Genomic DNA, 56,553 nt, shown 5'->3' with positions numbered 1-56,553 from the left:
CGGCTATATCGTCACGAACAATCACGTCATCTCGATGGCGGCACAGGACAAAAGCGGGCGGGCCAAGATCCAGGCCACCTTCTCCGACGGCACCAGGGCACCGGCCCAGCTGGTCGGCCGCGACCCGAAGACCGACCTCGCGGTCCTGAAGGTCGACGTCAAGAACCTCACCGTGGCCCGGCTCGGGAAGTCGAGCGATGTGCAGGTCGGTGACGACGTGCTGGCCATCGGCTCGCCGCTGGGCCTGAGCAAGACCGTCACCTCCGGCATCGTCAGCGCGTTGCATCGCGCGATCCAGGAGAGCCCGGAGGCCGGCGACGACACCGCCGGCGCCTTCGACGCCGTGCAGACCGATGCCGCGATCAACCACGGCAACTCCGGCGGCGCCCTGGTCGACGGCGAGGGCCGGCTGATCGGGATCAACACCGCCATCCGCAGCGAGAGCGGCGGATCGGTCGGCCTCGGCTTCGCGATTCCGGTGGATCTGGTGCAGCGGGTGTCGCAGACGCTGATCCGCGACGGTGTGATGTACCACCCGTGGCTCGGCGTGAGCGCGAAGACCAAGCAGGTCGAGAACGACGTCATGAGCGGCGCCGCGGTGGCCGATGTGGTCGGCAACAGCCCGGCCGCCAAGGCGGGCATCGCCGAGGGCGACGTGATCGTCAAGGTGGGTGATCGGCAGGTCACCGAACCGGCCGAACTCACCGTCGCCGTCCAGTCCCACCAGATCGGCGAGACGGTGAATTTCCAACTGATCCGCGACGGCCGTCAGGTCGATGTGCCGGTGACGCTGGAATCCGATAAGAACGCCCCGCAAGCACCCCAGTAGCCTGGTCTTATGTTCAATATCGGCTGGCCCGAGATGGTGATCCTGGTGGTCGCCGCGCTGGTGATTCTCGGCCCGGAACGGCTGCCGGGGGCGATTCGCTGGACCGCGCAGAGTCTGCGTCAGGTCCGCGACTACGCCTCCGGCGCCACCAGCCAGCTGCGCAACGATCTGGGACCCGAGCTCGACGAACTGCGCAAACCACTCGAAGAGCTCAACGAGCTGCGCAAACCACTCGAAGGTCTGCGCGGTATGACGCCGCGGTCGATGGTCACCAAGCACCTCTTCGACGGTGACGATTCGCTGTTCACCGGCACCTTCGGGGCAGCCGATCCGGGCAACGGCTCGTCCGGCGATTCCGGCACCTCACAGACCGGCTCGCCGAATTCTGTGACCGCACCCAGCTATTCGGTGCCAGAGCCGCCGAAACCGCTCGACCGCAACGAAAAACCGCCGATCGATTTCGACGCCACCTGACCGAAAAGCACTGATAGCACCCATTACGGACCGTCCGGTCCGGCCCAAATGCCCGGTGCGCTCGATGGATTCGGCCCCCGCGGCGGATTCGTCAACCGGACTAGACACATCCGGCTGTCGAGCTATCTAGACTTCGCACATGTCAGCCGACGAGGTGGCACGGGTGTTCGCGATCGAAGACAAGGTCGAACGCCTCAAGGCTGCCACCGAAGGGGTCGCGGCGGCCCAGCAGACCATCAACGAGCTCACCCGCATCCGCCGAGCGGTGATCAGGGAGTTGCACGCCGAGGGCTGGACCTTCGCCAGGATCGGTGCGGCAGCAGGACTTTCACGCGCCCGGATTCACCAGGTCAGCACCCAGGGCCCGGTGCCGGAGGGCCTGTTCTTCGGGCACGGACCACTCACCGTGCTCACCCCGGACCTGCGCGCGGTCACACGCGCCACGCCGCTGATCGGCGCGCCGGATGCCGCCGCCCCGCACCGGCTGGCAGAACTGTTGCGACAGCTGGGATTCACCGTCACGGTCGAACGATTCCTCCCCGGACGTCCCCTGAATCTCGACCGCGAGGGCCTGATCGTGCTCGGCGGGCCCGAATTGTCGCCCAGTCTGCGCTATCTGGTGTCGGCCGATCCGCGGCTGCGCCGGACCCTGGCTCGGGCCGGGCGGGTCCGCCGCGCGATCGAGGACCGGGCCGCCCGCCGGATCTACCGGCCGGGCGGCACCGAGCCCTACGACATCGCCTATCTGGCGCGCCTGCCCCGCCCCGACGGCCACGGAACCATTCTCGTCATCGACGGACTACATCCGCCCGGATCGCTGGGCGCGATACGGCTTCTCGGAACACGGCTGGCGACTCTGCACGAACGCGCCGACACCCGCGCCTTCTCGACGGTGGTCGGCGTCCGCTACGACCGCCACACCGGCGAACCGATCGAAGTGGATCTGTTGACCCCGATCTACCGTCACGAACGCTGAGTTCTCGGCCTCCGCTTCGCTCCGGCGGGGTTTCGGCCCGTAGCGAATTCAGGCGGCAACCTCTTCGGGGCGCAGGGTGTTCATCGGCGGCCGATCCGCGAGATGCACATCGGTGGTCAATGCCGTGAATTCCTCACCGATCAGCGGAAATTGCGTCAATGCCGCACCCGAATCTCGAATTCCGCTGCGTCCCAGCACGGTTCCGAGAATCTGCCGGCTCATGACACCCAGATCCGACAGCGGCCGATTGCGATGCGTGCGCACGCCCAGATTCACCTGGCCGATCGCCGAGAGGCCCAGCATGTCGAAAGTGTCCAGCAGCAGACCGATCTCCACACCGTATCCCGGGGCGAACGGCACCGCGGTCAACAGCTCGCGCGTTCCCGCGTACTCACCGCCCAAGGGCTGCAACACCTTCGACAGATCCGGACGCAACGCCGCCAGCAGTGGCCGCGCCACCAGTTCGGTCACCCGGCCACCACCGTGCTGCTCCACCGCCGCGCCTTGGCGCAGCGGCCGCCGGTAGTAGGCCTTCACCAGATGGATACCGTCCACGGTCAGCAGCGGACCCAGCAGTTTCGGCACGAACATCGGATCGGGATCGATCAGATCCGAATCGACGAACGCCACCAGGTCGCCGGAGGTCGCGGCCAGCGAGCGCCACAGCACCTCGCCCTTGCCGGGCACCGGCTCCAGTTCGGGCACGGCCTGCTCGCGGGTCACCACCTGCGCCCCGGCCGCCCGGGCCCGCTCCGCCGTCGCGTCCACGGAACCGGAATCCAGCACCACCAATTCGTCGACCAGCGTGCCGAGCAGCGGCCGGATACTGGCCACCACATCGGCGACCGTGCGCTCCTCGTTCAATGCGGGCAGCACCACCGACACGGTGCGCCCATCCTTCGCGTCGACCAATTCGTCGATCGCCCACTGTGGTCGGTCCCACGTATTCGTGGCAGTCCACTCGAACGTCATACCAGACCTCGCAAGGTTCGTGCGGGGGGCCGGATGCCCTGAATCGCCGCGATCATGTCCACTACTCGCCGGGTTGCGGCGACCTCGTGAACTCGGAAGACCCGGGCGCCGGCCGCGGCCGCCCACGCGGTTGCCGCCAATGTCCCCTCCAATCGCTCGGAAAGTCCGACACCAAGAGTCTCTCCGATGAAATCCTTATTACTCAGCGCCATCAAGACCGGCCATCCGGTATTTACAAGAATGTCCACGGCCCGCAACAGTTCGAGCCCGTGATACGTGTTTTTCCCGAAATCGTGGGTCGGATCGATGAGAATCGCATCCGCCGCGACCCCTGCCGCGCGCGCCGCGTCGGCGGCCCGCACCAATGTGTCGGTGACCTCGGACACCACGTCGGCGTACCGGACCCGATGCGGGCGGGTGCGCGGCCGAGCGCCGCCGGTGTGGCTGCACACGATCCCCACGCCCAGTTCGGCGGCCACGCCCGCGAGCTGCGGATCCGCCCCGGCCCAGGTGTCGTTGATCAGATCCGCCCCCTCGGCCACCGCCGCCCGCGCCACCTCACTGCGCCAGGTGTCCACACTGATCAACAGGTCCGGATAGCGGGCGCGGATGGCCGCCACGAACGGCACCACGCGCCGCGCCTCCTCCGCGGCGTCGACCTCGTCGCCCGGCCCGGCCTTCACCCCGCCGATATCGACCAGATCCGCCCCCTCGGACACGGCGCGCGCCACCGCGGCCATCGCGGCGTCGTCGGAGAAGGTGGCGCCCCGGTCGTAGAAGGAATCGGGGGTTCGGTTGACGATCGCCATCACCAGCGCCCGATCCGTCGCCACCGGCTTACCGCACAGGGTGGACAGCGGTGACGCAGAACTCATGGAGGTGAGTCTAATTGCCGGGCCGTCGGCGCCCTCGGACACGACCTAGCCTCGGGGTGCGGTACCGGCCGCCACCTCGTCGGGATAGCTCGGGTAGAACGGCACATATCCCTGGTCACGGCCCTTCAGCGCATAGACCTCGGTCGAATCGTCCGGGGTGAATCCCTGCTTGCGCAGGTCCACCTTGCGGCTCTTGAAGGTCGACGTGGTCTCCAGTTCGGGCACCACGCGGACGAACAGCGGCACCGCATATCCGGGCAGGCGGTCGTAGAGCTGAGCGGCCAGGCCGGAGCCGTCGAAGGCGGCGCCGGCGGCGAGGGTCACCGCGGCCATCCCCGCCTTGCCGTCGGCTCCGGGCACGTCCACGCCGTACACCACCGCCTCGGTGATACCGGGCGCGCCGTCGAAGGCGCCCTCGACTTCGGTGGTCGCGACGTTCTCGCCCTTCCAGCGGAAGGTGTCGCCGAGGCGGTCGACGAAGGCGATGTGGCGCCAATGCTGGTCGCGCACAAGATCTCCGGTGTCGAACCAGCAGTCGCCCTCGTCGAATGCGTTGCGCACCAACTTAGATTCGGTCGCCGACTTGTCGGTGTAGCCGTCGAACGGGGAACGGTCGGTGACCTTCGCCAGCAGCAGGCCCACACCGCCGGAGGCAACCTTGCGCAGTCGCCCGTCGGGGTATCGCCGCGCCTTGCCGGTCTCCTCGTCGAATTCCACCACGGCGTAGGGCAGCGGCCCGAATCCGGCGGTGCGGTCCACGCCGAAGGCGTTGATGAAGGCGATATTTCCCTCACTCGCGCCGTAGAACTCCACCACCCGGCCGATGCGGAAGCGCCGCCGGAATTCGTCCCACAACTCCGGGCGCAGGCCGTTGCCGACGGCCAGCCGCACCGAATGTTCGTGTTCGCGAGACGATTCCGGCTGGTTGAGCAGATAGCGGCAGAGCTCGCCGATGTAGATGAAGGCCGTCGACCTGGTCGCGATGACCTCGCTCCAGAAGTTCGACACCGAGAATTTGCGTCCCAGCGCCAACGTCGCGCGCGAGCCGAGCACCGCGCCGAGCGCGACGGTCAGCGCGTTGTTGTGATACAGCGGCAGGCAGCAGTACATGGTGTCGCCACCACGCAGGCGGATGCCCAGACCGCCCAGCCCGGCCATACTCTTCGTCCAGCGCAGGTGGGTCATCACGCTGGCCTTCGGCAAGCCTGTCGTACCGGAGGTGAAGATCAGGAACGCGCGCTCCCGGGCACGGATATCGGCGCACACCTCCGGGTCGGCCGGATCGGCGTCGCGGGCCAGTTCCCGCAGTTCCTCGGAATAGAGCAGATTCGGCGGCGGCTCGGGCAGCGAGCGCACCGCGTCCTCGCATTCCTCGCCGATCACGTTGACCGTGCTGTCGAGCAGGCCGAAGCTGTGGGCGAGCACCTGTTCGCGCTGATTGTGATTGAGCAGTCCGACGGTCGCGCCCAGCTTCACCGTCGCCAGTACCACGAACAGCGTCTCGGGGCGGTTGGTCATCAGCACGCCCACCACATCACCGCGGCGCACACCGCGCTGCGCCAGCACCTGTGCGAAGCAGTTCACCTCGGTATTGGCCTCGCCGTAGGTGTATTCGCGACCCTCGAAGCGCAGGAACGGCCGATTGGGATACCGCCGTGCCGCCTTCTGGAAGTACAGCCCGACCGAGGATTTGTCGTCGGCGCGCACGAGCATGCCGGTGGCGCCGCGCAGCATGCCCGGCGTTTCCACCGCCATCGCGGGCAGCCTGCGCACCAGATCCCAGAGACTGATCGTGTTGCGGGCCTCGGTGCTCACATTCTCCTCCAACGGGTTCCGGTCGAGCGGTGTCGAATCGCTCAGGCAGTGCCGATGCGCGGCGCGGTCAGGGCTCGGAATGCGGATGCCACATCCGCGGTCACGGTAATCCGATCCAATGCGGGCCGTCCGATGAATCCGGCCGCGCTCAGTTCGTCCAGCCACGCGAACAGCCCGCGGTAGTGGCCGTTCGGATCCAGCACCACCAGCGGCTTGCCGTGCAGTCCCAGATATCCGCCGGTCCACGCCTCGAAGAATTCCTCCAGCGTGCCGATTCCACCCGGCAGGGTCAGGAAGGCGTCGGCGCGATCCTCCATGATCTGTTTGCGTTCGCGCATGGTGTCGGTGACGATCAGCTCGTCGCTGTCCACATCGGCGACTTCCTGATGCACCAGACGTTTCGGGATCACGCCCGTGGTGCGAGCGCCCCCGGCGCGCGCGGCTACCGCCACCGCACCCATCATCGACACATGCCCGCCGCCGGAGACCAATTGCCAACCGCGCCGGGCGATTTCACTGCCCACCTCGGCGGCCAGCCGCAGCGCGTCCGGATCCGTGGCGCTGGCCGAACAGTAGACACACACCGCGAACGGCTGCCCGTTCACCACTTGTCCTCCGTCCCCGTGGACTCCTCGCCGCGGCGCGCGGCGGCCTGCAGCACGATGTCGATCAGCTCCTCCACACTGTCGGTCACGTGCAGCAGTCCCAGATCACCGGGCGAGATCTTGCCCGAGCCGGCCGGCGAATCCCGCAGCCAGTCGACCAGCCCCGCCCAGTACCGACTGCCGAACAGGATGACCGGGAAGCGGGTGATCTTGTTGGTCTGGACCAGTGTGAGCGCCTCGAACAGCTCGTCCAGGGTGCCGAAGCCGCCGGGCAGGCAGATGAACGCCTGGGAATACTTGACGAACATCGTCTTGCGGGCGAAGAAGTAGCGGAAGTTGATACCGAGGTCGACCCATTCGTTGAGGCCCTGTTCCATCGGCAGTTCGATGCCCAGGCCCACGGAGTATCCGCCCGCCTCGCAGGCGCCGCGATTGGCCGCCTCCATCACGCCGGGGCCGCCGCCGGTGATCACCGCGAAACCGGCCTCGGCCAGCGCGCCGCCGATGGCCCGCGCCGCCTCGTATTCGGGTGTATCCACCTGCGTCCGCGCCGAACCGAAAACCGATACGGCCCTGGGTATTTCGGCGAGGGCGCCGAAGCCCTCCACGAATTCGCTCTGGATCCGGAGCACCCGCCAGGGGTCGGTGTGCACCCAGTCGGTGGGTCCGCGGCCGTCGAGCAGATGCTGATCGGTGGTTCCGGTGCCCTGTTTGCGGGCCCGGCGCAACATGATCGGGCCCCTGAACTTCGGAGTGGACTTCGGTGATCTGGTCGGTGCGGGCTCGGACGCGGTGGACATGGGACCGAACCTACCGGTTCAGCCCTTGTGACCGGTCAGGTAGTTGCGCAGGATCTCGGTGACGACGGTGATCTGGCGGGTAGGTACGCGCTCGTCCACCTTGTGCGCCAGATTGGGGTCGCCGGGCCCGAAATTGACCGCCGGAATGCCGCGAGCGGCGAATCGCGACACATCGGTCCAGCCGTATTTCGCGCGCACCCCGCCACCGCCGTGGGAATGGACGCGTTCCACCAGGTTCTTCGCGGCCGGAGCCGACAGACCCGGCAGCGCGCCGGGCGCACCGTCGGTCCGCTCGAAGCTCACATCCAATCCGTCGAACACCTCGCGCACATGCTCGGTCGCCTCGTCGAGGGTGCGATCGGGCGCGAACCGGAAGTTCACCAGCACCTCGGCCTCGTCGGGCACCACATTGCCGGCCACACCGCCCTCCACCTTCACCGCGGACAACCCCTCGCGGTACACGCAACCGTCGATGTCCACCTCGCGCGGCACGTAGTCGCGCAGCCGCTGCAGGACGGGCGCCAGCTTGTGAATGGCGTTGTCGCCCAGCCACGCTCGCGCGGTATGGGCGCGGGTGCCGCCGAGGCCGAGGCGGACGCGCAGGGTGCCCTGGCAGCCGGCCTCGATCCACGCGCCCGACGGTTCGCCGAGGATGGCCAGATCGCCGTCCAGCCATTCCGGCAGCTCGCGTTCGATGCGGCCGAGACCGTTGTATTCGGCGGCGATCTCCTCGCAGTCGTAGAAGATCAGGGTCAGATCGCAGACCGGGTCGGCGACGGTCGCGGCCAGGTGCAGGAAGACCGCGTCACCGGATTTCATGTCGACGCTGCCGCAGCCGAACAGCACTTCCTCACCGTCGATCGTCTCGAACCGGCCCGGCACGTTGTCGGCGATCGGCACGGTATCCAGGTGACCGGCCATGATCACCCGGTGCGGCAGCCCGCGATTCGTGCGAGCCAGCACGGTGTTGCCGTGCCGCAGCACCTCAAAGCCCTCGGTCTGCTCACGCAGGGCCCAGGCGACGGTGTCGGTGATCGCCGCCTCGTCGCGGGAGACGCTCGGGATGTCGACGAGGGTCGCGGTGATCGAGATCGGGTCGGCGCGCAGATCGATGGTCACCGGACCAGCCTAATTGTTCGCACGTCTCACGACCGGGCCGAGCGGCTCCGGCCCTGGCGGCACAGGGAGCCCGCCACCTCGCGATCCGCACCCAGTAGGCTGAGGGGCCGTGAGCACACAGGGAGCATCCGCAGTCGGCCTAGCGACGGTGACCGTGAACGGGACGGTCCTCGACACCTGGTACCCGTATCCGGAACTGGGCACGTTCGAGACGTCCGAGACCACGCGGCTGAGCCCGAGCGACCCGGAGTACGCGCGCTTCGCCGATCTGGTCGGCCCCGACGAGGCCCGCCGGGTCGAGGTCGTCGCGGTGCGCACCACGATCGCGGACCTGTCCGCGCCGCCGATCGACACCCACGACGAATATCTGCGCCTGCATCTGCTCTCGCACCGGCTGGTCCGCCCGCACGGGCTCAGCCTGGAGGGGCAGTTCGGCCTCCTGGCCAATGTGGTGTGGACCAATTACGGCCCGTGCGCGGTCGAGGACTTCGAGCTGGTGCGCGGAAAGTTGCGCGCCCGCGGTCCGGTCACCGTCTACGGCGTCGACAAATTCCCCCGCATGGTCGACTACGTGCTGCCCGCCGGCGTCCGCATCGCCGACGCGGACCGGGTGCGGCTGGGCGCGCATCTGGCCGAGGGCACCACGGTCATGCACGAGGGTTTCGTGAACTTCAACGCCGGCACGCTCGGCGCCTCCATGGTCGAGGGCCGCATCTCCGCCGGTGTGGTGGTCGGCGACGGTTCCGATGTGGGCGGCGGCGCCTCCATCATGGGCACCCTGTCCGGTGGCGGTAAGCAGGTCATCTCGATCGGCGAGCGCTGCCTGCTCGGCGCGAACGCGGGCCTGGGCATTTCGCTGGGCGACGATTGCGTCGTCGAGGCCGGCCTCTACGTCACCGCGGGCACCAAGGTCGCGCTGCCGGACGGCCGCACGATCAAGGCGGCCGAACTGTCCGGCCAGTCGAATCTGCTGTTCCGCCGCAACTCGCTGACCGGCAGCGTCGAGGTGGTCGCGCGCAAGGGCACCGGCATCGAACTCAACGCCGCCCTGCACGCCAACTGATCTCACGCGAAACGCCCCTTCCCGCTCGGCATCCGATCCGAGCGCGGAAGGGGCGTTTCGTATCTCGTGCCGGGCCTAGTCGGTGCCGGCCTAGTCGATGCCGAAGCCGAGCACGCGCTGCGGGGTGATGCGGATCAGTTCCCGCGAGCCGCCGTCGAGGTAGGTGTCGACATCTCGCAAAGCCTGTGCCACGCCACGGATTTCGAGGCAGCGCACCTGCCAGGGATTCACCGAGGCGATATCGTCGACGACGAACGCGACCCGCTCCTCCTTGGCGAGATTGCGGAACTTCTGCGAGGCGCCCATGTTGTGGCCCGCGATATCGATGGTGCCGAGGGCTGCGTTGTAGCGGAAACCCACCGGGTTGTTCTGCGGCGATCCGTCCGGGCGGATGGTGGCCAGCCGACCCAGGCGTTGGCCCGCCAGATACTCGATCTGGGCTGCAGACAGCGTTGCGATCATGCGCCGACCTTAGAACCTCGAGTGCGGTACAGGTCAACCCGCCACGTTCCCGGCACCGGATCGTCGGATCAGCGCAACTGCTTCTTCTGCACCTTGCCCATGGCATTGCGCGGCAACTCGGTCACCATCAGCACCTCGCGCGGCCGTTTGTGCGCCGACAGCTGCTGGGCGACGAAGTCGATCAGTTCCCGCTCCGACATCGGGGTGTCCGCGCGCGGCACGACGTAGGCCCGGATGCGCTGCCCCAGATCCGCGTCCTCGATCCCGACCACCGCGACCTCGGCCACATTCGGGTGACCGAGCAGGCAGGTTTCGACCTCCCCGGCCCCGACGCGATAGCCACCGGATTTGATCAGATCCACCGATTCGCGCCCGACGATGCGATGGAATCCCTCGGCGTCGATCGCGGCGACATCGCCGGTGACGAACCAGCCGTCCTCGGTCCAGCTGTCGGCGGTGGCCTCCGGCCGGTTGAGATAGCCGTCGAACAGCATGGGCCCGCGCACCTGCAGTCCGCCGATACTTTCGCCGTCGTGCGGAACCGGCGCGCCCGTCTCGTCGCGCAACCGGGTCTGCACACCCGCCACCGGCAGGCCGACCCAGCCCGGCCGGCGCTCGCCGTCGGCCCGAGTGGAGAGCGTGATCATGGTTTCGCTCATGCCGTAACGCTCCACGGGCGCCTGACCGGTGAGCTCACGCAGCCGTTCGAAGACCGGGATCGGCAGCGGCGCGCTGCCGGAGATCAACAACCGGGCATTCGCCAATTCCTTTGCGGCATCCGGGTCTTCGGCGATACGCGACCACACCGTCGGCACGCCGAAGTACAGGGTGCCGGCCGCGGCCGCATAGGCGGCGGGCGTGGGTTTTCCGGTGTGCACGAGGGGGCTGCCGACTCGCAGCGGCCCGAGCACGCCGAGGATCAGACCGTGCACGTGGAACAGCGGAAGGCCGTGCACGAGTGTGTCTTTCGAGGTCCACGCCCACGCCTCGAACAGGGCGTCGAGATCGGCGGCGATCGCGCCGCGACTGAGCACGACACCCTTGGGCGCACCCGTGGTCCCCGAGGTGTAGAGGATGAAAGCCGTTGTGTTCGCGGGCGGTTCGGGATGGCTGTGCCAGGAGCGGGCGTGTTTGCGCACCGGAATCACCGGCAGCGTGGGGTTGTCCGGCGCCGCGCCGAGCCAGGCCCGCGCCCCGGAATCGGCGAGGATATGGTCCAGTTCGGCCGATCCGGCATCCGGCGGCACCGGCACGGCGGCGACCCCCGCGATCAGGCAGCCGAGGACGCCCAGCACGGTGGTGGCGGTCGGGCGGGCGAGAATCGCGACGCGGCCGGCGCCGGCGATGCGTTCGGCCACCGAGGTCGCGGCGCCGACCAGATCGCTGCGCGAGAGCGTCTCACCGTCGATGGTGACCGCATCGGGAATGTCATATCCGGCGGCCACGGCGGCCGGATTCAGCGAGGGCAACAGCGGCAGCGAACCGTAGGACATCGCGCCAACCTATCAATCCGGCTCGACGATCCGGCACTGCCGGCACTCTCCCCGGCCGAGCGGCCGATTGCGAATTCGTCTCGTCGCCCCGCGGCCGTTGACAGCGCATTGAGGTGGTGAGACTGTCGAAGTGCAGCCTTCTCACGCGGAGATGGGGGTCGACGATGACCACGTCCATTCGCACGTCGCCCGGGCAACCGGTCGCCGACTACGATGTCGCGGCACACCTGGACGGTTCGGCCGCCTTCTTCGGTGCCGCGGCCAACGTCATCATGCAGCTGTCGCTTCCGCCCGTCGGCTACGGCGTGGTGGAGAGCACCGTCGACAGCGGCAAGGTGATGGTGCATCCGGTCAAACGCACCCGCACCACGCTGACTTACCTCGCCGTGGCCATGCTGGGCAGCGACGACGAACGCGCCGCCTACCGCGCCGCCGTGAACTGGCAGCATCGTCAGGTCCGCTCCACCGCACAGAGCCCGGTCAAGTACAACGCCTTCGATCCGACGTTGCAGCTGTGGGTGGCGGCCTGCCTGTACTGGGGTTCGCGCGACCTCTACGAGCGCATGCACGGCCCGATGCCCGAGCAGGAGGCCGAGGCCTTCTACCGTCACGCTGCCCGGTTCGGGACCACCCTGCAGATGCCGCAGGCACTGTGGCCGGCCGACCGCGCCGCCTTCGACGCCTACTGGAACCGGCAGATCGCCGAGGTCCGGATCGATCCGACGATCCGCGCGTACTTCGATGATCTGGTGGACCTGAAGATGTTCCCGCCGCCGATCCGCCTGGCGTTCGGGCGATTTCACCGCTGGGTGGTCGCCGGACTGCTGCCGCCGAATCTGCGCGCGCAGATGGAGATGCCGTGGACCGAATCCGACGACCGGCGCCTCGCTAGGCTGCTGCACGCGGTCGGCGCGGTCGAGGGGCGAGTTCCCAAGCAGCTCAAGATGTTTCCGGTCAACGCGTATATGTTCGACATGAGGGTCCGGCGGCGCCTGGGGCTGCGGCTGGTATGACGCAACATGCCTCGTGCTGGTTGTCAGGAGCCGGCGATCCTGGAGAACAGCAGCGAGTTCGTCAAAGCCGCGCTGCGGGAGGGATTTCCGTGAGATCTCACGGTGGCACCGATCCCGGCCGACCCGCTGCGGCTCGATGACGGTTATTTCCCGACCGTGGAATTCGCCCAGTCGATGACAGTGCGCTGGTAGTCGACGGTATTGCGGGCCAGGTTCACCGCGTGACCACTGCCGGGGAGCACGAAGGTGCGCAGTTTCGCGGCGGGCGCGAAGAACGGTGACTCCTCTGCCTGCAAGGTCGAAGTGTCGGCGCAAGCGGCGTAGTCGGGGCCGCAGAGCATACGATCGCGGCTGCCGACGACCACGAGGACCGGCGCGTCGATGAAATTGGACATGCCCGGCAGCGTGGAGAGCATTCCGTCCGGATACTCGGTGAGCGAGAAAACCTCCTTGGTCTCCTCGTCCTGAGCGAGTACACCCGGATCGACATCGGCCGGATCGAAGAAATCGTGCATTCGGGTGCCAGGCCGGCTCGCCAGATATCCGGAATCGATTCCGTGCCCGGCGAATCGGGGCTCATCGACCGCGGGGTGATAGGTCGCGATGACACTCAGGGTCTCGGGAACGTTGACCGCGTGCGAGTAGCCGGTCAGGAGAATGCCGTCGACATCGTGATAACTCGTGGCTTCCATGATGGCGGTGCCGGAGGTCAGCGAATGCCCGGCGGTGATCACCTTGGCGAACGGCGCGGTACCAGGAAGTCCCGTGCGCGCGGCCTGGACGATGCTGTGCAGATGCTGCGCGGTGGCATTGGCGGTCAGCGACATACTCGGCGGGCGGGTGCTGTCACCGTTGCCCAGCCGGTCCACCACGAGGGTGGCGTATCCGGCCGCGTTCATCGCTCGCCGGAAATTGTAGGTCTGCGGCTGATAGGCGAAGTCCCAGTAGCTGCCGTTGAAGTTGGATCCCGACATCAGCACCATCACGGTGTGCGCACCCGGCGGCGTGCACAGTGTCGCGCCCAGGTAGCCCTCCGGTACCGGGAACGGGAAGGATTTGCAGGTGGCCCCCGTAGGGGCAGCGGCCGACACACCGGATGCGAAGCAGCACATCATGATCGCGGAGATAATCACTCGTACCCACATCGAGATTCGCACTGACCCGCTCCCTGTGAGGACGTCCGGCGGAGAGGCGCCGGCGACCACGGCATTTATCTTTATTCGGCGCAGGCTATATGCAGACACTGTCGGACGCAACATATTCGCCGCGAAACAGGCGATGACGTGCCGAATTCGGTTCGGAACGAGGATATTTCGATTATGTTTCCGGCCGGATGCGCGAATGTGCTTTGATTACTACCATTCCGGTATGGTCGATCGAGCGGTGCATCTCGTCGGAAGTTTCCCGGCCGAGAGCGCCGATGACGCGATGCGAGCGATGATGCGCGGTGCGGGCCCGTTGCTGCGCACCCTGCCCACCGGGGAGACGCGCCGCCACCGGACCTATGTCCTCCCGATAATCGCCGACCTGGTCGAACAGGGGATTCTGGAAGTGCGGCAGGTGCGTGGACGCAGAAAGCTGTATCGGTTGCGTTCCGGCGTCCAACCGGACTCCGCCGCAATGTCGCTCGGCTACTCGGCCGAAGCCCGCGAAGCCTTCCCGATCCACACCGAACTGTGCGAACCGGACGGCCCCGCGCTACAAGTCGGAATGGCGACCGATTTCACGCTCGGATTCATCGCCCTGGGCTTGCCCGGGGTGATCGCCAACCGACAGGTGTTCACCGCCGCGACCGTCGCGGAGATGGCGGCCGTGCGGAAAGCAGCCACAGACGTGGTGATCCAGTTGGAGGCGCCGGCCGAACTGGTGTTGATGGCCAAGGCACAACCGCTGCACCGCGCAGCGGACTCGGCGCTGGGGCTGAGCAGAGGCATCGCGGCATTGGCCGCGCGGGCACCGGAGGGCACCCGCTTCGGCCTCCACCTGTGCCTCGGAAGTAAACGCAACCGGGCGGGGGCGGTCCTGCGGGACGCTCGACCTTTGGTCGATCTCGCCAATGCCGTTGCGCGGCACTGGCCGTCGGGAAGAACCTTGGAGTACGTGCACGGCCCGCTGTCCGGGACCGGCATACCAGCGTCGAACCGTCCGGAATTCTATGCCCCGCTGGCAGATCTGGATCTGGGGGACGGGACCGCCTTCCACGCCGGATTCGTCGATGCGGAGGCCACCGAGGCGGCGTCGATGCGAACACTACGCCTGATCGAAACGGCGCGCGGCCGCCCCGTCGAAGGGGTCTCACATGCCTGCGGCCTGGGACGCTATCCGCGCGCCACGGCTGAGACGCTCATCGCCCGGACGGCGGCAGTGGCGCGGACCGAGGCCACGAGCTAGTACCGGCGGACTAGTACTTGCGGGCAATGCCGCCTATGACGACCATCCGGGTTTCGGGAAGATCGTCGCCGAGCCAGTGCTGGATCGGGGCGACCCCCGGATCGAGCAGGTCGAACTCCTTGAAGATGGTGGCGACGTCAGCCCTGGAACGGAAGACGAACTGGGCTGTGCTGCCGACCGTATCGGTCACGGTCTGAGTGACCCATGTCTCGTCGCTCTCGGTGGCGCCGTGGGTGAATGCCACATAGCTACCGGGCGCCATCACCTCATGGAAACGGGACATCACCACACCCGGGGCCTCGTCCTCGAGCACGAAGTGCAGCACACCGACGAGCAGCATCGCGATCGGCTCGGCGAGATCGATGCCCGCCTCGGTGGGCAGTCGCGCGATGATGTCGTCGGGATCGCGGAAATCGCCGAGCATCGTTGTGACACCGGGGGTTCCGTCGTACATCGCGTTCGTGTGCGCGAAGACGACCGGGTCGTAGTCGATGTAGGCCAACCGTATATCGGGATCGACCTGCGTGATCACCTCGTACACACTCGGTGAGGTCGGAATGCCCGAACCGATGTCGACGAATTGGCGGATACCCGCCTCCGCGGCCAGTCGCGCAGCGCCCGTGAGGAATTCGCGACTGAACGAGGCAACCGTACGATTGTCCGGTGCCAGGGACAGCATCCGGTGCGCCACAATCCGATCGGCTTCGTAGTTGTCCTTGCCGCCCAGCAGGTAGTTATAGATCCGAGCCGCATTCGGTTTGGTCGGATCGACGCCCTCCGGCGCTGGTCGTCCCTCGCTCACCCACATCTCCTCGCCGTTTCGGTAAGGGTAACAGCGATACTCGGTTAGTGCCGGTGACCACGAATATGTCCGGCGCCGGACTTGCGGTGCGAAATACGGTCCGGAGGAGCTCATGTGACATTCCGGACGCGGCGCTGTGAGCGGACTGAGCGGTGTCCACCCTCGTCGTCGCGCCGGGCCTCGTTCAGGCCGTCACGGAGCCGCCGAACAGGTCGATGGCCTCACCCCTGGTGAGATTCGGCCACAACTCGACATCGCCGGGCACACGGCCATCCGATGCCAGGATCGGCGACTAGGGAATTCTGAAACCGGGGACCACGTGGTCGCGGGCGAACTGCCGGCAGGCGGCCTCGTCGTCGACCGGGATCAGCGTCTGCGGAGTCAGCGCGAGCGAGAGCGCGTTGCGCGCGACGAGTTCGGCCAGTGGCAGCGGATCATACTGCGGCAGTTTGTCTTCCGTCTGCAGGCGGGTGATGAACTCGGCGACGTAGTCGCGCCCCAGCTCGATCACCGGCGCGCCCTGCACGGTGAGATAGGGCAGCACGACCTCCGGTTCGGTGGTCAGCAGCCGGTCCAGCAGTTTGTTGCCGCGCAACCCGTCCAGGAAGGCGACGAACAGTTCGACGATCTGATCCTCGGCGCTGGCGTCGCGATCGATCTGGCGCTGCACCGCGGCGTCGACCTGTTCCACGAACTGGCGTGCCTGCCACAGCCCGACGGCCTGAATCAGATCGGATTTGCCGGCGAAGCGCCGATACAGCGTCGCCAGCGACAGCCGGCCGCGCCGCGCGACCTCGACCATGCTGGTGCGTTTGATGCCGAAATCGAGGAAAGCCAGCAGTGCCGCGTCGAGTACCGTGGTCTGATTGCGGTCCTCCGGACCCGCGCCGCGAACCAGCGGCAGGAGCCGAGTCGACAGTCTGGTCGAGCCGGTCATGGTGGTTCCTCTCGTTCGCCCGGGTCGCGGACACGGTGACGCTCTCATCATCCCATATGGTCAGCGGCCTCGATTGACACGATGCCACACCGATGAGAAGGTTTATACGAAAGCTTCTCATATTCTCTCGCCGATCCGGCGGGGAGGAACAGGAGACGAGTCGACGATGACCGCCCCCCTGCGCGCGACCGAGCCGCTGCCCGAGATTCCGGGCGACGAGCTGACCCCGGAGACGGTGCGCGAACACATCGACGGCGTGGCCGCCTTCCTGGGCGGTGCCGCGAACGTGATCATGCAGCTCAGCCATCCGCCGGTCGGCTACGGCGTGCTGGAGAGCACGGTCGACAGCGGCAAGGTGACGTTGCACCCGCTCAAGCGGCTGCGCACCACGCTGACCTATCTGGCCGTGGCCTGGCTGGGCAACGACGAGGACGTGCGGAGCTATCGGGAGGCGGTCAACGCCTCGCACCGCCCGGTGCATTCGGGATCGAACAGCCCGGTCAAGTACAACGCCTTCGATCCGAAATTGCAGTTGTGGGTGGCGGCCTGCCTGTACTGGGGCGTCGACGATCTGTACCGGCGCATGCGCGGACCGATGAATCCCGAACTCGCCGAGCGTTTCTACCGCTACAGCGTCCGGCTCGGCACCGGGCTGCAGATGCGTCCGGAGATGTGGCCGGCCGACCGGGACGCGTTCTACGCGTTCTGGGAGGAGAACCTCGCGACGAAGACCATCGACGAGCCGGTGCGCCGCTACTTCAACGATCTGATCGACCTGAAGATGCAGCCGCGCCTGATTCAGCTGCTGGCCGGGCGGTTCCATCGCTTCACCGTCACCGCCCTGCTGCCGCAGCATCTGCGCGACGAGATGGGGATGCGCTGGACCGCACGCGACGAACGCCGGTTCCGATTCGTCCTGCGCACGATCTCGGCGGTGTGGACGCGGATGCCCACGGTGATCCGGGTCTTCCCGTTCAACTTCTACCTCGCGGACATGCGGTTGCGCCGGCGCTTCGGGCGACCGCTGGTCTGATTCAGCGCTCGGCGAGGGCGCGGAGGAAGAAGCCGAGGTTGGCCGGACGTTCGGCCAACCTTCGCATCAGGTAGCCGTACCACTGGTCGCCGTAGGGGATGTAGACCCGCACCGCGTGCCCGTCCTCGGCGAGGCGCCGCTGTTCGAGCGAGCGGATGCCGTAGAGCATCTGGAATTCGAAATCGCCCGGGGCGCGCCCGTTCCGGCCGGCCAGGTCGTGGGCGGCGGTGATCATGATCGGATCGTGGGTGGCGACCATCGGATAGCCCGGACCGGCCATGAGCAGTTCCAGGCACCGCAGATACGACTCGTCCACATCGGCGGCGCGTTGGTAGGCGACGAACTCCGGCTCGCGATACGCGCCCTTGCACAACCGGATTCGCGCGCCCTCGGCCGCGGCGATGCGACAGCGATCCTCCGCGCGGCGCAGATAGGTCTGGGTGGCGACCGCCAGCCAGGGATAGTCGGCACGCATCATGTGCACGGTCGACTCGGTGGTTTCGGTGGTGGTGTGGTCTTCCGCGTCCACGGTGATCCACACCCCCGCCTGCTGCGCCCGCTCGCACAGCGTCCGCAGATTCGCGGTGGCGATCTCCGGACCCGCCAGCCCGAGCGACTGGCCCAGCGCCGAGAGCTTCACCGAAACCTCCACCGGCGCAACGGGTTGCGCCGATTGCCAGCGGTTCCATCGGGCCAGATCATCGATCAACGCGAGGTATTCGGCGACGGCGTCATCGGCCATCGAGCGTTCGGTCGTGTACTCACCGAGAAAGTCGACGCTCACCATCCGGCCGCTGCCCAGCAGCTCGCCGACGACCGGGGCCAGGTCGGCGCGGGTCTCACCGGCCACGAACCGGTGCACGACCTCGGCGGTGACCGGAAACCCGGTGATCGCCCGCTTCATCCGCACCGATCCGGCGGCGGCGAGGATCGCGGGGCGCAGCGGGTTCATCGCCGCCGGCCGGGTGGGGCCACCGATAAGCCGTTCATTCCGACTCCATATGCGGATAGCGGTAGTCGGTCGGCGGCACGAAGGTTTCCTTCAGTGTCCGAGGCGCGACCCAGCGCAGCAGGTTCAGATACGACCCGGCCTTGTCGTCGGTGCCGGACGCGCGCGCACCGCCGAAGGGCTGCTGGCCGACCACCGCGCCGGTCGGCTTGTCGTTGACGTAGAAATTGCCCGCGGTGAAGCGCAGTGTGGTGGCGGCCCGGTCGATCGCGGCCCGATCGCGGGCGAAGACAGCGCCGGTGAGCGCATAGGGCGCCGCCGAATCCACCTCCGCCAGTATCGAATCGAAGGCTTCGGGGTGATCGTCGTCGTACACGTACACCGCCAGAATCGGCCCGAAGTATTCGGTGGTGAACGCCTCGTCGCGCGGGGTATCGGCCAGGAGCACGGTGGGCTCGACGAAGTAGCCCTCGCTGTCGTCGTAGGTGCCGCCCGCCGGTATGCCCAAACCGGCCGCGCGGGCCCGCTCGATCGCGGCGACGTTCTTGTCGTAGGCGCGCCGATCGATCACGGCCCCACCGAAATTGGCCAGCTCGGCCACGTCGCCGTAGCTCAGTTCGTCGACCTCGGTGAGGAAATCGTCGCCCATCTCGCGCCACAGCGAGCGCGGAATGTAGGCGCGGGAGGCGGCCGAACATTTCTGTCCCTGATATTCGTAGGCGCCGCGAATCAGCGCGGTGCGCAAGGCGTCCGGATCGGCCGAGCGGTGCGCCAGGACGAAATCCTTCCCGCCGGTCTCCCCCACCAGCCGCGGATATCCGTGGTAGTGACCGATATTCGCGCTCACGCGCTGCCACAGGTGCTGGAAGGTGCGGGTGGAGCCGGTGAAGTGGATGCCGGCCAGGCGCGGATCGGTCAGCGCGGCCTCGGACAGTTCGATGCCGTCACCGGTGACCAGATTGATCACCCCCGGCGGCAGCCCGGCCTCCTCGAGCACCCGCATCGTGTAGTACGCCGCCAGCGTCTGGGTGGGTGAGGGCTTCCACACCACGGTATTGCCCATCAGCGCGGGCGCGGTCGGCAGATTCCCGGCGATCGCACTGAAGTTGAACGGGGTGATCGCGTAGACGAATCCCTCGAGCGGGCGATAATCCATCCGATTCCACACGCCCGCAGACGATTCCGGCTGCTGCGCCAGGATGTGGCTCGCGAAGGCGACGTTGAACCGCCAGAAGTCCACCAGCTCGCAGGGTGCGTCGATTTCGGCCTGATACGCCGATTTCGACTGCCCCAGCATGGTCGCGGCGGCCACCGTCTCCCGCCACGGCCCGGCCAGCAGATCGGCGGCCCGCAGCAGCACCGCGGCGCGCTCGGTGAACGGCAGCGCGCGCCACGGCGGCGCGGCGGCCGTCGCCGCCTCGATCGCGGCCCGGCCTTCCTCCTGAGTCACATCGGCGTAGGTGCCCAGCGCGTGCTCGTGCCGATGCGGCATCACGATCTCGGAGCGGGGCCCGGTCCCCGGCCGATGCTTACCACCGATCACGAGCGGCACATCGACCGTTCGCCCGGAGATTTCGGCAAGTTTGCCGATCAGTAGTCCTCGTTCCCGGCTCCCCGGCGCATACGAGTGAACCGGCTCGTTCGCCGGAGTCGGGACAACCGTGACAGCGTCCATAACGCCAGGCTAGTCCCGCATCGGGGCGATGCTGCGGTAAACCGACGAGTACGACGCGCGTCGCGTCGCCGGTTGATTGCTGAGGAAACCGAGGCGCGGCCCGGCCGCCGTCTCAGGCGGACAGCCGGACCGCCGCGGCCGCGATGCGCTCGTCGGTCGCGGTCAGGGCGATGCGCACGTGCTCGGTGCCGGTGGGGCCGTAGAAGTCACCGGGTGCGGCGAGGATGCCGCGCTCGGCGAGCCAGTCCAGCGTGGTGCGGCAGTTCTCGCCGCGCGTGGACCACAGATACAGGCCGGCCTCGGAGTGGTCGATGCGGAAACCCGCCTCCTCCAACGCCGTTCGCAGCACCTCGCGGCGGGCGCGGTAGCGTTCGCGCTGCTGAGCCTCGTGCCGGTCGTCGGCCAGTGCGGCGGTCATCGCGGCCTGGATCGGGTACGGGACCATCATGCCGGAATGTTTGCGCACCTCCAGCAGCTCCCGGATCAACTCGACGTCGCCGGTGACGAAACCGGCCCGGTAGCTGGCCAGATTCGACGTCTTCGACAGCGAGTGGATGGCCAGCAGACCGGTGTGGTCGCCGTCGCTGACGCGCGGGTCGAGGATGGATACCGCCTCGGCATCCCAGGTCAGGCCCAGGTAGCACTCGTCGGAGGCGACGATCGCGCCGCGTTCGCGGGCGAAGGACACCACCTTGCGCAGATGGTCGATGCCGAGCACCCGGCCGGTGGGATTGGACGGTGAGTTCAGGTAGATCAGCGCCGGCGATTCGGGGCCGAGCCGAGTCATGCCGTCCGCCCGCAGAATTCGCGAACCCGACAACAGCGCACCCACCTCGTAGGTCGGATACGCCACCTCGGGAATCACCACCAGATCCGCGGGGCCGAGGCCCAGCAGTCGCGGCAATCCGGCGATCAATTCCTTGGTGCCGATCACCGGCAGCACCGCATCGGAGTCGATGCCGGACATGCCGAAGCGGCGCGCGACCGCCGCCACCGCGGCCTCCCGCAATTCGGGAGTGCCGTAGGTGGCGGGATACCCGGGGACGGCGGCGGCCGAGTCGAGCGCGGCGCGGATCAGCGGGTCGACCGGGTCGACCGGTGTGCCCACCGACAGGTCGACGATGCCGTCGGGATGCGCCGCGGCGCGAGCCTTGGCCCCGGCGATGGTGTCCCAGGGAAAATCGGGCAGCAGACTGCTGACCCGCACACGATCGCGGATCACCGAGGCGCTACCTACTCGTTCGCCATCGGCGGCAGCGCGGCGATGAACGGCACGTCGTAGTCGGTCTTGCCGACCTTGGTTGCGCCGCCGGGCGAGCCGAGGTCGTCGAAGAAGTCGACGTTCGCGTTGATGTACCCGCTCCACTGGTCCGGGGTGTCGTCCTCGTAGAAGATCGCTTCCACCGGGCACACCGGCTCACATGCACCACAGTCCACGCACTCGTCGGGTTGGATGTACAGCATGCGATTGCCCTCGTAGATGCAGTCCACGGGGCATTCCTCGATGCACGCCTTGTCCTTCACGTCAACGCACGGTTCAGCGATGATGTACGGCACTGCCGTTCTCCTAGTCTGTCCTTGCCTGCGGGACACTTCCGCCCGCGCAACAGTATCCCGGGGACTCACATTACAACTGGTCAGCCTTGCCTAACTTGTCGATCCCGACGGGATGCGACACACCGTCTCCGGCGCTGTTCGCCGACCCGGTCCGGCGGTGTCCGATTCGCCGGTCCGGCGGGTGTCCGAATCGCCGGAGCCGCCGGTGTGCGCGACGCCCGCCTCCGAAGTTCCGCGGCGCGGGTCCGCCAGGCGGCGCCGACGAATCAGCCGACGGTCAGCGGCAGGGCCGACACCTGATGTTTCGGTATCCCGTAGGTAGTGGTGCGCTCCCGCACCGGGCGACCGATCCCGGCGCCGATCTCGACCAGTTCGGCCACCGACTTCGCCGAGCCGTGCTCCGATCCGGCCATCCGGGAAATGGTCTCCTCCATCAACGTACCGCCCAGATCGTTGGCGCCGCCGTTGAGCATCACCTGGGTGCCGGTGATGCCCAGCTTCACCCAGCTGGTCTGGATGTTGGCGATGCGCCCGTGCAGCATGATGCGGGCCAGCGCGTGCGCGGCGCGGTTGTCCCGGATCGTCGGCCCCGGCCGCGACGCGCCCGCCAGATACAGCGGCGCGCTCTGGTGTACGAACGGCAGCAGCACGAATTCGGTGAACCCACCGGCCTCGTCCTGGATGCCGCGCAGCACCCGCAGGTGGCCGACCCAGTGCTTCGGATTGTCGACGTGGCCGTACATCATCGTCGAACTCGACGGAATGCCGAGTTTGTGGGCGGTGGTGATGACGTCGATCCACGCCGAGGTGGGCAGCTTGCCCTTGGTGAGCACCCAGCGCACCTCGTCGTCGAGAATCTCCGCCGCGGTGCCCGGAATCGTATCCAGCCCGGCCTCTTTCAGCGCCGAGAGCCAATCGTGCACGCTCTGCCCGCCGCGCGAGGCGCCGTTGACGATCTCCATCGGGCTGAACGCGTGCACATGCATCGACGGCACCCGCTTCTTGACCGCCCGCACCAGATCGGCGTACCCGGTGACCGGCAGGTCGGGGTCGATGCCACCCTGCATGCACACTTCGGTCGCGCCTTCCACATACGCTTCCCAGGCGCGTTCGGCGACCTCGTCGGCGGAGAGGGTGAAGGCGTCGGCATCGCCCTTGCGCTGCGCGAACGCGCAGAACCGGCAGCCGGTGTAGCAGATGTTGGTGAAGTTGATATTGCGGTTCACCACGTAGGTCACGTCGTCGCCGACGGTGTCGCGGCGCAGCTGATCGGCCAGCGCGGCGATGGCGTCGAGTTCCGGGCCGTCGGCAGTGGCCAGCGCCAGGTACTGGTCGTCGGTGAGCCCGGCCGGATCCTTCTCCGCGGCGCGCAGGGCGCTCAACACGTCGGTGTCGAGCTTCACCGGCGCGCTGAGTGAAAGTACTTGTTCCCGAACGGTTTCCCAGTCGCCGAAGGCGCCGAGGCCGTCGCTGTCGAGCCCGGAATCGCTGCGCGACTCGGTATTGCGGCCCTCGGTGTCGATGGCGGTGTTGAGATCCACCCGGCCCAGCGACTCCCAGGACTGGTCGGGTTCTTGCCACGGTCGACCGGACGGATTCACGTCGCGGGCCAGTCCGGTGCGCGAATCCGCCAGTGCGCCGACATGTCCCAGCACGCGCGGGTCGATCCAGGGATTGCCGGCGAGTACATATTTCGGATGGGCCGTGAGCCGCTCGGTCAGCACATAGCCGGCCTGCGCGGTCACCTCGGCGAGCACCTCGAGGTTCGGCCACGGCCGCTCCGGGTTCACATGGTCCGGGGTCAGTGGCGACACCCCGCCCCAATCGTCGATACCGGCATCGATCAGGGCCCGGCACTCGTCGAGCGACACCAGATTCGGCGGGGCCTGAATCCGCATCTTGGGCCCCAGCAGCAACCGGGTCACCGCGATGGTGGCGCGGAACTCCGCGAGATCCGCATCGGGGGTGTCGCGCATGGCGGTATCGGACTTGGCCAGGAAGTTCTGCACGATCACCTCCTGCACATGCCCGAAAGCCTTGTGCGACTTGCGGATCGCCAGAATCGAGTCGACGCGCTCGGCGTAGGTCTCACCGATGCCGACGAGGATGCCGGTGGTGAACGGGATGCTCAGCCGTCCGGCATCGGTGAGGGCGCGCAGCCGGACCTGCGGATCCTTGTCCGGGCTGCCGTAATGCGCCTGACCGCGCTCGGTGAACAGGCGCTCGGAGGTGGTCTCCAGCATCATGCCCATCGACGGGGCGACCGGCTTGAGTCGCGACATCTCCGCCCAGCTCATCACCCCCGGATTCAGATGCGGCAGCAGGCCGGTTTCCTCGAGCACCCGGATCGACATGGCGCGCACGTAGTCGAGAGTGGAATCGTAGCCGCGCTCGTCCAGCCACTGCCGCGCCTCCGGCCAGCGGTCCTCCGGGCGATCACCCAGCGTGAAAAGCGCTTCCTTACAACCCAATTCGGCGCCCTTACGGGCGATCTCGAGCACCTCGTCGGGTTCCAGATACATGCCGTGGCCGTCGGCGCGCAGCTTGCCGGGCACCGTCACGAATGTGCAGTAATGACATTTGTCGCGACACAGGCGGGTGAGCGGAATGAACACCTTGCGGGAATAGGTGATGGGCAGGGTGTCCCCCGAATACGTCTCCCGCAACCCGGCATCCCGCACCCGCGCCGCGGAGGCGGCCAGATCCTCGAGATCCGCACCGCGCGCGTGCAGCAGCACCACGGCCTCGTCGAGATTGAGCGTCGCCCCGTCGCGCGCACGCCGCAAGGCTCTGCGCATGGCCGAAGAACTCGGCGGAACGGGCGGTACACCAGGAGTCGGTAGCCCAGTGTGCGGTTGTTCGTTCACGCCGTCGATCATGCGCCAACCATCCGAGTGTTCTCCCTTCGGTGCCCTGTGACGTGAGACAACCCGGGGGCCTTCACGGGTTATTCCTGCTTCGGGCGACCAGTTTGCGCCCGGAACGACGCCGCGGACGAGTGCGCTGGTGAGAGGGTCGACAGGTGGCGGGCGCGTTAGGCTGCCGGTCACACCGGATACATACGAGGCGGCGATGCCATGCGATTCGGGTTACACGGATTGGGAATCGGCTCCGGCTCCCGGCCGGAGATCGTCCGGGCGACCGCCCGGCATGCCGAACGCCGCGGTTTCGCGACACTGTGGTGCGGCGAGCACGTGGTGATGGTCGACGACTCGTCGTCTCCCTACCCCTACTCCGACGACGGCCGGATCGCCGTCCCGGCCACTGCCGACTGGCTCGATCCGTTCGCCTGCCTGACCTACGCCGCCGCGGTCACGTCGACCATCCGCTTGGCCACCGGCATCGTCCTGCTGCCCGAGCACAACCCGGTGATCATGGCCAAACAGGCCGCATCACTGGACCGGCTCAGCGGCGGCCGATTCGGTCTGGGCATCGGAATCGGCTGGTCCAGGGACGAGTTCGACGCACTCGGCATCGCATTCGACGGCCGAGCGGCCCGCACCGCCGACTACGTGCACGCCATGCGAACGCTGTGGCGCGACGACCCCGCGACCTACGACTCGCACTACGTCTCCTTCCGCAGCATCCGCGTCAACCCGAAACCGACCCAGCCCCGCCTGCCGATCCTCGTGGGCGGAAACAGCGACCGAGCGCTGCGGCGGGTCGCCGACTGGGGAGACGGCTGGTACGGCTTCAACCTCGACGGCGTGTCCGCGGTCGGCGACCGGCTACAACTCTTGGCCCGGTTCTGCGCGGACGCCGGACGCGATATCGCCGACCTGTACCTGGCCGTGGCCCTGCGAAACCCGGCCCGCGCCGACGTCGCCCTGCTCGGCGATCTCGGCATCACGGAACTGGTGCTCGTCGACGCCCCACCGGACAGCGCCGAGGAATGTCTCGTTTGGGTCGATCGGCTCGCCGACCGATGGATCACCTGAAACATGTCACGATGGCTGGTATGACCCGGTCGCCGGAAGTCTCGCCCGCGCGCACGATATCGGCCGCTCCGGCGTGGCGGGCCAGTCGGCGGGCACCGCTGTTGTGGGCGGCCGGGCCGGCGATCTTCTGGGCGTTCGTGCTGGTGGGTGAGCTGGTGTGGGTGGTGCTGGACGGCTCGCATCGGGGGTGGGCGCTCGCTCTGGTGGCGGCGACGGTGGTCGCTGCCGGGTTCGGCGTCGGGGTCGTGCCGGTGTGGCGATACGCGGTGCATCGGTGGGAGGTGACCGACACCGCGGTCTACACGCGGACGGGGTGGTTCAACCAGGAGAGCCGGGTCGCGCCGATTACGCGGGTGCAGACGGTGGATACGCATCGGGGGCCGTTGGAGCGGATGTTCGGGTTGGCGACGGTGACGGTGACCACGGCCTCCTCGGCGGGCGCGGTGCGGATCGCGGCGCTGGATCTGGAGGTCGCCGAGCGCACCGTGAACCGGCTGACCGATATCGCGTCGATTCATCGGGAGGATGCGACGTGAGTGATCCGCGGGCGGGGGCAACCGCCGACTGGCGGCGGCTGGATATGCGGATGCTGCTCGTGCATCCGGTGCGGGAATTGTTCAAATACATTCCTGTGCTGCTGGGCGCGGTGATGGTGGGGACCCAGAGCGGCGGGCCGGCGTGGAGTCCGGTGGCGGTCGCGGTGGTGATCGTGGCGTTCGCGTTGACGCGGTGGTTCACCACCAGTTACCGGATCGGCGCCGACTCCGTGCAACTGCGCCGGGGCTTGCTGCAGCGACGGACCCTGACCGTGCCGCGGACCCGGATTCGGTCGGTGGACGTGCACGCGGACCTGATGCATCGGCTGCTCGGATTGGCGGTGCTCGTCATCGGCACCGGGCAGCACACCGATCGGGAGAAGCGGTTTCACCTCGACGGGGTGGATGCGCGGCAGGTTCCCGAACTGCGGGCCTTGCTGTTGCGGCCGGCCGAGAACACGGAGCCGGGCACCGTTGCGGCAACCGGCACGCCGAACGCGAATCCCGGGTCTTTCGGTCACACGGCCGACAGCGGATCGGCGACCGAACCCAGGATCCGTGCCCATGCGAATACGCCCGCACATCAAGGCACTTCGGTCCACAACGGGATCACCGCCGGCCGGTTTGCACTCCAGCGAGCCCTGAACGGCGATACCGACGATCTCGCGGACGAGGCGATCGAGATCGGGCATTGGCAGCCGCGCTGGGTTCGGTATGCACCGCTGTCGCTGACCGGCCTGGCCATTGTCGGGCCGGTGATCGGCCTGGCCGCGAAGGTCGGGGTCGCCGATGTGCTGGTGCGTTCGCACGCCGTGCAGGACTTGACCGAGCACAGTGCGGTTTTCATCGCCCTCGCCGTGACGGGGGCGGTCACGGCGCTGCTGGTGATCGCCGCGATCGCCGCCTGCGTCCGCTACCTCACCACGTATTTCGGGCTGCGGGTACTCGACGACGGTGCGGCGCTGCATATCCGCGGCGGCCTGTTCACCACCCGTCAGACCACGCTCGACCTGTCCCGACTGCGCGGTGCGACGGTCAAGGAACCGCTGCTGCTCCGGCTGGCCGGCGGCGCCGAACTCGAGGCCATCATGACCGGCACCAGCCCGCGCCAGAAGCTCCTCCCCCAGGCGCCGCGCGCCGCCGTCGACCGCACGCTCGCCCAGCTCCTCACCAGCGGATCCCGCCGCACCGACGCCACCCCGGCGGGCGGCGCTGCGATCACCTCCGCCGCCGCCCCCGCGTTGGTGGCGCTCGAACAGCACGGCCCGCGCGCACGGCGCCGGCGCTACACTCGCGCTTTCATGCCCGTGTGGGTCCTGCTCGCCCTCCTGGTCGCGATATCCCTTGCCGGACTTCATGTTCCGCTGTGGGCCTGGATTCTCCTCGCGGTCGTCGCGCTCTTCGCGGCGGCGCTGGCACACGATCGATATCGCGGACTGGGGCATGCGGTGATCCCGTCGGACGGCGCGCGTCCGGTCTGGCTGATCACCCGGCGCGGGTCGCTGGATCGCGACCGTGACTGCCTGGAGGCGCCGGGTGTGATCGGGTGGACCGTGCGGCAGACCGTTTTCCAGCGGCGGGCGGGACTGGCGACCGTGATCGCGGCCAGCGCGGCCGGGAAGAAGAAGTACAGCATCGTGGATCTGCCCATCGAACGGGCGTGGGCGCTGATCGACCAGGTGACGCCCGGGCAGCTGGGCGTGCGTGCGGAACCCGAGACGACGCCCGTTCCGACACCGGACTCCACACCGGACGACGCCGTCGCGAAACTGCGTGCAACCTGACGCCGATGCTGCGGCGCGGCGCCGATCACCGAACTGCATGTGACCGGCAGTTCTCCCGCGAAAACTCGGCGTGGCACCCGGAAAATGAGCCATATCTGCATGTATGTGGCAGATAAGTAAGCGCGGATTCACGCATCGTGATACAACTCACCCCAGTGTTGTGAAAGGTGAGCTTTTATGGATCCGACAGCGAAGCAGCGCGCAGCCCTGGGCCTGATCTGCGATACGTTCACACCGGGCGACGGGCTGAGTTTGCCGTCGGCGACCGAATTAGGTTCCGTGGCCACGGTTTTCGACATCCTGAGCCGCAACCCGCGCCCCTCCGAGGCGAAACAGCTCGCCACCCTGCTCGATCTGTGGGATTCCCGATTGGCGGGGGTACTGCTCGGCAACCGGGGCCGGCGCTTCTCGGCGCTGACCGCCGACGAGCGCGAGCGCACCCTGCTCCGCCTCGGCGATTCCCGAATCGCGCTGAAGCGCACGCTGTTTCAGGCGCTCAAGCAGGCCGCTCTGCTGTCCTACAACGTCACGCCGGGCCCCACGGGTAGCCACCCACTGTGGAAGGCCATCGACTATCCGGGCCCGCCCGGCACGCTCGCCTCGGCGCCGGCGCCCGCCCTGTCCGTGCTCCGTCCGACCGCAGCGACCACACTGACCTGCGATGTCGTCATCGTCGGTTCGGGGGCCGGCGGTGGCACCGCCGCCGCCGTACTGGCCGAGGCGGGTCTCGACGTCATCGTGCTGGAACGCGGAAACTATTACGACGACCGGGATTTCGGCACCGGGGAACTCGACGCCCTGCTCAATCTGTACGCACCCGGCCCGCCCACCACCAGCGAAGGTCAGATCACCCTGGTCGCGGGCACCTGCCTGGGCGGCGGCACGGTGGTCAACTGGAGCACCTCGCTGCGCACGCCCGACGAGGTGCGCGCCGAATGGGCCGGACTCGGTGTGCCGCAGTTCGCGCAGGACGAATTCACCGCCGCCCTGGACGCGGTGACCGGCCGTCTCGGCGTCAACGACCGCCACTCCCCGCTCTCGGCGCGCGACAGCGTGCTGGAACGCGGCGCTACCGCGCTGGGCTGGCATATCGACACTCTGCCCCGCAATGTCGGCGACGCGTGCGACGCCGGGGTCGAATGCGGTCGCTGCCCCTACGGCTGCCGCGTCGGCGCCAAGCAGTCGGTCACCAAGACCTGGCTCGCCGACGCCGCCGAGCACGGCGCCCGGTTTGTGGTCGACGCGAACGTGCGGCGCATCCTCGTGAACAACGGTCGCGCCGAGGGAGTCTCGGCCGTGAGTTCGAACGGCGCCCCGATCGACGTGCGGGCCCGCGCCGTGGTCGTGGCCGCCGGTGCGGTGCAGACCCCGGCGCTGCTGAAGCGATCGGGTTTGGGCAACAAGAACATCGGCGACTATCTGCGACTGCATCCCGCCGCGGCGGTCTTCGGTGTCTTCGACGAGCCGATCCGGCCGTGGGAGGGCGGTATGCAGGCCCGGATCAGCCGTCAGCACCGGGATCTGGACGGCAACGGCTACGGCGTCATCTACGAGACCGGTCCCATCCATCCCGGCATGGGTGTCGGTTTCATGAACTGGCGCGGCGCGGCGGCCTACCGGACGAATCTGCTGGAACTGAACAAGTCGGTGGCCCTCGGAGTGATCACCCGCGACCGCGACCACGGCAGTGTCGGCGTCGACAAGAACGGCGAACCGGTGGTCTCCTATCGGCTCTCCGACCACGATCGCGGCCATCTGCACACCGGAATCACCGGCGCCGCACAGATTCTCGAGGCCGCCGGGGCACGCCGCATCTATTCCGGCCAGCAGGCCGGCCCCGCCTACGAGCCCGGACGCACCGGGTCGCACGCCGAATTCGCCGCCGCGTGCGCCGCCGCCGGCTACGAACCCGGGCAATGCGCGATGGGCGCGCTGCACATCATGGGTTCGGCGCGGATGGGCGGCTCGCCGGACATGTCGGCGGCCGACCCCGACGGCGCCACCTGGGACGTGCCGAACGTCGTCGTCGCCGACGCGTCCTGCTTCCCCACCGCGTCCGGGGTGAATCCGATGGTCTCGATCGAGGCGATCGCCCATATGAACGCGAAACGCCTTGCGGCGCGGTTGCGCTGAGCAGTGCCGGCGGCACTCCGCCGTGTCAGAGCCCGCGAATACCGTCCAGCAGCGCCTGCAGCAGGCCGACGTCGGATGCCTCGTCCTGACGAGGCTGACGGTATTCGAGGCGGCCGTCGTCGATGAGGTCGCCGATGAGCACCTTCGTCATCGTCAGCGGAAGTTCCAGCCGCGCAGCGACTTCCGCGACCGACTGCGGTGTGCGGCACAACTCCACGATGGCGGCGTACTCGGGTTCGTGGCGGCGCAGCGCCGCGCCCCGGCCGATATCGACCACCAGGGTCAGCATATCCAGCTCCGGCCGGTTGCTGCGGCCACGCCCCTGCGTGACCGCGTACAACCGGACCAGCGGTCCGGCCTCGTCGTCGAACCAGGCGTCACCGTCGTTCACGGTGACTCATCGTCGGTCGACGGCGAGATGTGAACCGACCCGCTGCACGGTCTGGTTCATCGCATACGCGACCATGCCCAGATCGGCGTTGTCCGCGGCCAGCAGGCCCAGGCAGGCGTTGTCGCCCGCGGCGGTGATGAACAGCACCGCCCGGTCGAGTTCCACCATGGTCTGGCAGACACCGCCGGCGTCGAAATGGTGTCCGGCGCTGCGGGCCAGGCTGTGCAGCGCGGAAGCCATCGCACAGAACCGCTCGGCATCGGAGTTCTCGAGCTCCGAGGAGTTACCCAGCAGCAGTCCGTCGGTGGACAGCAGGACCGCGTAGCGCACGCCGGTGAGACCCTTCACCAGATCATCGAGCAGCCAGCCGACGTCACTTCGGTTGGGATTAGCCATCTTCACCCTCGTCTGTGTCGAAATGTGATGCCGTGGAGCCGGTTTCGGCAGCGGGTCGGCGGCCCTGCCGAGTGCCCTGCTCGACGGCGCTGATCAGGTTGCGAGCTTGATCGGCGGTGCGTTGCCGAACGGTATTCGAGCCGGCCGCGGGCGTATCGGCGCGATCGGCCGAACGCACCCGGCGTGGCAGCGGCGGGCGGCCCTCACCGGCGCGAACCACGCCCGGAGTGGTCACGGGCGCACCGAACACCCCGGTCGCGGGCGCGGAATCGATGTGCTCGGAGGCCGAGGTGAACCAGGCCGAACGTCGTGTGCCCGGGTCCGGATCGGTCGCCGGTGGCATGGACACTTCGGTCACCGGAACATCCTCGGCGACAACCAGTTCGGCACGGGCGGCGGAAGCGTTGGTCGCCGGTCCGAGCACGGCGAACTCCCCGGTGGCGGGTCCCGGATCCTCGAACTCCGTACCGTTCACGTCGCCGGCTTCCAGCACCGGCGTTCCGATCAGCACCACCGCGCGCACGCCGCCGTACACCGATTCGCGCAGTTTCACCGAAATACCGTGGCGGTTGGCCAGTTTCGCGACCACGAACAGTCCGAGCCGGGTGTCGCTGGAGAGTGCGGCCACACTGAACTCCGGCGGATGCGACAGCATCTCGTTGCGCCGGTCGAGTTCGTCGGCGGTCATGCCCAGACCCTGGTCGACGATCTCCACCGCGACCCCGCGACCCACCACCGCGGCATGCACCTCCACCCGCGCCTGCGGCGGCGAATACGAGGTGGCGTTGTCCATCAGTTCGGCCAGCAGGTGAATCAGGTCGGCGACCGCGGTGCCCATCACCCGGGTGCGCGGAATGCGGCCGATGCGAATTCTGGTGTAGTCGAGGCTTTCCGCGACCGCGCCGCGAATCACCTCGATCAGCGGCACCGGATTGCGCCAGCGCCGGCCGGGCTGCTTACCACCGAGGATGATCAGATTCTCGGCGTTGCGGCGGGCGCGCGTGGCCAAATGGTCGAGCTGGAACAGCAATTCGAGCTGGTCGGCATTCTCCTCGCGCCGCTCGGCCTGGTCCAGCAGCGCCAGCTGACGATGCACCAGCGCCTGGCTGCGATGGGCGATATCCAGGAAGATCGTGTTGATACCGGCGCGGGTATTCGATTCCGCGACCGCGGCCGATACCGCCGCCACCTGTGCCCGGTTGAACGCCTGCGCGACCTGGCCGAGTTCGTCGGAACCGAAGTCCAGCCGCGACACCTCCAACGGGGCATCCACCGTCTCGCCCGCCGACACCCGGCGCATGATGTCGGGCAGCCGTTCATCGGCCAATTCCAGTGTGTCGCGGCGCAATCGGCGCATCCGGCCGATGAACCGGTTCGCCAGCACCAGCGAGGCGAGGAAGGCCAGAACCGACACCAGCAACACCGCACCGCCGCCGGCCAGCGATCCGATGGCGGTCCGGTCACCCTGATCCCGCGCCTCGGCATGCGCGTCCCGGCTCTTGTCCTGCCACAGTGTCAGCAGTCCGGATGCGATCTGCGCGGAACCGTCCTGCCAGGCCTGCAGGGTCATCGGCAGCGGTTTCGCGGTCTGCCGGGTCGTACGCGAACGCGTGGTGTCGCCGGCCCGGGTACTCGAGTCGGCATCCTCGGTGGCCGGCGTCGGACCGCGCGCGGCGATCGCATCGGCCATCTCGTTGATCTGGGCCCACGCCGGGCTGTTCACGATCGCGTCGAGCTGATCCGCGCGTTGGCCCTTCAGCACCGAGAGCGAATAGGCGATCTGGCCGCGGTATTCACCCAGATAGTTGGTGTACTGGGTCCACTGCGCGGGCGTCGACGTGTTCGTCACCAGGAACAATTCACCCAGTGTCGTGGCTTCGGACAGCGCCTCCGCGGCCCGCATCACCTGGACGGCATAGCCGAGTTGCACGGCGATGCCGGCATCCGGTGCGACCCGGGCCGCCAGCATCGAGGCATCGATGATCGCCGCGGTGAAGCGGCTGAACAGTCCGAAGACCTGATCGGCCGGCGCCTGGCCGGAATCGATGCCGCGACGCACCAGCGGCAACTGTGCGAGCAACTGGCCGTAGGCGGCGATATCGGCTCCGGAGTTGTCCGGATTCATCTTCTGCGCCTCGTCGCCCTTGGCGGTGAGGGCGGCCAGCGCCGCATCCGAGCGCTGCCGCGCCGCCGTCAATTGTGCTGTGGCGCTGGGATCACCCGCCAGTTGCAGCATCGAGAGCCGGCGTTCCTCACCGAAGGTCTCCATGATGGCGACCGCGGGAGCCGCGGTGCTGCTGGCGAGTTCGGCCCACTGCCGGGCATCGCGGCCCGACCGCACCAGATACGACGCCGCGCCCACGCCGATGGCGAGCAACGTGACGCTGGAGATCAGCACGATCGCGAGCAGGCGCACGCGCACACTGACCCGCCCGCGCACACCCCGGCTCATCAGGCCGAGCCAGCGCGAATCCTTTGTGTTCACAGGCAATCCAGGAAGCTTCGACCACTCAACCACGGGTGATCTTCCTGTTGTCGGGCGATGTCCGCGCGCATTCGGATCTCGGCGCACCCGAGCCAACCGGCCAGCTGAGCAACCGGCCCCCACTTCCTAACCACACCGCCCGCCGGGCGGCAGAACCACAGATAACGCCTGAGAGACTAACCGACCCTCCGGCCCGCTACAGCCGTTCGCCGATATCTCTTTCCGGCAATGCCTTTCCCGCGACCGGCACCGGTTCAGAGCGTGGCGGGCGTGGCCTTCGGACGCAGGAACGCGCGGCGGAACAGATAGAAACCCACCGGCACGATGCCGCACGCCAGCAACAGTGGAGAGGTCCACGAATCGGTCAGCAGCACATCGCCGCCGGGCCCGGTGGTCGAGCAGATCAGGAATCCGAACAGCCACGCGATCACCGGCAGCCCCATCGCGGCCGGGCGCGACACGACCACACCCATTCCCCGCACCAGCAGCACGTTCACCACCGCGGCGACCAGGGCCGCGATCGGGAACGGCGTGGCGCCGATGTAGAGCGGCAGATAGAGCACCTCGAGCACGACCGAGAGCAGCCCGTCGAACACCAGCACCGCGGCCAGCACGCCGCCGAGCACCGGCCAGGCATACTTCGACCCGCCGGGCACATACGCGGTCCGGCTGGTCGTCGCGGCCGTCACGGTACCGGCGGGAAGCCGAGCAGGGTCAACAGATGACTCTGCATATCGACGAATCCGTAGAGCACCGACAGGTACAGATCGTGCTGCGCCTGCCAGTTCGGCTTCTGGCTCTCGACGAACGCGACGATGGCGTCCTGCAGGCTCCAGTTGTACATGCCCAGCAGTCTAAGCCGAAGTACCCACGATCAGGCCAGCCCCGGTGCCGGCTCTCACGGTCGATCCAGCCCGGCGAACAGATCGTCCTCGTGTCCGTCCGGGCCCACCGGCCCGAGACGACCACGCACCAGCACGTAGTGCTCCTCCGGCAACACCGGCTGGGCGATGTTGTTCGACAGCGCGAATTCGCGGCCCGAGGGCGCGACCGTCACCTGAGTGGCGTGCGCGCGCAAGGCGGCGCGCTTGGCCGCCAGCACATCCGAGACATCGACCGTGGTGGTCACGGTCTCACTCGGCACACCGGCCAGCTCGCCCACCGCCGGCAACCGCCATCCGCTCGGCAGCGCCCCGGGCAGACGATCGACCGTGCGGCGGGCCAAGGCCTCGGTATGCCGGCGCAGCACGTCGGCGTCGGTCACCGTCCAGTACACCTTCGGTGTATCCCAACCCTTTTCGGCCGCCGCGGCCACCGCGTCCATGGTGACCCGGTGGGCACGCATATGGTCGGGATGGCCGTAGCCGCCGCGCGGGTCGTAGCCGACCACCACGCGCGGGCGCAGCCGCAGCAGCACCTCGCTCAACTCCGCCACCGCGGCCGGCCCGGAATCGACGAAGGCACGCGGGTGCGTCGGCACCAAGGGCTTGGGGTCGGCGGTCGTACCGGTCATCCCGGAATCCCGCCAGCGCCCCGCCCCGCCGAGAAAATGCGGCGCCTCGACACCGAGGGCGGCCAGCGCTGCGGTCAGCTCATGGATGCGGAAGCCGCCCAGCTGATCGGCGTGGGCGCTGGTGAGCTGTTGCCAACGCTCCCCGATGACCTCGCCCTCCTCGCCGAGCGTGCAGGTCACCACGGTCACCGGAACCCCACGGGCGCGGTAGTGCGCGATGGTGCCGCCGGTGGCGATCGACTCGTCGTCGGGGTGGGCGTGTACCAGAACCAGTCCGCCGGTTGCGGTCACGACAGCCGCCGCCAGGTACTCGCGCCGCCGAAGATTCCGACCTGGATCGAACCGCTCAGCGAAACCCCGTCCATCCGCGAACTCGCCGCGGCGACACCGGTGTCCTGCACGATCGGCAGCACGGTCGCCAGATCCCACAGCTTCGGCTCCGCATCACCGATCGCCTTGGGCACATCCACCCCGCGCAGCGCCGCGTCGATCTGCGGTTGCAGCGAGGGATCACAGATCCCGGCCACATTGCTCGGCGCCTTGCGGATGGCATCGATCTGCGAGGTGTCCTCCTGACCGGGCGCGGCGACCGGCGGACAGCCGTACCGCGAGGACAGGATCGTCGCCGGATCCTCACCGGCCCGCTCCCAGCCGACCACGGCATCGACGGTTCCGTCCGCGAGATCCTTCCCGTAGAGCTCGTCGGCCGGCAGGCTGCGCACAGACGCATCGATTCCGGCGCTGCGCAGCTGGTCGGCGGCGGTGTTCGCGACGGCCAGCGTGGTCTGATCCTTGTCCACCGCGCCGATCCGAATCGTCAGGGTCCGGCCGTTCTTGGCGACCGGACGCGGCTGCGGCGCGGGCGAGGTCGTCGGATTACCCGCCGCGGGAGACTCGGGCGCACGGCCGAATCCGGCGTCGGCCAGCAGCCCGAACGCCTGGTCGGGAGACGGCCGCGGCGGGGCCGTCGGCGCGTATCCCGGATCCGAGGGCGCCAGGATCTGCGCCCGCACCGGATCTACCCACGCGCCGGTCTCGGCGCCCACCGAGGCCAGCAACGCCGGATCGAGCAGCCCCAGCACCGCATGGCGCACCCGCGGATCGGCGAGATCCCCGGACCGCCCGTTGAGCACCATCTGCATCTCCCGCGCCTGCGGCATGATCGCGGTGCGCACCTGCGGAATCGCGGCCAGCTGCGCCTGCGTCGCGACACCGCCGTGCACCAGCGCCATCTGGGCGTCTCCCGCGCGCAGCGATTCGGCCAGCTGCGCCGGAGTTCCGCCGCGCCGCAACAGAATCTGATCCGGCACCGCCGGAGTACCCCAGTAGCGGTCGTTGCGTTCGAGCAGGATCTCTTCGCGGCCCGCGTCGGCCTGCTTCACCCGGAACTGCCCGCCGGAGATCGGATTCTGATCGATCAGCCCACGTTCCACGGCCAGCGCCCGCTGGAAACCACCCGGTGCGTCCTTGAGCAGATGCGAGGGCAGCAGATCCGAAAACAGTTGCCGCCAAGCCGGATACGGCTGACTCATCGTCACCGTGACCGTCTTGCCGCCCTCCGAGGACTTCACATCGTTGATCAACCGGTAGCCCGCCGGATCCACCACCCCGGGCTGGCTGATCATCTGCTGCCACAGATAGCGGAAATCCTCGGCCGCGATCGGCGCCCCGTCCGACCACGACGCCTGGTTCTGAATCTTGTAGGTCAGCGTGAACTGATCCGGCTGCGCCGGATCCGAAGGCGTCACATCCGCCGACACCATCAACGCCGCATCCGGCACCCAATCCGTTCCCCCGGGCACGGTCGGCGACGGCACCGGACGAAACGGGCTCGGAAACACCATCGACGCAACGGCATTCGTCGCCGGCGACTGGTTCGACCGCAGATGCGGATTGAATCCGATCCCGATGTCGTCGACCGCCACCACTACCGTGGACTTCGTCGGCGTAGCCGGAGTCGTCTTCGGGCTGTCGGTGCTCTCGATCGGCGGCGGCGGATTGGCGGTGCACGCGGTGAGCACTCCGAGCGCCAGCATCAGCACCAGTACCACGCGCCGCCCTGCACGCATACGAACTCCCGACATCACGAGACGTACTCTAGTGTTTTCGGCCTCCTACGCGTTCTGGGCGGCGCGGTCGCGGGCCTTGCGGCGCGACGCCTCGCGGCCACGTTCGGTGGCGCCCAGGATCACCTTGCGCACGCGCACGATTTCGGGGGTCACCTCGACGCACTCGTCGGCGGCGCAGAACTCCATGGCGCCCTCGAGGTCCAGCTGCAGCGGCTTGGCCAGGGTTTCGAGCACGTCACCGGTGGCCGAGCGCATATTGGTCAGCTTCTTCTCGCGGGTGACGTTGATGTCGAGATCCTCGGCGCGCGGGTTGATACCCACCACGTGACCCTCGTAGGTGTCGGCGCCCGGCTCCACGAAGAACTGGCCGCGGTCGGCGAGCTGAATCATTGCGAACGGGGTCACCGTGCCGGCACGGTCGGAGACCAGCGAGCCGGTGTGGCGGGCGCGAATCTCGCCGGCCCACGGCGCGTAGCCGTCGAAGACCGCGTTGGCGATACCGGTGCCGCGCGTCTCGGTGAGGAAGTCGGTGCGGAAACCGATCAGGCCTCGCGAGGGGACGATGAACTCCATGCGCACCCACCCGGCGGAGTGGTTGCTCATCTGGACCATCTTGCCCTTGCGGGCGGCCAGCAGCTGCGTGACCGCACCCAGGTACTCGTCCGGGCAATCGATGGTCAGCTCTTCGAACGGCTCGTGCACCTTGCCGTCGACCTGTTTGGTGACCACCTGCGGCTTGCCGACGGTCAGCTCGAAACCCTCGCGGCGCATCTGCTCGACCAGGATCGCCAGCGCCAGCTCACCACGGCCCTGCACCTCCCAGGCATCCGGACGGCCGATATCGAGCACGCGCAGCGAGACGTTGCCGACCAGCTCCTGATCCAGCCGCGACTTCACCATGCGGGCGGTCAGCTTGTGGCCCTGCACCCGGCCGACCAGCGGCGAGGTGTTGGTGCCGATGGTCACCGAGATGGCCGGCTCGTCGACGGTGATACGCGGCAGCGCCACCGGGTTGTCCACATCGGCGAGAGTGTCACCGATCATGATCTCCGGAATGCCGGCGATGGCGACGATATCGCCGGCCACGGCCTCCTCACCCGGCTTGCGCTCGACGCCGATGGTCTGCAGCAGCTCGGTGATCTTCACGGTCTTGACGCCGTCACCGTGCATCCATGCGACGTTCTGGCCCTTGCGCAGGGTGCCGTTGTGGATGCGGACCAGGCCGATGCGGCCGAGGAACGGCGATGCGTCCAGGTTGGTGACGTGCGCCTGCAGCGGGGCCGACGGGTCGCCCTTGGGCGCGGGCACGTACTTCAGCAGCACCTCGAACAGCTCGTCGAGGTTCTCCGCATCCGGCGCGCTGCCGTTCTCGGGGCGCTGGGTGGAGGCCTTGCCCTCGCGGCCGGAGGCGTAGAGCACCGGCAGATCCAGCGCCAGCTCGGCCGCCTCGGACGCTTCGTCGTCGAGGTCGGAGGCCAGATCCAGCAGCAGGTCGTGGCTCTCTTCGACGACCTCCTCGATCCGGGCGTCGGGACGGTCGGTCTTGTTCACGACCAGGATCACCGGCAGCGAGGCGGCCAGTGCCTTGCGCAGCACGAACCGGGTCTGCGGCAGCGGCCCCTCCGAGGCGTCGACCAGCAGTACGACACCGTCGACCATGGACAGACCGCGCTCGACCTCGCCGCCGAAATCGGCGTGACCGGGGGTGTCGATGACGTTGATCACAGTGACGCTGCCGTCGCCGTGATGACGATGCACCGCGGTGTTCTTGGCGAGAATGGTGATGCCCTTCTCGCGCTCCAGATCACCGGAGTCCATCACCCGGTCGACCGGCTCGGCACGCTCGGCGAAGGCACCGGACTGCCGCAACATGGCATCGACCAGCGTCGTCTTGCCGTGGTCGACATGAGCCACAATGGCGACATTGCGGAACTCGACAGACGACACGTTGAATCCTCCTGCTGAATGAATGGGTTGCGGCCGACCCGCGCCGTAGCGGGTCCGAACAAGGCAGGTGGACTGATCTCACCGGACATGCGGCCAGCTACACAGTACCGAAACCCGGTCGGCCACCGTTTCCGGCATCATGGTTGGTTACCCTGGGCCGCATGGGCAAGGTGAAGGCCAAGGAGGTCGCACACCTCACACCGAAGAAAAAGTGCTGCCGCAAGAAGAAGCGCTGCCTGAAATGCCCTGTCGTGGTCTCGAAAATGAAGAAGTGCCAGGCCGCCGGGGTCAAGGGCAAAGATCTCAAAAAGGCTCTCAAACTCGCGCGTGCGGCCTGAGCCGCGACCGCTGGGGTAGAACCGAAAGTATGAGTACCCCATTGCTCTCCGACAGCGAGATCGCCACTGGGTTGCGCGAACTACCCGCCTGGACCCACACCGGCAGCAGCATCTCCCGAACCGTCGAGGCCCCGTCCTTCATGGCCGGCATCGAACTGGTGCGACGAGTGGCCGAATCCGCCGAGAAGGTCAACCACCACCCCGATATCGATATCCGGTGGCGGCGGGTCACCTTCACCCTCTCCACCCACTCCGAGGGCGGCATCACCCGCAAGGATCTCGCGCTGGCCGGCCAGATCGACCGCCTCGCCGATCAGAGCTGAACCGGCCTAACCCGCCACCGAACCCGCCGCGACCGCGGGCGCCGGCACCGGTGTGCCCGGCCGCCCGCGCTGCGCGCCCGCCCAGATGATCCACAGATAGGTCGCGACCACGCCGAAAACGTAGATCGCACCCAGCCAGGCCAGGACCGCCGGGCGGGAGATCTCCCAGATCGTCGGCTGGAAGAAGGTCAGGATCCACGGGATGCCGACCAGCGTGGTCACCAGCCAGAATCCGGCCACCACCCGCGCCCCCGCGATCGAACGCAGCGGACCGTGCACCAGCCACATCATCAGCGGCAGCAACCACACCCAGTGGTGCGACCAGGAGATCGGCGACACCATCAGCCCGAACAGCTGCACCACCAGCAGCACTCCGAGCCGATCGCCGAAATCGACCGCGCGCCAAGCGAACCAGGCCAGCACCACGGTCAGCAGCACCGCACCCAGCCACCACGGCCCGAACGGGATGCGGTGCCCCGCCACATACCAGGGCGCTCCCGCGTCGTGGCCGAGAATGCGGCTCAGCGCCCCGCGCAGCGACTGGTTGACCACCGAACCGACCGGGCCGATGCGGTTGGCGTCACCGATCAGCGGCCCGAAATAGGTCCGGGTCTCCGACGGCGAGATCAGATAACTCACTCCGATCGTCGCCGCGAACACCACTGCCGACCACACCGCGGCCGCCCACCGCCGCTGCGCCAGGAAATACAAACCGGTGATCCCCGGCGTCAGCTTGACGCCCGCGGCCACACCCACCAGCAGCCCCGACAGCCACCAACGGGCGGAGTACGCCGCCGCCAGCCCGGCCAGGAGCAGGAACACATTCACCTGTCCGTAGTCCAGCGTCGTCCGCGTCGGCTCCAGCCACAGCCCCAGCGCGGTCCACAGCATCGCCGCCGCCCGCCGATCCGACTCCGCCGCCGAACCCGGCAAGAGCGCGAAAGCGATCCGCACCGACGCGTACAGCGCCACCACGATCAACCCGAACCACAGCAGCGTCACCAGCCCGAACGGCAGGAAATGCAGCGGATAGAACACCACCGCGGCGAACGGCGGATAGGTGAACGGAAGCGGGAAATTCGGAGTCTTGTCGGCATAGACGAAGTCGTAGAGATGCCCACTGCCCAAATTGGCCGCGCCCTCGACGTATACGCGCAGGTCGACCACGTCGAGCCCGTGTGGAAGCACGAACATCAGCACCAGACGGGCCACGACCGATACGGCCAGAACAGCCCCGGCCACGCGGATGTCGGCCAAACGGAGGTGTCGGGTCACGGGCTGTAATTCTGCCCTCGCTTCCCGGCGTGCGTAGCCCCGGGCATACGTCGACGACGTGTCCACCCTCAGCAGGTCTCGGCCCGCCTCGATCTTGGACTGAGCGGAGGAGGGAAAAATCGAGGCCCAGGGGGCCGAGACCCCGCCGAAGCGAAGCGGAGGCCAAAGATACAGGTTATGTTCTGATAACGCGCCGTGCGGGGTGATCGGAATTGCCGAGCGGTGCAGGCAAGATCACACCCATGGCTGTACAACACGGCGGCACTGTCTTTAGAGTGTCGCGAAGCGATGCCCGCATCGCACGATGTTCTCGCATCACATGACGAGGTAACCCCGAGGTTAAGGACGGCAACACCAGTGCTTCGCACCAGAGGAACGCGGTTCGCATTGTCCGTGCTGGCCCTGACAGCCGGCGCGACACTCGCCGCGTCGACGATCGCGGTTGCCGAACCGGCACCGAAGGCCCAGGCCGTTGATGTTCCGCTGGTCCCGGAGGGCGTTCCGGTCGACGCGATCGCATCGCTGGCTCCGGCCATCGTCGGCGCTGCCGCCCAGGCGGGCAACATCGCCTCGCCGGGCGCTCAGACCATTCTCGATCAGGCGATCCAGCTACTCGAGCAGTCCAATCTGCCGCCGCAGGTCAAGCAGACGTTGCAGGCCATCGTCGCCTTCCTCAACGGCAGCGGTGGCGGCGGTCCCGAGATCCCGAAGAACGGTCCTGCCATCGCGCAGTTCCTGTACCCGACCATCGGCAAGGACTGCATCGGCCCCGGCTCCGACTCGGTCGGCACCGCGCTCGCGGTTCCGGGTCCGGCCGAACTGCCCCCGCCCGGACCGGCCGCCGGTCAGGCCGGCTTCGTGTTCACCGCGCTGGGCACCAAAGGTCTGACGCCGCAGCAGAATCCGCCGATGACGGTCCAGTGGTACAACCTGGACAACCACCGCGGCGGCACCGTGGCGCTGACCGACGAGGCGCACATCAACCCCGACGGTCCGGCCACCCTGTCGGCCATCGTGGACACCGGCCCGGGTCGCGTCGTCTCGGTGATCGCGGGTTCCCTGACCACCCAGCCGGCCGCCGATCAGGCGCCGATCACCTGCTCGTTCCTGCCCACGCTGGGCCTGTTCACGGTGGCGTCGGGCCCCGCCCAGGCCGCGGCTCCGGTGAACCCGGCCGGCACGGTGCCCGCCGCGCACGCGGTGCAGCAGCCCGCAGCGGTACGCCCGCAGAACTGATCTCGAGCTCCCGACGGCCCGGAGATGTCGCGAAGGCGACACTCCGGGCCGTTTGCTGTCAATGCGTCGTGGGATGTCCCCGACTGTGGTAGACCGCTAGGTATGTCGACTGTCGATCAGCTCGAACGGTCTGCACCCGTCACGTCGGACACCGGCGCCGTCCCCCGCGGCCGGCGTGGGAAAGCCGGGCATTCGGTGATGTCGCGACGCTCCTACCGATCGGTGTTGTCCACCCGATCGCATCGCTCGATCCTGTCGTTCCGATCCGAACGGTCGATCCTCTCGATCGGCTCGGCCTACTCCGTTTTGTCGATCGGCAGCGTCGGATCGGTGCTGTCGGTCGGTTCGGTGGGCTCGTTCTTCAGCCTCGGCTCGGCGTTCTCGGGCCTGTCGCGATGGTCGCTGCTGTCGTGGATGGGTGTGCGCGACGCACCCGAGGCGCGCCCGGCACTGACGGTCGTCCCGGACGAACCCGATCTGCTCGCCGACCCCACCTGCCACTGCCAAACGTAGGTAGCTGCCGATTCACCGCGCGCTGGTGATCACCACTGCCCGTACTGCGCGGTGAGGATGTTGTTCACATCCACTCCCACCCCGTCGACCGTGCGATCGTCGATCTCGACCTGATGCAGATTCGCTGCCGGGTGCACGAACCCCTTCGGCGTCCCCCAATTGTGTTGCCAGTACCAGGAACCCAGGTCGGCGACCTTGGCCAGTTCGATGGTCGGCGCATTGGCGTAGACGCCGACATTCTCGTTGCCGAGCACCGATTTCCAGCCCTCGAGGTACGGCGCGATGAGGGTGGCGAAATCGACCGGCGTCGGATTGTCGTCGATGGAGGCGTAGATCGGCACCCCGTCCGGGCCGCCGGCCTCGCGGTGCAACTGCAGACCGCGGTCGGCGTGACGCTTGCCGGCCTCGAGCCCGCCCTTCCAATCCGCGGTGGCACCCTTGCCGAACTGGTAGCACGACACCACGGTGAGCCCGGCCGCGTGCAGCGCGTCGACCTCGCTCGCGCGCAACGGCTTTCCCACCATCCATTCCGCGCCCGGGCGCCGGTCGGAGACATAGCGAATCGCGCCGGCATGTCCCGCGGCGCGGATCGCCGCCGCGTCGGGCACGCCGCCGGCATAGTCGAGCAGGGTGCCGAGCACGTTGTCGGCGGAGGCGGTCGGCGCGAGGACGGCGGGTGCGAGCGCGGCCAGACCGGCTGCGGTCGCGGCGGCACCGGCATATCCGAACAAGGTGCGGCGGGTCATCGGAACGGAACGCATCGAAAACTCCTTCGCGCTGCAGCGATATAGAGATCTCACCTGATGCCGGCCACCCCGCGGACCGGTGGAAATGCAAGCGTGTCCGGCGCGCCTTCCCCGACGACAACACTGCTGTCATCCACGCGCCGGAAGCCTCGAACGTGGACTCATTTCACCACATGCACATATGAACCGCTAGGCCAATCCGGTCACATGAACACCACAAGTAACAGGTGTCAGGAGGTGGCCGCATCGATCCGGCCGGCGACGTCGATGGTGCGGCCCCGAGGATCGGCCAGTTCCGCACGAATGACCTGGGCGACCTGCGCGGCGATCTGGCGGCGGATCTTGCCGACCGACCCCAGCACCTTCGCGCGCCATCCCTCGGCCTGCAGTTCGACGGCGACATCCGCGCTGCGCGGCGGGGTCACATCGATCACGATGAGCAGCGGTTCACCCGCCCGCGCCACCAGGAGCAACCCCACCTCCACCTCGGCGCGATAGCGATTCGCCTTGAGCACGTCGACGGTGATGTCGAGCCCGACCGGAATGGTCAGATCGAACGACACCGGATGGTCGCCGTCCCGCCGGGCCAGCCGCGGCATCCGCACGGCCCCCTGCACCTCGACCGTCGCCGCCTCACCGGGCCCGGTACGCAGCGGACCCACTTCGACCGCGCGACCGGCCAGACCTTCCACCACGTCGCGGACCCGATCCGGGGTGACGATGAGCGGGAAGAAACGCCGGCCGAACTCGGCGTAGTCGATCCATTCGAAGTCCGTGCGCAGCACATGCTCCGAACGCGTGCCGTTCATGATCGCCTCGATGTCGAACACCCGGCCGCGTCGAGCAGCGGGATCGGCGAGCATGGCGTTGAGCCGGCTCGCGACCTCACGCTGAACCAGAGTGGCGATCGGGTCGAGCAGTACGTCGACGGCGGCGCCGACCGCCTCCGCGCGGACGGCGAAACTCACGTCGCGCGAGCGCACCCGCGGAATGTCGATGACGATCAGCAGCGGATCGGCAGTTCGCGCGTGCAGGGTGAGGTCGATCTCGACGGTGGCTTCGATCCGGAACTGCTGCCCACCGAGAGTCACCGTGAGGTGCATCGACACCGGCACCCGGACCTCGAAGGTGACATGCGGTTCGCTGCGGGCGATCACCGGCTTGCCGACCTTGCCCTCCGCCACCAGCCCGGCCAGCCCCGCCGGACCGATCGAGAACGGCCCGATACTCATTCCCCGTCCGGCCATCCCGGACACCGCGGCCTCGATCCGATCCCGGTTGACCGCGTGCACCACGAAACGTTCACCGAAGTCGGAGTAGTCCATCCATTCGGTCTCGTCGTGCGCGCCGGGCTCTGCCATCTGCTCCCACTCCTCCACCGATCACCTGCACGCAGATCCCCGTCGATCGCCCAACGGTGGACGAAAACGTTTCACATCTGGCCGAACCCGACGATACCGCCAACCGCCGCCGGGTCGTAACGGTGAATGCGCAGCGAACCGCGCTCGTTACCGCCGATCGTGGTCAGAGTGTGGTCACCGGCCGCCAGCACGATATTCGTGTGCTGTCCGAACGGACTGCCGGGCGCATAGATCACCACATCGCCCGGGCGCGGCGAATATCCGGAACCCAGCGCCGAGAATCGGCCGTTCGCTTCGAAATACTCCTGCAGCGTCGCCACACCGGGAATCCGCCACGATCCGGAATTCGGATTGGACAGCGGCCGGCCGGCCTGACGCATGGTCCAGCTGACGAAATCGGCACACCACGGCTCATCCGCGCCCTGTGCGTATTTGGGTCCGTCGCCGGGGTGTGCGTATTCCGTGCGCAGGACCGCGACGATGCGACCGCGATCCGAATCCAGCGCGCTCACATCGATATCCGGGAAATCGTCGAGCCGCTGCCCGGCGATGGCGGCGGTGCGATCGTGCCACCAGGGCGGAGCCACCACGACTCCCGCTGCCAGCGCGCCGATCACCACCAGCGCCGCCGACAACACCCATCGAGTACGCCCGAGCCTTCGAGCACCTGTGGCACTCATGAATCCCTCCGTCCCCGACCGGAAATCGGCCTCCTGAGGTATAGGACGTACGAGGGACCGTCAGGGTTCCGCCGCCTCCGGCGCCGGTACACACACGCCGGTCTCGCTCGTTTCCTGCGCCCGCGCCGCGGGATCGATAGACTGCTCGGACGCCGCCGAGCTCTGGGAGGTCATCGCCCTGGATACTCTGTGGACCTTTCTGGTGGACCATCGCAGACAACTGCTCACCGATTCCTATCTGCATGTTTCGGCCGTCGTGCAGTCCGTGCTGATCGCGACCGCGGTGGCGGTGTGCCTGGGTGTCGTCGTCTATCGCAGCCCGTGGGGTTCGGCGGCGGCCACCGCGGCGGCGAGCATCGTCCTCACCGTGCCCTCGTTCGCGCTGCTGGGACTGCTCATTCCCGTGCTGGGCCTCGGCGTGCGGCCGACGGTCACCGCGCTGGTGCTGTACGCGCTGCTGCCGATTCTGCGCAACACGATCATCGGGCTGGCATCGGTGAATCCGGCGGTCTCGGACGCCGCGCGCGGGGTCGGCATGAACCGCGCCCGGATCCTCGCCCGGATCGAAATGCCGCTGGCGTGGCCGTCGATTCTGGCCGGAATGCGGATCAGCACCCAGATGAGCATGGGCATTCTGGCGATGGCCGCCTATGCGAAGGGGCCGGGTCTGGGCAATCTGATCTTCACCGGCCTGGCCCGGCTGGGCAGTCCGACCGCCGTCCCGCAAGCACTGTCCGGCACGGTGCTGATCATCGTGCTGGCCCTGCTGCTCGATGCCGTCCTCGTGGGCATCGGCCGGCTCACCACCTCGAGGGGAATCCGTGACTGATACCGCGACCGCCGACCGCACCGACCACGAACCCGCGGAGATCGTGCTCGACGCGGTGACCAAACACTATCCGGGCCAACGTGATCCGGCGGTGGACCGGATCTCGCTGACGATTCCGGCGGGTGAGATCGTGGTGTTCGTCGGCCCCTCGGGCTGCGGTAAGACGACCACGATGCGGATGATCAACCGCCTGATCGAACCGACCTCCGGCACCATCACCATCGCCGGGCGGGACGTGACCGCGGTGAACCCGGACCGGTTACGGCGCCGGATCGGCTATTCGATTCAGCAGGCCGGCCTGTTTCCGCATATGACGGTGGCCCGCAACATCGCCACGGTTCCGGGACTGCTCGGCTGGGATCGTGGCCGGGTCCGGGCGCGCGTCGACGAGATGCTGAATCTCGTGGGACTCGACCCCGAGACGTTCCGCGGCCGCTATCCGCGCCAACTGTCCGGCGGCCAGCAGCAGCGAGTCGGTGTCGCCCGCGCGCTCGCGGCCGATCCGCCGGTACTGCTGATGGACGAGCCGTTCGGCGCGGTCGACCCCATCACCCGCGGACTGCTGCAGGACGAACTGCTGCGGCTGCAGACCGAACTACACAAGACGATCGTCTTCGTCACCCACGATTTCAACGAGGCCGTCAAGCTCGGAGACCGAATAGCGGTGCTCGGCAACAATTCCCGCGTCCTCCAGTACGACACCCCGGCCGCGATCCTCGCCGGGCCCGCCGACGAGACGGTCGCCGGTTTCGTCGGCGCCGACGCCGCACTCAAACAGCTCACGCTGGTCCGGGTCGCCGATGTGGAACTGGGCAGCTGCGTCACGGCCGCGCAGGACGATCCGGTCGACACGCTGCGCGCGGCGCTCGCCGCTCAGGAGTGGAAGTGGGGGCTGATCCTCGACTCCGACCGCCGGCCGCTGCGCTGGGTATCGGAACCGCAACTGGCGCAGGCACGCTCGCTACACGACGCCGGCGTTCCGGTGACCGGCACGGTCACGGCGGATTCGACGCTGCAGGCGGCACTCGAGACGCTGCTGGCCGAAAGTACCGCCAATGCCGTCGTGACCGGGCCGCGCGGTGAATACGCAGGCCTGGTCGCGATCGACACCCTGGTCGCACACCTGTCGCGCACCCGCGCCGAACACGAAGCGGCCGCGGCGAATTCGGGCGACCGGCCATGAGTCCCGTTCAGCGACACGAGCGCCGCGCCGACCGGATCCGGTTGTTCGCCCAGCCGGTGCTGGCCGTGGCCCTCGCGGCCGGCGTGCTGGTGTGGGCCTTCGACCGCACCCTCACCGCGACGCAGCAGGCCAGTATCAATCCCACCACGATCGGCACCGTGGTCCGCCAGCATGTGGCGATCACCGCGACCGTGGTGCTGATCGTCGTCGTGGTGTCGGTTCCGTTGGGCACGTTGCTGACTCGGCCACGCTACCGGCGCCTCACTCCCCTGTTCGTCGGCATCGCCAATATCGGTGCGGCGGCGCCGGCGATCGGCCTGATCGTGCTCACCTATCTGTGGACCGAGCAGACCGGCTTCTGGGTGGGTGTCGCGCCGATCGCCTTCTACGCGCTACTTCCGGTGCTGCGCAATACGATTCTGGGATATCAGCAGGTCGATCCCGCACTCGTCGACGCCGGACGAGGACAGGGCATGTCGGCGATGACGGTACTGCGCCGGATCGAATTCCCGCTCGCGGTGCCCTACATCCTGGCCGGGCTGCGCACCTCGCTGGTGCTGGCCGTCGGCACGGCCACGCTGTCGTTCCTGGTCAGCGCCGGCGGTCTGGGCATTCTGATCGACACCGGCTACAAACTGCGCGACAACGTGACGCTGTGGGTGGGAGCGATTCTCGCGGTGGCCCTCGCACTGCTCGTCGACTGGCTGGGGGCGCTGGCCGAACAATTCCTCGGACCGCGGGGGCTGCGATGAAGCGGCGAGCACGGCACCTCGGACGCAGCGCGGCCACCGCGGCGGCGACGCTACTGGTCGCCGTGGTCGCCGCCTGCGGTCTCGAGGCCGGGGGCGCCATCCCGCTGCCGGTCGGGCCGGGCAGTATCGAGCCGATTCCCGCCCTCGACGGTGTGCAGATCACCGTGGGCTCCAAGGATTTCACCGAACAGAACATCCTCGGCTACCTCATCGAATTCGCGCTCACAGCGGCCGGAGCTCAGGTCCGTGACCTCACCAATATCACCGGATCCAACAGCCTGCGCGATGCGCAATTGCACGGACAGGTGGATGTCGCCTACGACTACACCGGGACCGGATGGATCAATTATCTGGGTAACGAGACACCGATTCCGGACTCCACCCGGCAATTCGAGGCGGTGCGCGATACGGATCTCGCACAACACGGCGTGGTGTGGGCCGATCCGGCGCCGATGAACAACACCTACACCATGGTCACCAATGCGGACAGTGCCGCCCGCACCGGCGCGAAGACGATTTCCGACTATGCCCGTCTGGTGAATACCGATCCGAGCACCGGATCGACCTGCCTCGGTACCGAATTCAGCGTCCGGCAGGACGGATTTCCGGGTCTGGCCCGCAGTTACGGTATCGACCTCGGCAAGGTGCACAAGCAGATCATGCAGGATTCGCTCGTGTACTCGGCCACGGCGAACGGGACCTGTCAATTCGGCGACGTCACCGCGACCGACGGCCGCACCAAAGCACTGAATCTGGTACAGCTCGCCGACGATCTGAACTTCTTCCCCAAATACAATGCGGCACTGGTGATGCGGAAATCGTTCGCCGACGCGCATCCCCAGGTGGCGCAGGTCATGGCGCCGATCTCCCCGCTGCTCACCAACGAGACGATCACCGAGTTGAACCGCAAGGTCGACGTCGACGGCGCCGAACCGGCCACCGTCGCGCGCGATTGGCTGATCCGGCAGGGATTCGTCACCGCGGGCTGAGATCAGGCGAGTGCCGTGCGCACCGCCAGCCAGCGGCCGCCCGGGTCGGCGTAGCCGTGGTACATCAGCGGAATCCGTTGGTCCACACCGAAATAGCGGAAGACCGCCAGCATCGCCTGCCGCACGGAGTAGTCGGCGAAATCGTCGATGCGGCGCGGACCGATGGCACGTTCGGGCAGTGCGGCCAGTCGCGCCATCTCCTCCGGATCGCACACGTCGAGGCCCATCGGCCCGTCGGCGATGTAGTGATCATGGAAGATATGGCGCATCACCGAGGTATCGGAGCGTCGAGAAACGCAGGGCAGCAACCGGATTGCCGCACCGGGCAGGCTGGGCGCTTCCAGGGCGGCGGTCAGCTCGGGATCCGCCGCCGGCACATCACGCACCGGAACCTGTTCGAGCAGATGCAGCATGGAGGCGCCCCGCACCCGCGGCTCGGGCACCAGGAACAGACTCACCATCGGGCCGGTATGGGCGGCATCGGTCAGGCATATCCGCGTATGGGATCGATCGTGCGCTCGCGGCGCGGCGGGGGTGGACGGGGGCGTGGGGATCCGGTCGGACATGCGGTCTCCTGGAGGGGAGGGCGATCGACCCTCCGCGAACGCGCTGGTACAAGGTCCGAAGCATGCGCCGGCCGCCGAGTTACCCGACTCGGACCGATCTCCTCGACGTCCGACCGTTGTGCCATGAATTATAGGAGCCGGGGGCACGACGCGATATCCGGAATTCGTTATCCGGTTGCTTCCGGGGTGCGATCAGGCGTTCAGCAACCGGGGCAGACCGGCCAGCTCCGAGTCGATGCGCCGGCGCACCGCCGGCCATTCCTCGTCCAGGATGGAATAGAACGCGGTACTGCGCACGGTTCCGTCCAGACCGCGCGAATGCGCCCGGCGGACGCCGTCGCTGGTCGCCCCCAACCGCTCGATCGCCATGCGCGAGCGCATATTTCGCACATCGGCGCGCAGCGCGATCCGGCGGACCCGCCACACGTCGAAGGCGTGCTCGAGCAGCAACAATTTCGATTCCAGATTGATACCGGCGCCGCGCGCCTGCGAGCAGAGCCAGGTATTGCCGATCTCGGCGGCGTCGGGCACCGCGAGCAGCGGATCTCCGGTCGGCATACCGTGCACGATCGGCCACACCAGCGGCCCCTGCCAGTAGTCGAAGCGGTTGAAGCGCGTCGAGCCCAGTACCCGGTTGTCGGCCGTCGCGACGACCGCGAAGGCCAACGCCGAACCGACGGCGTGCGCCGCCGCGGCCTGTGCGACGTAGTCCGCGGCCTCGGCCCGGCCGTGCGGTACGGGGGTGAACGCGAACGCATCGCGATCCTCGGCGCCCGCCTCGGCGAGCCCCGGAACATGGTGCGGTGCCAAAGGTTCCAGCCGCACGTGGCGGCCGGTCAGGATGACGGGTGCAGGCACGTTCCCTCGATCTTTCGGGACGGACTCCGGTAACGCCCAACGATCGTCACACCGGCCCACAACGCTCCGGATCGACGACCAGTCCTGGCGCGCCGGCAGCAGCATCGGACAGTGAGATGAACGATAACCGAACGTGTGCCGTCGAGAATGCAGGTCTGGCGTAAATTTAACGGGATTGCTCGCGTGTCGCTCGGCGCGTCGCAGACGGCCCGCCGGGGCGGTTCCCGAGGCGATTTTCGGTGCGTTCGCCCCGGTTATCGGGTCGACACGAAACCGTTGCCGCGAGTGGCGGACTCATCCGCAGGTGCCGTCGTAGCCTGGGATGAGCGAACGGGGGGCGTCATGACCGAAACATCACGGGCCGCGATCCTGCTCGATGTCGACGGCCCCCTCAATCCCTACCCCCGGGCCACGCACCCACCCCCGCACGGCTACCGACCTTATGTGTTGCAGCACAGCATCATTCCCGCGATTCCGCCCATCGATCAGCAGGTGCTGCTCGACGCGGCCGTCGGCTCGCGGCTGCTGGAACTGGCCGAGATCACCGATGCCGAACTGGTGTGGGCGACCGCGTGGGAATATGCGGCGAATACGGTCCTCGGTCCCGTCCTCGGCCTGCCGCCGCTGGAGGTGATCATCTTCGAGGACACCGGAATTCGGCATCGCGAGGGCCACCACGGCAAGCTTCCGACCATCGACCGCTGGGCCGGACGCCGGCCGCTGTGCTGGTTCGACGACGAATTCCAGCACGCCGACCAGGGCTGGGCCGAGCGCCGCACCGCCACCGTAGCCCCGACCCTGCTCGTCCCGGTCGATCGCCACACCGGTTTGACGCCCGACCACCTCGAGCTCGCCCGGGCGTTCCTGGAGCCGCTTCGCGGGCCGCGAACTCGCTAGAGCGGCGGCAGTCGCAGCAGCGCCGCCACCGCCTTGGAGGCGCTCTGAACAGCGCTTTCCATGGTGGCCGACCAGTCGGTGCTGGTCCAGTCCCCGGCCAGCATGAGAGTGGGCACCGAGGTGCGCTGATCGGGTCGCAGGCCGTCGGTGCCGAGGGCCTGGGAGAAGGTCGCCTTCGGCATCTTGACCACGTGGCCGTGCACCACCCGCGCATCGGCCGCCTCGGGGTAGTAGCGGCGCAGCAGGTCCATCTGCTCGTCGATGATGTCGTCGCTGCTCTTGTGGATCTGTTCGTAGGCGCCGCTGGTGGTCAGGCAGTACAGCCAGGTGCCGTTCGGTTCGCGGCCGTGCATGCGCTGGCGGTCGAACACCTCGTCGATCACTCCCGTCCCGCCGATGATCGCCTCCATCGCACTGCGGGTGCCGAGCGGCCGGTCCAGATACAGATTGGTGCTGACGATCGGCGTAGCACCCAATTTGTCTGCCGCGGCGTAGATTTCGGCGTGTTCGGGGAGATCGTCGAGCAGGCCGTGGATCCGGGAATTGGGTACCGCACAGATCACGGCATCGGCCGGGACCGTGGTGCCGTCCACCAGATCGACACCGGTCACCGCGCCGTCCACGATCCGGATCCGGTCCGCCACCGCGCGATAGCGGACCTCGACTCCGTGGCGGCGGAACACCTCCTCCGCACCGGTGATGTAGAGCGTATCGAGGTCGACGGTCGGATAACCGATGGTGACCGCACGCCGATCCCGCACTCCCAGCCGGATGCCGGTGGCCAGCACATCGGCGAAGACCTTCGCGCACTCCCGCTGCACCGGCTCGGCGGCGATGCCCAGCGCCAGCCAATCCCACAGCGCCTCACGCGCTTTCGCGGGCATACCGATGCGCTCGAACCACTGCTCGGTGGTGATGTCGGCCAGATCCGCGGGCTGGAACAGACACTGCAGCCCCAACCGCATCGTCGCCCGCGCCGCGGCCAGCCGCTCGCCGAACCCGGCATCCGGATGTGCGCCCAGCAGTGTACCGAAGGCCCGAATACCCCTGGTGTGCAACGCCGTTGCGCGTCCGCCCGGCCAGCGCAGCGTTCCCCCGGTGGGAAATTCCAGATATTTCTCGGTGCCGATGCTCGCCAGATACCGGAAGAGGTGGTGGTAGCCGCTGGCGATCACGTGCTGACCGTTGTCGGGCGTATCACCGACCTCGGCGACCGTCATCGCCTGGGTACGGCCACCGAGCCGGGCCCGGCGCTCCAGCAACGTCACCCGCTTCCCGGCCTCGGCCAGCCAGACGGCCGACGCCAGCCCGGCCAGACCACCGCCGATCACCACGAACCGACGAGCGTCGTTCATTCGTACCTCCGTGCGCGACAGCGGGTTTCGACCGCGGCGGCCTCGATCCGAGGGCCGAGCCGCACCGAGCCGGTTCCGATCACTGTAGGCAGCCGGACATCGACGGTCAACGGTGAGTGAAGAGTTGTCACATTCTCTCGCCCAACTGATGGGAAGCGACGACGCCGGATGCCGCGGCACCGAGGCGAGAGAATGGTCGTCCGAACCGCTGAACACCAGGAGGCACAGTGCAATTCATGGTTCTTTCCCGGCGCCGCACCGAATCGTTCACCGACGCGGATTTCGAGAAAGTACTACCGGCCGAGACCGAGCACGTCCGCAAGCTCTATCTCGACGGCGTCGTCCGCCAGATCTGGTTGCGCGGCGATATCGCCGGCGCCTGCTTCACGATCGAGGCGGCCGATGCCGAACAGGCGAACGCGATCGTCGCGGAACTGCCCATGGCCGCGGCCGGAGTCTCCGAATTCACCGTGATCCCCCTGAGCCCGTACCGGGGTTTCGGCGGGGCCTAGCCGACTTCGCCCGGGGCAACTTTGGACTTGCTGGTCCAAAAAATCGCTCGTAGCTTCGGTCTCATGTCACGACTCTCGGGCCGAACAGCCCTCATCACGGGTTCCACCAGCAATATCGGACGCGCCATCGCGGTGGCCTACGCCGCGGCGGGGGCGCATGTCGTCGTCTCCGGCCGCGACGACGAGCGCGGTGCCGCGGTCGTCGCCGAGATCCGCGCGGGCGGCGGCCGCGCCGACTATGTGCACGCCGACCTCGACGGCAGTGCGGCCTCCGCCCGTGCGCTCGCCGATGCGGCCACCCGAGCGCTCGGTGGGCGCATCGACATTTTGGTCAACAATGCCGGGATCTTTCCGCCGGCGACCACGACGACCGCCGACGAGCAGATGTTCGACCGCGTCTACGCCGTCAACGTCAAGGCGCCGTTCTTCCTCACCCAGGCGGTGGCTCCGGCGATGGTCGAGGCGGGTGGCGGCGTGATCGTGAATCTCGGCTCGTGGGTGGCGCGGCTGAGCGTGCCCGTCGGCGCCCTCTACGCCTCGACGAAGGGAGCGGTGGAAACCCTCACGCGGGCGTGGTCGGCGGAGTTCGGCCCGAAAGGCGTTCGCGTCAACGCCATTTCGCCCGGCGTCGTGCTGCCGCCGGAGCGTGACCCCGCCGCCGGCGCCATGATGCACGGCACGCCCGCCGGAAGGGCCGGAACCGCCGAGGACATCGCGGCGGCCGCGGTCTTCCTGGCCTCCGACGAGGCATCGTTCGTGCACGGCACCGTCGTGGACGTCGACGGCGGGCGGACGGGTGTGGCCGTACTCGCCGGCACGCCTACTTGAGCATGCTGCCCGCGTCGACGGTCACCGGCAGGCCGGTGATGTAGCGCGATTCGTCCGAGGCGAGGAACAGCACCGCATTGCTGATATCCACCGGCTCGACCCAGCCGACCGGCAGGACGTGCATGAACTTCGCCACCGGTTCGAAATCCTCGACGCCCGGATTCTCCAGATCCGGGCGGAACATCTTCATCGTTCCCTCGTTCATGAACATCGGAGTGTTCACGTTGGTCGGATGGACCGAATTGACCCGGATCGAATTCGCGCCCAGCTCGACCGCGAAGGTCCGCATCAGGCCGACCACGCCGTGTTTGGCGGCGACGTAATGCCCGGTGTTCGGGTAGGCCTTGAGTCCGCCCACCGAACTGGTGAGGATGATCGAGCCGCCGTTGCCGCCGGAAATCAGATGCGGCACACCGGCTTTCACGGTCTTCCAGACGCCTTCCAGATTGATGCCGATCATCGTGTTCCAGTCCTGCTCACTGGTTTCGGCCAGGGTCGCACCCCCGTTGCCGATCCCGGCGTTCGCCACGATGATGTCGAGCCGGCCCAGCTGCTCGACCCCGTTGTCCACGGCGGCCTTCAACGCGTCGAAATCGCGGACGTCGACCTCGGCGGTGACGATGCGCCGACCGAGACCCTTGACCAGCTCCACCGTCTCGGCCAGATCGGCCGGGGTCGAAGCCGGGATCAGATCGGTACCGCTCACCGGTTTACAGACGTCGACGGCGATGATGTCGGCGCCCTCCTCCGCGAGCCGCACCGCATGACTTCGCCCCTGGCCGCGTGCCGCACCAGTGATGAAGGCGACCTTGCCCTCTACCCGCCCAGCCATAACGCACCTCGTTCATTGCCACTCGGGCACACCGATGCCCGATGCCGGATTCCCGACCACCCGCGCCGAGCGATCGCTCACTTGCTAATCGGATTCTCCAATATCGAGAATGAAATTTCCATACCTGATGCGGTGTGATTCAGTGGGCGCCGCTCGCCTGCTGCCGGATCCATCGCAGCAGGGTGGGGTTACCGGAATCGGTGGTGATCACACCGGCCGCGGCGCGGACGAAACGGCCCTCGGTCACGGCGGCGAGCATGCTCGCGGCCAGATCGCTTCGGGCGGTGAAGATCCCGTCGGCGTAGTCCTCGACCATCGTGTAGTCGGTGACGTCCGGGCGGTCGTAGAGTCCGCTCGGACGCACCACGGTCCACTCCCGATCGCTGTCGCGCAGCAGTGCTTCCATCCGCCGCATATCGTCGTAGAGCGTCTTGCCCGCCACCCGCGTCACATACGGCACCAGCAGCCGATTGAAGAGGAAGCCGCCCTCGCTGTAGGGGCGCGGATCGACGCCGGCCGAACTCACCACCACGATCCGGCTCACCCCGTGCCGCCGCATCGCCGTCACGATGTTCGACACGCCCTCGGAATACGTGGTGATCGGTTCCTTGCTCGGCGGCACCCCGAGCGCGGACAGCACCGCCTCGCACCCCTTCACCGCCGTCTCGACCGCGGCCGGGTCGAGCACATCGGCGCCGATCACGTCGAGCCGCTCATGGCGCAGCGGGAATTCGCCCGGCCGCCGCGTCACCGCCGCGACCTGATGTCCGGCGGCCAGCGACTGCGCGGTGAGCTGGCGACCGGTGGGACCGTTGGCCCCGAAGATGGTGATACGCATGGCTTTTCCTTCGGACAGAGGAGGCCGACCGGCGCCGGGCGAGACGAAATCCGCCACCGTCGCCGAGCCCCCCTTCGTTGCGTGGACGCACACAAGACGCCCGTCGAGCCCGTCGCATAACAACCCGCGACAGTGATCTACATCACCGGGGTGCCACCGCTGAACCGCCGCGGCTATCCGGAGGTCAGGGCTTCGATGGCTCGGCCGATCAGCATCGTTCCCACGAGCAGCAGCAGCACCATCATCACGGTTCGGTCGTTGGCGACCAGCCAGGTTTTGGTGGCGGCCAGGGGTTGATCGAGCCGCTCGCCCGCGACCAGGTAGGCGACGACCGGCGCGATGCACGAGGCCAGCGCGATCACGAGGAAGATCGCACCGGCGCCCACCGCTCTCGGCGCCGGCAGCCGCGCCTCGGCGATGTCGAGCCCGCCCATGACGGCGGGGACGAGGGTGCTGACGTCGACGACGACGAGCGCCACACCGAGCCCGAAGGCGCCCGCCGGAGTCACGCGGTCGACTCGGTCCCACAGTTTCCGCGGCTTCACCTCCCCGCGCCCGCGCTGGAACCCGAACCACGCCGCGACACCGAGCAACCCGATCCCGCCGAAGA

Annotated in this window: 56 protein-coding genes and 1 pseudogene (2 of these 57 cut by a window edge); 22 read left to right on the top strand and 35 right to left on the bottom strand. The window is 67.9% G+C overall.

The features are described from left to right. The 3 genes from ACPCUW_RS04395 to ACPCUW_RS04385 form a co-directional block, all read left to right on the top strand. Window positions 1–829 carry the 3' portion of a S1C family serine protease gene (locus ACPCUW_RS04395; RefSeq protein ID WP_218401501.1) on the top strand. It extends 746 nt beyond the left edge of the window, so the window shows 829 of its 1,575 coding nt (coding positions 747–1,575); its start codon lies beyond the left edge, outside the window; its stop codon occupies window positions 827–829. Window positions 830–838: 9 nt separating this feature from the next. After that, window positions 839–1,303 carry a Sec-independent protein translocase protein TatB gene (tatB, locus tag ACPCUW_RS04390; RefSeq protein WP_423423735.1) on the top strand — a complete coding sequence of 155 codons (465 nt, stop codon included), beginning with the start codon at window positions 839–841 and terminating at the stop codon, window positions 1,301–1,303. Window positions 1,304–1,442: 139 nt separating this feature from the next. Beyond that, window positions 1,443–2,279, top strand: a complete 837-nt coding sequence (locus tag ACPCUW_RS04385) for a hypothetical protein (protein WP_030514890.1) — start codon at window positions 1,443–1,445, stop codon at window positions 2,277–2,279. 48 nt (window positions 2,280–2,327) lie between these two features. On the opposite strand, the gene ACPCUW_RS04380 is transcribed toward ACPCUW_RS04385, so the two are convergent. Genes ACPCUW_RS04380 through dapE form a run of 6 tightly spaced genes read right to left on the bottom strand, consistent with a single transcriptional unit; the run spans window position 2,328 to window position 8,465 of the window. After that, window positions 2,328–3,251 (bottom strand): glucosyl-3-phosphoglycerate synthase, encoded by a 924-nt coding sequence (locus tag ACPCUW_RS04380; RefSeq protein WP_423423734.1) that lies wholly within the window; start codon window positions 3,249–3,251, stop codon window positions 2,328–2,330. Next, a complete protein-coding gene (gene folP / locus ACPCUW_RS04375; protein ID WP_423423733.1) occupies window positions 3,248–4,126 on the bottom strand; it encodes a dihydropteroate synthase in 879 nt (292 codons plus the stop codon). Before folP ends, ACPCUW_RS04380 begins: the two co-directional genes overlap by 4 nt. 45 nt (window positions 4,127–4,171) lie before the next feature. Beyond that, window positions 4,172–5,941 (bottom strand): long-chain-acyl-CoA synthetase, encoded by a 1,770-nt coding sequence (locus ACPCUW_RS04370; RefSeq protein WP_423423732.1) that lies wholly within the window; start codon window positions 5,939–5,941, stop codon window positions 4,172–4,174. Between the two features lie 41 nt (window positions 5,942–5,982). Further along, entirely contained in the window at window positions 5,983–6,546 is a 564-nt protein-coding gene (locus ACPCUW_RS04365) for a TIGR00730 family Rossman fold protein (protein WP_104364295.1), read from the bottom strand. Further along, complete coding sequence (locus tag ACPCUW_RS04360; RefSeq protein WP_104392679.1) at window positions 6,543–7,346, bottom strand: TIGR00730 family Rossman fold protein; 804 nt, start codon at window positions 7,344–7,346, stop codon at window positions 6,543–6,545. Before ACPCUW_RS04360 ends, ACPCUW_RS04365 begins: the two co-directional genes overlap by 4 nt. An 18-nt stretch (window positions 7,347–7,364) precedes the next feature. Next, window positions 7,365–8,465, bottom strand: coding sequence for a succinyl-diaminopimelate desuccinylase (dapE, locus tag ACPCUW_RS04355; RefSeq protein WP_063012362.1), 1,101 nt, complete (start codon window positions 8,463–8,465; stop codon window positions 7,365–7,367). 109 nt (window positions 8,466–8,574) lie between these two features. Here dapE and dapD point away from each other — a divergent pair, with 109 nt between their 5' ends. Next, the gene (gene dapD / locus ACPCUW_RS04350) at window positions 8,575–9,528 is read left to right on the top strand and encodes a 2,3,4,5-tetrahydropyridine-2,6-dicarboxylate N-succinyltransferase (RefSeq protein ID WP_030514883.1); all 954 of its coding nucleotides are present in this window, start codon (window positions 8,575–8,577) and stop codon (window positions 9,526–9,528) included. Between the two features lie 90 nt (window positions 9,529–9,618). Here the strand turns inward: dapD and ACPCUW_RS04345 are convergent, their stop codons facing one another. After that, the gene (locus ACPCUW_RS04345; RefSeq protein WP_195073493.1) at window positions 9,619–9,990 is read right to left on the bottom strand and encodes a PPOX class F420-dependent oxidoreductase; all 372 of its coding nucleotides are present in this window, start codon (window positions 9,988–9,990) and stop codon (window positions 9,619–9,621) included. Between the two features lie 68 nt (window positions 9,991–10,058). Then, window positions 10,059–11,483 carry an acyl-CoA synthetase gene (locus tag ACPCUW_RS04340; protein WP_423423731.1) on the bottom strand — a complete coding sequence of 475 codons (1,425 nt, stop codon included), beginning with the start codon at window positions 11,481–11,483 and terminating at the stop codon, window positions 10,059–10,061. 164 nt (window positions 11,484–11,647) lie between these two features. Between ACPCUW_RS04340 and ACPCUW_RS04335 the strand changes: the two genes are divergently transcribed. After that, the gene (locus ACPCUW_RS04335; protein ID WP_423423730.1) at window positions 11,648–12,496 is read left to right on the top strand and encodes an oxygenase MpaB family protein; all 849 of its coding nucleotides are present in this window, start codon (window positions 11,648–11,650) and stop codon (window positions 12,494–12,496) included. Window positions 12,497–12,639: 143 nt separating this feature from the next. Here ACPCUW_RS04335 and ACPCUW_RS04330 read toward each other — a convergent pair whose 3' ends face one another. Beyond that, the gene (locus ACPCUW_RS04330; RefSeq protein ID WP_423423729.1) at window positions 12,640–13,629 is read right to left on the bottom strand and encodes an alpha/beta hydrolase; all 990 of its coding nucleotides are present in this window, start codon (window positions 13,627–13,629) and stop codon (window positions 12,640–12,642) included. A 235-nt stretch (window positions 13,630–13,864) separates the two neighbouring features. Here ACPCUW_RS04330 and ACPCUW_RS04325 point away from each other — a divergent pair, with 235 nt between their 5' ends. Beyond that, complete coding sequence (locus ACPCUW_RS04325; RefSeq protein WP_423423728.1) at window positions 13,865–14,887, top strand: hypothetical protein; 1,023 nt, start codon at window positions 13,865–13,867, stop codon at window positions 14,885–14,887. Window positions 14,888–14,897: 10 nt separating this feature from the next. Here ACPCUW_RS04325 and ACPCUW_RS04320 read toward each other — a convergent pair whose 3' ends face one another. The 3 genes and pseudogenes from ACPCUW_RS04320 to ACPCUW_RS04310 all read right to left on the bottom strand — a co-directional run bounded on the left by ACPCUW_RS04320 (window position 14,898) and on the right by ACPCUW_RS04310 (window position 16,626). Next, on the bottom strand, window positions 14,898–15,689 hold the full coding sequence (locus ACPCUW_RS04320) for an SAM-dependent methyltransferase (protein WP_106957097.1): 792 nt from the start codon (window positions 15,687–15,689) through the stop codon (window positions 14,898–14,900). A gap of 170 nt (window positions 15,690–15,859) precedes the next feature. After that, window positions 15,860–15,954: pseudogene (locus ACPCUW_RS04315) on the bottom strand (ABC transporter ATP-binding protein); the annotation flags it as partial. A gap of 27 nt (window positions 15,955–15,981) precedes the next feature. Beyond that, window positions 15,982–16,626 (bottom strand): TetR/AcrR family transcriptional regulator, encoded by a 645-nt coding sequence (locus ACPCUW_RS04310; RefSeq protein ID WP_030514877.1) that lies wholly within the window; start codon window positions 16,624–16,626, stop codon window positions 15,982–15,984. Between the two features lie 166 nt (window positions 16,627–16,792). Here ACPCUW_RS04310 and ACPCUW_RS04305 point away from each other — a divergent pair, with 166 nt between their 5' ends. After that, entirely contained in the window at window positions 16,793–17,659 is an 867-nt protein-coding gene (locus tag ACPCUW_RS04305) for an oxygenase MpaB family protein (protein WP_423423727.1), read from the top strand. A gap of 1 nt (window position 17,660) precedes the next feature. Here ACPCUW_RS04305 and ACPCUW_RS04300 read toward each other — a convergent pair whose 3' ends face one another. The 5 genes from ACPCUW_RS04300 to ACPCUW_RS04280 form a co-directional block, all read right to left on the bottom strand. Next, window positions 17,661–18,611 carry a proline dehydrogenase family protein gene (locus ACPCUW_RS04300; RefSeq protein WP_423423726.1) on the bottom strand — a complete coding sequence of 317 codons (951 nt, stop codon included), beginning with the start codon at window positions 18,609–18,611 and terminating at the stop codon, window positions 17,661–17,663. Window positions 18,612–18,645: 34 nt separating this feature from the next. Further along, entirely contained in the window at window positions 18,646–20,283 is a 1,638-nt protein-coding gene (gene pruA, locus ACPCUW_RS04295; RefSeq protein WP_423423725.1) for an L-glutamate gamma-semialdehyde dehydrogenase, read from the bottom strand. Between the two features lie 112 nt (window positions 20,284–20,395). Beyond that, a complete protein-coding gene (dapC, locus tag ACPCUW_RS04290; RefSeq protein ID WP_423423791.1) occupies window positions 20,396–21,502 on the bottom strand; it encodes a succinyldiaminopimelate transaminase in 1,107 nt (368 codons plus the stop codon). Window positions 21,503–21,516: 14 nt separating this feature from the next. Continuing rightward, window positions 21,517–21,840 carry a ferredoxin gene (gene fdxA / locus ACPCUW_RS04285; protein ID WP_030514872.1) on the bottom strand — a complete coding sequence of 108 codons (324 nt, stop codon included), beginning with the start codon at window positions 21,838–21,840 and terminating at the stop codon, window positions 21,517–21,519. 266 nt (window positions 21,841–22,106) lie between these two features. Then, window positions 22,107–24,719 (bottom strand): bifunctional FO biosynthesis protein CofGH, encoded by a 2,613-nt coding sequence (locus ACPCUW_RS04280; RefSeq protein ID WP_423423724.1) that lies wholly within the window; start codon window positions 24,717–24,719, stop codon window positions 22,107–22,109. Between the two features lie 198 nt (window positions 24,720–24,917). Here ACPCUW_RS04280 and ACPCUW_RS04275 point away from each other — a divergent pair, with 198 nt between their 5' ends. The 4 genes from ACPCUW_RS04275 to ACPCUW_RS04260 all read left to right on the top strand — a co-directional run bounded on the left by ACPCUW_RS04275 (window position 24,918) and on the right by ACPCUW_RS04260 (window position 30,231). After that, the gene (locus tag ACPCUW_RS04275; protein WP_423423723.1) at window positions 24,918–25,778 is read left to right on the top strand and encodes an LLM class F420-dependent oxidoreductase; all 861 of its coding nucleotides are present in this window, start codon (window positions 24,918–24,920) and stop codon (window positions 25,776–25,778) included. After that, a complete protein-coding gene (locus ACPCUW_RS04270) occupies window positions 25,766–26,314 on the top strand; it encodes a PH domain-containing protein (protein ID WP_393525585.1) in 549 nt (182 codons plus the stop codon). Before ACPCUW_RS04275 ends, ACPCUW_RS04270 begins: the two co-directional genes overlap by 13 nt. Further along, a complete protein-coding gene (locus ACPCUW_RS04265) occupies window positions 26,311–28,098 on the top strand; it encodes a PH domain-containing protein (RefSeq protein WP_423423722.1) in 1,788 nt (595 codons plus the stop codon). The genes ACPCUW_RS04270 and ACPCUW_RS04265 overlap by 4 nt, the downstream gene beginning before the upstream one ends. 177 nt (window positions 28,099–28,275) lie before the next feature. Beyond that, a complete protein-coding gene (locus ACPCUW_RS04260; protein WP_423423721.1) occupies window positions 28,276–30,231 on the top strand; it encodes a GMC family oxidoreductase in 1,956 nt (651 codons plus the stop codon). Between the two features lie 25 nt (window positions 30,232–30,256). Here the strand turns inward: ACPCUW_RS04260 and ACPCUW_RS04255 are convergent, their stop codons facing one another. The 8 genes from ACPCUW_RS04255 to typA form a co-directional block, all read right to left on the bottom strand. Then, window positions 30,257–30,622 (bottom strand): DUF742 domain-containing protein, encoded by a 366-nt coding sequence (locus ACPCUW_RS04255; protein WP_030514866.1) that lies wholly within the window; start codon window positions 30,620–30,622, stop codon window positions 30,257–30,259. Window positions 30,623–30,628: 6 nt separating this feature from the next. Beyond that, complete coding sequence (locus tag ACPCUW_RS04250; protein ID WP_030514865.1) at window positions 30,629–31,018, bottom strand: roadblock/LC7 domain-containing protein; 390 nt, start codon at window positions 31,016–31,018, stop codon at window positions 30,629–30,631. Beyond that, window positions 31,011–33,503, bottom strand: coding sequence for a nitrate- and nitrite sensing domain-containing protein (locus tag ACPCUW_RS04245; protein ID WP_423423720.1), 2,493 nt, complete (start codon window positions 33,501–33,503; stop codon window positions 31,011–31,013). Before ACPCUW_RS04245 ends, ACPCUW_RS04250 begins: the two co-directional genes overlap by 8 nt. Before the next feature lie 254 nt (window positions 33,504–33,757). Next, window positions 33,758–34,192: a hypothetical protein gene (locus ACPCUW_RS04240; RefSeq protein WP_227462866.1), complete on the bottom strand. Its 435-nt coding sequence runs from the start codon at window positions 34,190–34,192 to the stop codon at window positions 33,758–33,760. Then, window positions 34,189–34,347 (bottom strand): hypothetical protein, encoded by a 159-nt coding sequence (locus ACPCUW_RS04235; RefSeq protein WP_167331885.1) that lies wholly within the window; start codon window positions 34,345–34,347, stop codon window positions 34,189–34,191. Before ACPCUW_RS04235 ends, ACPCUW_RS04240 begins: the two co-directional genes overlap by 4 nt. A gap of 54 nt (window positions 34,348–34,401) precedes the next feature. Continuing rightward, window positions 34,402–35,307, bottom strand: a complete 906-nt coding sequence (gene mshB, locus ACPCUW_RS04230; RefSeq protein WP_423423719.1) for an N-acetyl-1-D-myo-inositol-2-amino-2-deoxy-alpha-D-glucopyranoside deacetylase — start codon at window positions 35,305–35,307, stop codon at window positions 34,402–34,404. Beyond that, a complete protein-coding gene (locus ACPCUW_RS04225) occupies window positions 35,304–37,085 on the bottom strand; it encodes an ABC transporter family substrate-binding protein (protein WP_245007556.1) in 1,782 nt (593 codons plus the stop codon). The genes mshB and ACPCUW_RS04225 overlap by 4 nt, the downstream gene beginning before the upstream one ends. Before the next feature lie 45 nt (window positions 37,086–37,130). After that, the gene (gene typA, locus ACPCUW_RS04220) at window positions 37,131–39,032 is read right to left on the bottom strand and encodes a translational GTPase TypA (RefSeq protein ID WP_063012390.1); all 1,902 of its coding nucleotides are present in this window, start codon (window positions 39,030–39,032) and stop codon (window positions 37,131–37,133) included. Window positions 39,033–39,193: 161 nt separating this feature from the next. Between typA and ACPCUW_RS04215 the strand changes: the two genes are divergently transcribed. Further along, a complete protein-coding gene (locus ACPCUW_RS04215; protein WP_086006963.1) occupies window positions 39,194–39,370 on the top strand; it encodes a hypothetical protein in 177 nt (58 codons plus the stop codon). Between the two features lie 29 nt (window positions 39,371–39,399). Continuing rightward, window positions 39,400–39,693, top strand: a complete 294-nt coding sequence (locus tag ACPCUW_RS04210) for a 4a-hydroxytetrahydrobiopterin dehydratase (protein WP_030514860.1) — start codon at window positions 39,400–39,402, stop codon at window positions 39,691–39,693. Window positions 39,694–39,699: 6 nt separating this feature from the next. Here ACPCUW_RS04210 and ACPCUW_RS04205 read toward each other — a convergent pair whose 3' ends face one another. Beyond that, a complete protein-coding gene (locus tag ACPCUW_RS04205; protein ID WP_423423790.1) occupies window positions 39,700–41,040 on the bottom strand; it encodes a mannosyltransferase in 1,341 nt (446 codons plus the stop codon). Window positions 41,041–41,325: 285 nt separating this feature from the next. On the opposite strand from ACPCUW_RS04205, the gene ACPCUW_RS04200 reads away from it, so the two are divergent. Next, complete coding sequence (locus ACPCUW_RS04200) at window positions 41,326–42,204, top strand: hypothetical protein (protein ID WP_227462863.1); 879 nt, start codon at window positions 41,326–41,328, stop codon at window positions 42,202–42,204. Window positions 42,205–42,402: 198 nt separating this feature from the next. After that, window positions 42,403–42,717 (top strand): hypothetical protein, encoded by a 315-nt coding sequence (locus ACPCUW_RS04195; RefSeq protein ID WP_063012524.1) that lies wholly within the window; start codon window positions 42,403–42,405, stop codon window positions 42,715–42,717. Between the two features lie 29 nt (window positions 42,718–42,746). Here ACPCUW_RS04195 and ACPCUW_RS04190 read toward each other — a convergent pair whose 3' ends face one another. The 3 genes from ACPCUW_RS04190 to ACPCUW_RS04180 all read right to left on the bottom strand — a co-directional run bounded on the left by ACPCUW_RS04190 (window position 42,747) and on the right by ACPCUW_RS04180 (window position 45,504). Beyond that, on the bottom strand, window positions 42,747–43,478 hold the full coding sequence (locus tag ACPCUW_RS04190) for a DUF1906 domain-containing protein (RefSeq protein ID WP_423423718.1): 732 nt from the start codon (window positions 43,476–43,478) through the stop codon (window positions 42,747–42,749). A 215-nt stretch (window positions 43,479–43,693) separates the two neighbouring features. Then, the gene (locus ACPCUW_RS04185) at window positions 43,694–44,824 is read right to left on the bottom strand and encodes a hypothetical protein (protein ID WP_030514855.1); all 1,131 of its coding nucleotides are present in this window, start codon (window positions 44,822–44,824) and stop codon (window positions 43,694–43,696) included. Between the two features lie 71 nt (window positions 44,825–44,895). Then, complete coding sequence (locus ACPCUW_RS04180; RefSeq protein WP_423423717.1) at window positions 44,896–45,504, bottom strand: CHAP domain-containing protein; 609 nt, start codon at window positions 45,502–45,504, stop codon at window positions 44,896–44,898. Window positions 45,505–45,682: 178 nt separating this feature from the next. On the opposite strand from ACPCUW_RS04180, the gene ACPCUW_RS04175 reads away from it, so the two are divergent. From ACPCUW_RS04175 to ACPCUW_RS04160, 4 genes are read left to right on the top strand one after another with little or no spacing between them, the layout of a single operon-like run. Next, a complete protein-coding gene (locus tag ACPCUW_RS04175; protein ID WP_082856882.1) occupies window positions 45,683–46,333 on the top strand; it encodes an ABC transporter permease in 651 nt (216 codons plus the stop codon). Then, entirely contained in the window at window positions 46,326–47,516 is a 1,191-nt protein-coding gene (locus ACPCUW_RS04170) for an ABC transporter ATP-binding protein (protein WP_423423716.1), read from the top strand. Before ACPCUW_RS04175 ends, ACPCUW_RS04170 begins: the two co-directional genes overlap by 8 nt. Further along, window positions 47,513–48,268: an ABC transporter permease gene (locus ACPCUW_RS04165; RefSeq protein WP_063012402.1), complete on the top strand. Its 756-nt coding sequence runs from the start codon at window positions 47,513–47,515 to the stop codon at window positions 48,266–48,268. Before ACPCUW_RS04170 ends, ACPCUW_RS04165 begins: the two co-directional genes overlap by 4 nt. Then, window positions 48,265–49,257, top strand: coding sequence for a glycine betaine ABC transporter substrate-binding protein (locus ACPCUW_RS04160; protein ID WP_423423715.1), 993 nt, complete (start codon window positions 48,265–48,267; stop codon window positions 49,255–49,257). Before ACPCUW_RS04165 ends, ACPCUW_RS04160 begins: the two co-directional genes overlap by 4 nt. A gap of 2 nt (window positions 49,258–49,259) precedes the next feature. Here the strand turns inward: ACPCUW_RS04160 and ACPCUW_RS04155 are convergent, their stop codons facing one another. Further along, a complete protein-coding gene (locus ACPCUW_RS04155; RefSeq protein ID WP_227463024.1) occupies window positions 49,260–49,823 on the bottom strand; it encodes a hypothetical protein in 564 nt (187 codons plus the stop codon). A gap of 192 nt (window positions 49,824–50,015) precedes the next feature. Next, window positions 50,016–50,681, bottom strand: coding sequence for a GNAT family N-acetyltransferase (locus tag ACPCUW_RS04150; protein ID WP_423423714.1), 666 nt, complete (start codon window positions 50,679–50,681; stop codon window positions 50,016–50,018). 342 nt (window positions 50,682–51,023) lie between these two features. Between ACPCUW_RS04150 and ACPCUW_RS04145 the strand changes: the two genes are divergently transcribed. Beyond that, window positions 51,024–51,578, top strand: a complete 555-nt coding sequence (locus tag ACPCUW_RS04145; protein WP_423423713.1) for an HAD domain-containing protein — start codon at window positions 51,024–51,026, stop codon at window positions 51,576–51,578. Here ACPCUW_RS04145 and hpnE read toward each other — a convergent pair. Then, complete coding sequence (hpnE, locus tag ACPCUW_RS04140) at window positions 51,575–52,933, bottom strand: hydroxysqualene dehydroxylase HpnE (protein ID WP_423423712.1); 1,359 nt, start codon at window positions 52,931–52,933, stop codon at window positions 51,575–51,577. The two genes, ACPCUW_RS04145 and hpnE, sit on opposite strands and share 4 nt — an antisense overlap. Before the next feature lie 236 nt (window positions 52,934–53,169). Between hpnE and ACPCUW_RS04135 the strand changes: the two genes are divergently transcribed. Both ACPCUW_RS04135 and ACPCUW_RS04130 read left to right on the top strand, forming a co-directional pair. Beyond that, window positions 53,170–53,445, top strand: coding sequence for a hypothetical protein (locus ACPCUW_RS04135; RefSeq protein ID WP_197521648.1), 276 nt, complete (start codon window positions 53,170–53,172; stop codon window positions 53,443–53,445). Between the two features lie 63 nt (window positions 53,446–53,508). Beyond that, window positions 53,509–54,273 (top strand): SDR family NAD(P)-dependent oxidoreductase, encoded by a 765-nt coding sequence (locus ACPCUW_RS04130; RefSeq protein WP_064907605.1) that lies wholly within the window; start codon window positions 53,509–53,511, stop codon window positions 54,271–54,273. On the opposite strand, the gene ACPCUW_RS04125 is transcribed toward ACPCUW_RS04130, so the two are convergent. The 3 genes from ACPCUW_RS04125 to ACPCUW_RS04115 all read right to left on the bottom strand — a co-directional run. Further along, a complete protein-coding gene (locus ACPCUW_RS04125; protein WP_063012414.1) occupies window positions 54,266–55,105 on the bottom strand; it encodes a mycofactocin-coupled SDR family oxidoreductase in 840 nt (279 codons plus the stop codon). The two genes, ACPCUW_RS04130 and ACPCUW_RS04125, sit on opposite strands and share 8 nt — an antisense overlap. A gap of 139 nt (window positions 55,106–55,244) precedes the next feature. After that, the gene (locus ACPCUW_RS04120; RefSeq protein WP_423423711.1) at window positions 55,245–55,943 is read right to left on the bottom strand and encodes an NAD(P)-dependent oxidoreductase; all 699 of its coding nucleotides are present in this window, start codon (window positions 55,941–55,943) and stop codon (window positions 55,245–55,247) included. Between the two features lie 173 nt (window positions 55,944–56,116). Then, window positions 56,117–56,553, bottom strand: partial view of a GAP family protein gene (locus ACPCUW_RS04115; RefSeq protein WP_423423710.1) — the 3' portion only. It continues 244 nt past the right edge of the window; the window shows 437 of its 681 coding nt (coding positions 245–681); its start codon lies off the right edge, out of view — the gene reads right to left on this strand; the stop codon is at window positions 56,117–56,119.

It is taken from the genome of Nocardia sp. AB354, assembly GCF_049538315.1.
GTDB lineage: Bacteria > Actinomycetota > Actinomycetes > Mycobacteriales > Mycobacteriaceae > Nocardia > Nocardia nova.
The sequence above is the reverse complement of the archived record's forward strand: the minus strand, read 5'-3'. Positions and strand labels throughout refer to the sequence as shown.

Bases quoted from the DNA above. Each gene is read 5' to 3' on its own strand.
- tatB (WP_423423735.1), top strand. From the start codon at position 839: ATGTTCAATATCGGCTGGCCCGAGATGGTGATCCTGGTGGTCGCCGCG.
- ACPCUW_RS04385 (WP_030514890.1), top strand. From the start codon at position 1,443: ATGTCAGCCGACGAGGTGGCACGGGTGTTCGCGATCGAAGACAAGGTC.
- ACPCUW_RS04380 (WP_423423734.1), bottom strand. From the start codon at position 3,251: ATGACGTTCGAGTGGACTGCCACGAATACGTGGGACCGACCACAGTGG.
- folP (WP_423423733.1), bottom strand. From the start codon at position 4,126: ATGAGTTCTGCGTCACCGCTGTCCACCCTGTGCGGTAAGCCGGTGGCG.
- ACPCUW_RS04360 (WP_104392679.1), bottom strand. From the start codon at position 7,346: ATGTCCACCGCGTCCGAGCCCGCACCGACCAGATCACCGAAGTCCACT.
- ACPCUW_RS04345 (WP_195073493.1), bottom strand. From the start codon at position 9,990: ATGATCGCAACGCTGTCTGCAGCCCAGATCGAGTATCTGGCGGGCCAA.
- ACPCUW_RS04340 (WP_423423731.1), bottom strand. From the start codon at position 11,483: ATGTCCTACGGTTCGCTGCCGCTGTTGCCCTCGCTGAATCCGGCCGCC.
- ACPCUW_RS04335 (WP_423423730.1), top strand. From the start codon at position 11,648: ATGACCACGTCCATTCGCACGTCGCCCGGGCAACCGGTCGCCGACTAC.
- ACPCUW_RS04325 (WP_423423728.1), top strand. From the start codon at position 13,865: ATGGTCGATCGAGCGGTGCATCTCGTCGGAAGTTTCCCGGCCGAGAGC.
- ACPCUW_RS04310 (WP_030514877.1), bottom strand. From the start codon at position 16,626: ATGACCGGCTCGACCAGACTGTCGACTCGGCTCCTGCCGCTGGTTCGC.
- ACPCUW_RS04305 (WP_423423727.1), top strand. From the start codon at position 16,793: ATGACCGCCCCCCTGCGCGCGACCGAGCCGCTGCCCGAGATTCCGGGC.
- ACPCUW_RS04300 (WP_423423726.1), bottom strand. From the start codon at position 18,611: ATGAACCCGCTGCGCCCCGCGATCCTCGCCGCCGCCGGATCGGTGCGG.
- pruA (WP_423423725.1), bottom strand. From the start codon at position 20,283: ATGGACGCTGTCACGGTTGTCCCGACTCCGGCGAACGAGCCGGTTCAC.
- ACPCUW_RS04280 (WP_423423724.1), bottom strand. From the start codon at position 24,719: ATGATCGACGGCGTGAACGAACAACCGCACACTGGGCTACCGACTCCT.
- ACPCUW_RS04275 (WP_423423723.1), top strand. From the start codon at position 24,918: ATGCGATTCGGGTTACACGGATTGGGAATCGGCTCCGGCTCCCGGCCG.
- ACPCUW_RS04270 (WP_393525585.1), top strand. From the start codon at position 25,766: ATGGATCACCTGAAACATGTCACGATGGCTGGTATGACCCGGTCGCCG.
- ACPCUW_RS04260 (WP_423423721.1), top strand. From the start codon at position 28,276: ATGGATCCGACAGCGAAGCAGCGCGCAGCCCTGGGCCTGATCTGCGAT.
- ACPCUW_RS04250 (WP_030514865.1), bottom strand. From the start codon at position 31,018: ATGGCTAATCCCAACCGAAGTGACGTCGGCTGGCTGCTCGATGATCTG.
- ACPCUW_RS04235 (WP_167331885.1), bottom strand. From the start codon at position 34,347: ATGTACAACTGGAGCCTGCAGGACGCCATCGTCGCGTTCGTCGAGAGC.
- ACPCUW_RS04225 (WP_245007556.1), bottom strand. From the start codon at position 37,085: ATGCGTGCAGGGCGGCGCGTGGTACTGGTGCTGATGCTGGCGCTCGGA.
- ACPCUW_RS04215 (WP_086006963.1), top strand. From the start codon at position 39,194: ATGGGCAAGGTGAAGGCCAAGGAGGTCGCACACCTCACACCGAAGAAA.
- ACPCUW_RS04210 (WP_030514860.1), top strand. From the start codon at position 39,400: ATGAGTACCCCATTGCTCTCCGACAGCGAGATCGCCACTGGGTTGCGC.
- ACPCUW_RS04195 (WP_063012524.1), top strand. From the start codon at position 42,403: ATGTCGCGACGCTCCTACCGATCGGTGTTGTCCACCCGATCGCATCGC.
- ACPCUW_RS04190 (WP_423423718.1), bottom strand. From the start codon at position 43,478: ATGCGTTCCGTTCCGATGACCCGCCGCACCTTGTTCGGATATGCCGGT.
- ACPCUW_RS04185 (WP_030514855.1), bottom strand. From the start codon at position 44,824: ATGGCAGAGCCCGGCGCGCACGACGAGACCGAATGGATGGACTACTCC.
- ACPCUW_RS04180 (WP_423423717.1), bottom strand. From the start codon at position 45,504: ATGAGTGCCACAGGTGCTCGAAGGCTCGGGCGTACTCGATGGGTGTTG.
- ACPCUW_RS04165 (WP_063012402.1), top strand. From the start codon at position 47,513: ATGAGTCCCGTTCAGCGACACGAGCGCCGCGCCGACCGGATCCGGTTG.
- ACPCUW_RS04160 (WP_423423715.1), top strand. From the start codon at position 48,265: ATGAAGCGGCGAGCACGGCACCTCGGACGCAGCGCGGCCACCGCGGCG.
- ACPCUW_RS04155 (WP_227463024.1), bottom strand. From the start codon at position 49,823: ATGTCCGACCGGATCCCCACGCCCCCGTCCACCCCCGCCGCGCCGCGA.
- ACPCUW_RS04145 (WP_423423713.1), top strand. From the start codon at position 51,024: ATGACCGAAACATCACGGGCCGCGATCCTGCTCGATGTCGACGGCCCC.
- hpnE (WP_423423712.1), bottom strand. From the start codon at position 52,933: ATGAACGACGCTCGTCGGTTCGTGGTGATCGGCGGTGGTCTGGCCGGG.
- ACPCUW_RS04135 (WP_197521648.1), top strand. From the start codon at position 53,170: ATGGTTCTTTCCCGGCGCCGCACCGAATCGTTCACCGACGCGGATTTC.
- ACPCUW_RS04130 (WP_064907605.1), top strand. From the start codon at position 53,509: ATGTCACGACTCTCGGGCCGAACAGCCCTCATCACGGGTTCCACCAGC.
- ACPCUW_RS04125 (WP_063012414.1), bottom strand. From the start codon at position 55,105: ATGGCTGGGCGGGTAGAGGGCAAGGTCGCCTTCATCACTGGTGCGGCA.
- ACPCUW_RS04120 (WP_423423711.1), bottom strand. From the start codon at position 55,943: ATGCGTATCACCATCTTCGGGGCCAACGGTCCCACCGGTCGCCAGCTC.